Annotated in this window: 51 protein-coding genes and 1 pseudogene (1 of these 52 running past the window's edge); 30 read left to right on the top strand and 22 right to left on the bottom strand. The window is 45.0% G+C overall.

Going from position 1 to position 57671, the window contains the following annotated elements:
* The 12 genes in view from R7Z49_RS16890 to R7Z49_RS16835 are tightly spaced (at most 15 nt apart) and all read right to left on the bottom strand, a layout consistent with a single transcriptional unit that may run on beyond the window.
* Positions 1 to 1776 carry the 5' portion of an MMPL family transporter gene (locus R7Z49_RS16890; RefSeq protein WP_064376296.1) on the bottom strand. 567 nt of this gene lie to the left of the window's left edge, so the window shows 1776 of its 2343 coding nt (coding positions 1–1776); the start codon lies at positions 1774 to 1776; its stop codon lies beyond the left edge, outside the window.
* On the bottom strand, positions 1748 to 2368 hold the full coding sequence (locus R7Z49_RS16885; RefSeq protein ID WP_064376295.1) for a LolA family protein: 621 nt from the start codon (positions 2366 to 2368) through the stop codon (positions 1748 to 1750). Before R7Z49_RS16885 ends, R7Z49_RS16890 begins: the two co-directional genes overlap by 29 nt.
* On the bottom strand, positions 2368 to 2814 hold the full coding sequence (locus tag R7Z49_RS16880; protein WP_064376294.1) for an acyl-CoA thioesterase: 447 nt from the start codon (positions 2812 to 2814) through the stop codon (positions 2368 to 2370). The genes R7Z49_RS16885 and R7Z49_RS16880 overlap by 1 nt, the downstream gene beginning before the upstream one ends.
* Complete coding sequence (gene hutH / locus R7Z49_RS16875; protein ID WP_064376293.1) at positions 2814 to 4367, bottom strand: histidine ammonia-lyase; 1554 nt, start codon at positions 4365 to 4367, stop codon at positions 2814 to 2816. Before hutH ends, R7Z49_RS16880 begins: the two co-directional genes overlap by 1 nt.
* Positions 4351 to 6057 carry a glycosyltransferase family 2 protein gene (locus tag R7Z49_RS16870; protein WP_165935336.1) on the bottom strand — a complete coding sequence of 569 codons (1707 nt, stop codon included), beginning with the start codon at positions 6055 to 6057 and terminating at the stop codon, positions 4351 to 4353. Before R7Z49_RS16870 ends, hutH begins: the two co-directional genes overlap by 17 nt.
* The gene (locus tag R7Z49_RS16865; RefSeq protein WP_132936503.1) at positions 6050 to 6418 is read right to left on the bottom strand and encodes a 3-hydroxyacyl-ACP dehydratase; all 369 of its coding nucleotides are present in this window, start codon (positions 6416 to 6418) and stop codon (positions 6050 to 6052) included. Before R7Z49_RS16865 ends, R7Z49_RS16870 begins: the two co-directional genes overlap by 8 nt.
* A gap of 10 nt (positions 6419 to 6428) precedes the next feature.
* Positions 6429 to 7829 carry an AMP-binding protein gene (locus R7Z49_RS16860; protein WP_186584415.1) on the bottom strand — a complete coding sequence of 467 codons (1401 nt, stop codon included), beginning with the start codon at positions 7827 to 7829 and terminating at the stop codon, positions 6429 to 6431.
* A gap of 4 nt (positions 7830 to 7833) precedes the next feature.
* A complete protein-coding gene (locus R7Z49_RS16855; RefSeq protein ID WP_132936505.1) occupies positions 7834 to 8394 on the bottom strand; it encodes a hypothetical protein in 561 nt (186 codons plus the stop codon).
* Entirely contained in the window at positions 8394 to 8651 is a 258-nt protein-coding gene (locus R7Z49_RS16850; protein WP_025766966.1) for an acyl carrier protein, read from the bottom strand. The genes R7Z49_RS16855 and R7Z49_RS16850 overlap by 1 nt, the downstream gene beginning before the upstream one ends.
* A 15-nt stretch (positions 8652 to 8666) precedes the next feature.
* Complete coding sequence (locus tag R7Z49_RS16845; protein ID WP_005382278.1) at positions 8667 to 8927, bottom strand: phosphopantetheine-binding protein; 261 nt, start codon at positions 8925 to 8927, stop codon at positions 8667 to 8669.
* A 13-nt stretch (positions 8928 to 8940) separates the two neighbouring features.
* Positions 8941 to 9708, bottom strand: coding sequence for a lysophospholipid acyltransferase family protein (locus R7Z49_RS16840; protein ID WP_005388305.1), 768 nt, complete (start codon positions 9706 to 9708; stop codon positions 8941 to 8943).
* Positions 9705 to 10433: a beta-ketoacyl synthase chain length factor gene (locus R7Z49_RS16835; protein WP_054865733.1), complete on the bottom strand. Its 729-nt coding sequence runs from the start codon at positions 10431 to 10433 to the stop codon at positions 9705 to 9707. The genes R7Z49_RS16840 and R7Z49_RS16835 overlap by 4 nt, the downstream gene beginning before the upstream one ends.
* A gap of 76 nt (positions 10434 to 10509) precedes the next feature.
* Between R7Z49_RS16835 and R7Z49_RS16830 the strand changes: the two genes are divergently transcribed.
* From R7Z49_RS16830 to R7Z49_RS16770, 13 genes are all read left to right on the top strand, one after another.
* Positions 10510 to 10908 carry a hypothetical protein gene (locus tag R7Z49_RS16830; RefSeq protein ID WP_005382272.1) on the top strand — a complete coding sequence of 133 codons (399 nt, stop codon included), beginning with the start codon at positions 10510 to 10512 and terminating at the stop codon, positions 10906 to 10908.
* 27 nt (positions 10909 to 10935) lie between these two features.
* Positions 10936 to 12003 (top strand): class I SAM-dependent methyltransferase, encoded by a 1068-nt coding sequence (locus tag R7Z49_RS16825; RefSeq protein ID WP_053307501.1) that lies wholly within the window; start codon positions 10936 to 10938, stop codon positions 12001 to 12003.
* A gap of 7 nt (positions 12004 to 12010) precedes the next feature.
* A complete protein-coding gene (locus R7Z49_RS16820; RefSeq protein WP_025766964.1) occupies positions 12011 to 13255 on the top strand; it encodes an NAD(P)/FAD-dependent oxidoreductase in 1245 nt (414 codons plus the stop codon).
* A 211-nt stretch (positions 13256 to 13466) separates the two neighbouring features.
* A complete protein-coding gene (locus R7Z49_RS16815) occupies positions 13467 to 14207 on the top strand; it encodes a transglycosylase SLT domain-containing protein (RefSeq protein ID WP_318111845.1) in 741 nt (246 codons plus the stop codon).
* 99 nt (positions 14208 to 14306) lie between these two features.
* The gene (locus R7Z49_RS16810) at positions 14307 to 15515 is read left to right on the top strand and encodes a DEAD/DEAH box helicase (protein ID WP_005382264.1); all 1209 of its coding nucleotides are present in this window, start codon (positions 14307 to 14309) and stop codon (positions 15513 to 15515) included.
* Positions 15516 to 15765: 250 nt separating this feature from the next.
* On the top strand, positions 15766 to 16428 hold the full coding sequence (locus R7Z49_RS16805; RefSeq protein ID WP_005388291.1) for a potassium channel family protein: 663 nt from the start codon (positions 15766 to 15768) through the stop codon (positions 16426 to 16428).
* A complete protein-coding gene (locus R7Z49_RS16800) occupies positions 16425 to 17792 on the top strand; it encodes a TrkH family potassium uptake protein (protein ID WP_064353721.1) in 1368 nt (455 codons plus the stop codon). The genes R7Z49_RS16805 and R7Z49_RS16800 overlap by 4 nt, the downstream gene beginning before the upstream one ends.
* A gap of 360 nt (positions 17793 to 18152) precedes the next feature.
* Positions 18153 to 21137 (top strand): M6 family metalloprotease domain-containing protein, encoded by a 2985-nt coding sequence (locus tag R7Z49_RS16795; RefSeq protein ID WP_238855143.1) that lies wholly within the window; start codon positions 18153 to 18155, stop codon positions 21135 to 21137.
* 172 nt (positions 21138 to 21309) lie between these two features.
* Positions 21310 to 22122, top strand: coding sequence for a sugar transporter (locus R7Z49_RS16790; RefSeq protein WP_170897194.1), 813 nt, complete (start codon positions 21310 to 21312; stop codon positions 22120 to 22122).
* Positions 22123 to 22298: 176 nt separating this feature from the next.
* Positions 22299 to 23768 (top strand): protein adenylyltransferase SelO, encoded by a 1470-nt coding sequence (locus tag R7Z49_RS16785; protein ID WP_318111844.1) that lies wholly within the window; start codon positions 22299 to 22301, stop codon positions 23766 to 23768.
* Between the two features lie 212 nt (positions 23769 to 23980).
* Complete coding sequence (locus tag R7Z49_RS16780) at positions 23981 to 24979, top strand: TRAP transporter substrate-binding protein (protein WP_017634784.1); 999 nt, start codon at positions 23981 to 23983, stop codon at positions 24977 to 24979.
* 70 nt (positions 24980 to 25049) lie between these two features.
* Complete coding sequence (locus R7Z49_RS16775) at positions 25050 to 25724, top strand: TRAP transporter small permease (RefSeq protein ID WP_005384308.1); 675 nt, start codon at positions 25050 to 25052, stop codon at positions 25722 to 25724.
* Positions 25725 to 25727: 3 nt separating this feature from the next.
* Positions 25728 to 27089: a TRAP transporter large permease gene (locus tag R7Z49_RS16770; protein ID WP_005382255.1), complete on the top strand. Its 1362-nt coding sequence runs from the start codon at positions 25728 to 25730 to the stop codon at positions 27087 to 27089.
* Between the two features lie 33 nt (positions 27090 to 27122).
* Here R7Z49_RS16770 and R7Z49_RS16765 read toward each other — a convergent pair whose 3' ends face one another.
* The 3 genes from R7Z49_RS16765 to R7Z49_RS16755 all read right to left on the bottom strand — a co-directional run bounded on the left by R7Z49_RS16765 (position 27123) and on the right by R7Z49_RS16755 (position 30531).
* A complete protein-coding gene (locus tag R7Z49_RS16765) occupies positions 27123 to 27305 on the bottom strand; it encodes a hypothetical protein (protein WP_021034161.1) in 183 nt (60 codons plus the stop codon).
* Positions 27306 to 27383: 78 nt separating this feature from the next.
* A complete protein-coding gene (locus tag R7Z49_RS16760; protein ID WP_005382254.1) occupies positions 27384 to 28721 on the bottom strand; it encodes a sigma-54-dependent transcriptional regulator in 1338 nt (445 codons plus the stop codon).
* Between the two features lie 4 nt (positions 28722 to 28725).
* On the bottom strand, positions 28726 to 30531 hold the full coding sequence (locus R7Z49_RS16755) for an ATP-binding protein (RefSeq protein WP_171346065.1): 1806 nt from the start codon (positions 30529 to 30531) through the stop codon (positions 28726 to 28728).
* Between the two features lie 39 nt (positions 30532 to 30570).
* Between R7Z49_RS16755 and R7Z49_RS16750 the strand changes: the two are divergent.
* The 8 genes and pseudogenes from R7Z49_RS16750 (at position 30571) to R7Z49_RS16715 (ending at position 39995) form a co-directional block, all read left to right on the top strand.
* Positions 30571 to 30783, top strand: a pseudogene (locus R7Z49_RS16750) (hypothetical protein).
* Between the two features lie 274 nt (positions 30784 to 31057).
* Positions 31058 to 32365, top strand: coding sequence for a trigger factor (gene tig, locus R7Z49_RS16745; RefSeq protein ID WP_005382251.1), 1308 nt, complete (start codon positions 31058 to 31060; stop codon positions 32363 to 32365).
* Between the two features lie 105 nt (positions 32366 to 32470).
* Positions 32471 to 33097, top strand: a complete 627-nt coding sequence (gene clpP / locus R7Z49_RS16740) for an ATP-dependent Clp endopeptidase proteolytic subunit ClpP (protein ID WP_005382347.1) — start codon at positions 32471 to 32473, stop codon at positions 33095 to 33097.
* Positions 33098 to 33167: 70 nt separating this feature from the next.
* Positions 33168 to 34448, top strand: a complete 1281-nt coding sequence (clpX, locus tag R7Z49_RS16735; RefSeq protein ID WP_005382345.1) for an ATP-dependent protease ATP-binding subunit ClpX — start codon at positions 33168 to 33170, stop codon at positions 34446 to 34448.
* Positions 34449 to 34578: 130 nt separating this feature from the next.
* Positions 34579 to 36930, top strand: coding sequence for an endopeptidase La (gene lon / locus R7Z49_RS16730; RefSeq protein ID WP_005382343.1), 2352 nt, complete (start codon positions 34579 to 34581; stop codon positions 36928 to 36930).
* Between the two features lie 191 nt (positions 36931 to 37121).
* Positions 37122 to 37394: an HU family DNA-binding protein gene (locus R7Z49_RS16725; protein WP_005382341.1), complete on the top strand. Its 273-nt coding sequence runs from the start codon at positions 37122 to 37124 to the stop codon at positions 37392 to 37394.
* A 201-nt stretch (positions 37395 to 37595) separates the two neighbouring features.
* On the top strand, positions 37596 to 39455 hold the full coding sequence (gene ppiD, locus R7Z49_RS16720) for a peptidylprolyl isomerase (protein WP_005382334.1): 1860 nt from the start codon (positions 37596 to 37598) through the stop codon (positions 39453 to 39455).
* Between the two features lie 255 nt (positions 39456 to 39710).
* A complete protein-coding gene (locus tag R7Z49_RS16715) occupies positions 39711 to 39995 on the top strand; it encodes a ComEA family DNA-binding protein (protein ID WP_031777211.1) in 285 nt (94 codons plus the stop codon).
* Positions 39996 to 40093: 98 nt separating this feature from the next.
* On the opposite strand, the gene rrtA is transcribed toward R7Z49_RS16715, so the two are convergent.
* A complete protein-coding gene (gene rrtA, locus R7Z49_RS16710) occupies positions 40094 to 40645 on the bottom strand; it encodes a rhombosortase (protein WP_005382331.1) in 552 nt (183 codons plus the stop codon).
* A 3-nt stretch (positions 40646 to 40648) separates the two neighbouring features.
* Between rrtA and R7Z49_RS16705 the strand changes: the two genes are divergently transcribed.
* Positions 40649 to 41263, top strand: coding sequence for a tRNA-uridine aminocarboxypropyltransferase (locus tag R7Z49_RS16705; RefSeq protein ID WP_171344886.1), 615 nt, complete (start codon positions 40649 to 40651; stop codon positions 41261 to 41263).
* 6 nt (positions 41264 to 41269) lie between these two features.
* Here the strand turns inward: R7Z49_RS16705 and R7Z49_RS16700 are convergent, their stop codons facing one another.
* The 3 genes from R7Z49_RS16700 to R7Z49_RS16690 form a co-directional block, all read right to left on the bottom strand.
* Positions 41270 to 42592 carry an anti-phage deoxyguanosine triphosphatase gene (locus R7Z49_RS16700; protein ID WP_115385831.1) on the bottom strand — a complete coding sequence of 441 codons (1323 nt, stop codon included), beginning with the start codon at positions 42590 to 42592 and terminating at the stop codon, positions 41270 to 41272.
* Between the two features lie 15 nt (positions 42593 to 42607).
* Positions 42608 to 43192, bottom strand: coding sequence for a 5'-deoxynucleotidase (gene yfbR, locus R7Z49_RS16695; RefSeq protein ID WP_186584410.1), 585 nt, complete (start codon positions 43190 to 43192; stop codon positions 42608 to 42610).
* Positions 43193 to 43282: 90 nt separating this feature from the next.
* Positions 43283 to 44497, bottom strand: a complete 1215-nt coding sequence (locus tag R7Z49_RS16690; protein WP_053303263.1) for a pyridoxal phosphate-dependent aminotransferase — start codon at positions 44495 to 44497, stop codon at positions 43283 to 43285.
* A 217-nt stretch (positions 44498 to 44714) separates the two neighbouring features.
* On the opposite strand from R7Z49_RS16690, the gene R7Z49_RS16685 reads away from it, so the two are divergent.
* From R7Z49_RS16685 to R7Z49_RS16655, 7 genes are all read left to right on the top strand, one after another.
* Complete coding sequence (locus R7Z49_RS16685) at positions 44715 to 46022, top strand: isochorismate synthase MenF (protein WP_053303262.1); 1308 nt, start codon at positions 44715 to 44717, stop codon at positions 46020 to 46022.
* Entirely contained in the window at positions 46019 to 47737 is a 1719-nt protein-coding gene (gene menD, locus R7Z49_RS16680) for a 2-succinyl-5-enolpyruvyl-6-hydroxy-3-cyclohexene-1-carboxylic-acid synthase (RefSeq protein WP_065274279.1), read from the top strand. The genes R7Z49_RS16685 and menD overlap by 4 nt, the downstream gene beginning before the upstream one ends.
* Positions 47724 to 48551, top strand: a complete 828-nt coding sequence (gene menH, locus R7Z49_RS16675; RefSeq protein WP_318111841.1) for a 2-succinyl-6-hydroxy-2,4-cyclohexadiene-1-carboxylate synthase — start codon at positions 47724 to 47726, stop codon at positions 48549 to 48551. The genes menD and menH overlap by 14 nt, the downstream gene beginning before the upstream one ends.
* On the top strand, positions 48544 to 49410 hold the full coding sequence (menB, locus tag R7Z49_RS16670) for a 1,4-dihydroxy-2-naphthoyl-CoA synthase (RefSeq protein ID WP_318111840.1): 867 nt from the start codon (positions 48544 to 48546) through the stop codon (positions 49408 to 49410). Before menH ends, menB begins: the two co-directional genes overlap by 8 nt.
* A 125-nt stretch (positions 49411 to 49535) precedes the next feature.
* Entirely contained in the window at positions 49536 to 50525 is a 990-nt protein-coding gene (menC, locus tag R7Z49_RS16665) for an o-succinylbenzoate synthase (protein WP_258644954.1), read from the top strand.
* Positions 50510 to 51937, top strand: coding sequence for an o-succinylbenzoate--CoA ligase (gene menE / locus R7Z49_RS16660; RefSeq protein ID WP_065274282.1), 1428 nt, complete (start codon positions 50510 to 50512; stop codon positions 51935 to 51937). The genes menC and menE overlap by 16 nt, the downstream gene beginning before the upstream one ends.
* 100 nt (positions 51938 to 52037) lie before the next feature.
* Entirely contained in the window at positions 52038 to 52226 is a 189-nt protein-coding gene (locus R7Z49_RS16655) for a hypothetical protein (protein ID WP_005382314.1), read from the top strand.
* Here R7Z49_RS16655 and R7Z49_RS16650 read toward each other — a convergent pair.
* The 3 genes from R7Z49_RS16650 to R7Z49_RS16640 form a co-directional block, all read right to left on the bottom strand.
* On the bottom strand, positions 52223 to 53152 hold the full coding sequence (locus R7Z49_RS16650; RefSeq protein WP_114139466.1) for a YeiH family protein: 930 nt from the start codon (positions 53150 to 53152) through the stop codon (positions 52223 to 52225). The two genes, R7Z49_RS16655 and R7Z49_RS16650, sit on opposite strands and share 4 nt — an antisense overlap.
* Before the next feature lie 114 nt (positions 53153 to 53266).
* Entirely contained in the window at positions 53267 to 55141 is a 1875-nt protein-coding gene (locus tag R7Z49_RS16645; protein WP_186584406.1) for an MFS transporter, read from the bottom strand.
* A 13-nt stretch (positions 55142 to 55154) separates the two neighbouring features.
* Complete coding sequence (locus tag R7Z49_RS16640; RefSeq protein WP_005382308.1) at positions 55155 to 55745, bottom strand: TetR/AcrR family transcriptional regulator; 591 nt, start codon at positions 55743 to 55745, stop codon at positions 55155 to 55157.
* A gap of 391 nt (positions 55746 to 56136) precedes the next feature.
* On the opposite strand from R7Z49_RS16640, the gene R7Z49_RS16635 reads away from it, so the two are divergent.
* The gene (locus tag R7Z49_RS16635; protein ID WP_005384268.1) at positions 56137 to 57009 is read left to right on the top strand and encodes a Tim44 domain-containing protein; all 873 of its coding nucleotides are present in this window, start codon (positions 56137 to 56139) and stop codon (positions 57007 to 57009) included.
* Positions 57010 to 57671 lie beyond the last annotated feature (662 nt).

Raw genomic sequence — 57671 nt, 5'->3', positions numbered from 1 at the left:
ATGGAGAAAACGCACAGGCGCTGATACTGGGTTTTGCAAGTACTGATCAACCGTGACAGGGATAAAGTCGGCGTCCATTTTAGGCTTTTTACTTAAGCTCAGTCCGGAAGCTAGTGGGCTGGATTGTGTCGCGTAAAGATCGCGAATCAATTGATAGTCTTGTTGCTGACGCTCCACCGAGCTCAAGTAGCGGCTCAGACTTTGGTAGCTTTCGATGGTGCTGTCCGCTTTCCACGCTTCTAATGTTGGCGTCAAAGACTCCAGCTTTTTCATTAGGTTTTCGTCATCGTCGGCGGTAACGACCAACATTTGCTGCGAAGATTGCATGCCACTAAGCGTCGTAATCAAGGTTTCTTGCTGCTTGAGATCGTTCGGCATCGTTTGCAGTAGACGAATGTCGTCATCGTAGTTCAATTGCAGCAAGAAAAAGCCACTCGCAACCACACATAACATCGGCAATCCGACTTTAATTCGAGGTTGATTCCAAAGCGTTAACCATTTCGCCAACAGTGATTGTCCCGGTAATGTCGAAATGGATCGCGATGGGTTACGAGCCAGTATCGGATACCAAGCCACCACGGTGACGTAAGCGGCAATCAGACCAATGGATGAAAACAGAGCAAGCTGCTGCAAACCAGGAAACGGTGCCACTAACATGCCCAAATAGCCGATCAAGCTGGTGATTAAGCCAAGTGTGATAGCTATGAAAATATGCTTTAATCCTTGCTCGCTATCCCATTCATTTCCCGCCGCAAGACGTTCGGTTAGGTAGTGGAATGCGTAGTCGATAGACACGCCGATTAAACTTGCGCCAAACACTAAACTGAACAGATGGACTTTTCCAAAAATCCACGTTGTCACTGACAACGCAACGAGCAAACCAATGGTGATGGAAAGCAGTGCCAGAGACAGCGGCATCACACTCCGAAAGACCAGCAAGAACAATGCAATGATACCGAGTAGAGAGAATACACCGATGGTGCTGATCTCCGATTTTGCACTTTGCGTACCAAAGTCGGCGTAAAATAGAACGCCAGTATGTGCGACTTCAGCGCCATATTTCTGCGCGACGCTTTGTTCTAGCGCTTGAATATCAGGGACTGCAAGCTGCCCAGTTAGGCTATAAGGCGAGTCTTTTAGTTCGGCAGTAATAAGCAAGTATTGAGCATCGCCTTTTTCGACGGACAGATAGCCGTTATCCAATCGGAAAGAGGACGATTGCTGGGTAACTTGGCTTAAATAATCACGAAATAGCAAGAAAGGGTCATTTTGTAACTCTTGCCCAGTCACCCCAGAAAACGGGTTGTACAGCGACTGAATCACATGCTGCACTTGCTGTTCTGGATTTTGGCTTAAACGCTCTCGTTGTTCAGGCGTCAGCAATTGGAAGCGGTGCTTAAAGTAGTAACTCGCCCAAGCTTGCTGTTCTTGAGGTGAGATTTTTCCTACCACATCGCGAAAATGATTACTTTGGCGTAACCCCTTATCAAATTCAGCGGCCGCTGCAAAAAGGGCATTTTTGTCCGGCGCTGTGATCACGAAAATGACTTTGTCGCTCATACTTGCCGAGACCGACTCAAAGGCTTGCTCAGCCACCGGGTTTTGTTGGTTCTTCGGCAGCAGTTTTAAAATGTTGGTCTCAATCGGAGATTCTGCACTCCAAACCCATTGTTTGAGTAGCAACGCGCCCGCTAAAACAACGAGATTGAGCCAAACCAGAGCAAAGGTGTGAGTGCCAAGACTGAGTTTAGAAACGGAATTGAGCGTCTTCGGCATCCGTGAGTTCCTGAGGTAGAGAGGTCTGGTTCGTAAACGTGATTTCGGTTTTATCGCCGCGCAGCTCTTGTAGGGTTAGGCGATCAATGTGCGTTTTACCGGAAAGAGTGATAGATTGAAACACCGCATTTAATGGCGACTGTTTGGGCACTAAAACGAGCTGCCAATGATTGTTCTCAACTGAAAAATCGAGTGTGAATTGTTCTTGCAGTGCAGAAGTATCCCCGTGGAACACGGATAAAAACACATGGCTAAAGTAGAACGCCATTGGGTTTTCTTCTGCAGAGATCGTTTTCGGAGCTTGGTCGGCAAAAGTCTGACGAAGTTTGTTTTCCGTCAATACCAAATTGACTGCGAAAGGTTCTGTTTGTTGCCACAACAAGCCATGTGTTTTGCTCAGTGTGAACTGACCTTTAGAGGTTAAAGGTTGACTAAACATTTCCAGATGACGCTGCTGCGTAAAATCTCCGCGTACGATTTCATGCTGAGACAACTGCTGTTGAAGCGACGCCAAATCCGTTACGTTTGCTGTCGGTGTGGCCAGTGCTGGAACAGAAAATATCAACAAAAAAGAGAGTAACCACTTTTGCATTAGTTCCGGCTCCCATGGTTGTGCCATTGCTCTACTTTATCTAAAAAGACTGCTGGAGACACAAAGCACATCTCTTGCTTTTCAATGGATACGGCGACTTGCGTTGTATGCGCTTTGCACATACGTTGATTCGTTTCGGCGTCGTAAATCACGTAATCCACACGTAAGCGGTTTTCCCACTCCGTGAGTTGCGCGGTAATACGAATGGTGTGATTAAACGGAATCGCCTTCACGTATTTAACGCGCGTATCGATGATCGGCCACATGTACCCAGAGTCTTGCATATCGCGATAGCTGTATTGGAGCTTCTCCATCAGCACACGACGCGCTTCTTCAAAATATCGAAAGAAGTTGCCGTGATAAATCACGCCCATCGGGTCAGCATCTTGGAATGAGGTGACCATAGTCACCTCCGCTTCTAATGGGTAGAGAACCTGCTCTTGCATTATACCTCCACGTAGAGTGGCCAATGACGTTGCTGAATGCGTTCAATGAAATGACGCAAATCTTGTTCTAACGGGCGATCTTCAATCACAAACTCAAACTCGCTCAGTACGGCGTCACGAATTACTCGCAAACTCTGACTCATGTGGTGTTCGTCCAATTCGTTATGACGGCGACGAATCTCAACCGCTTGAACGCTTGCTAGGAGTGAAGCCGCAGCAACTTGCTCTGTTAACTCAAGTACGCGTAAGCAATCACGAGCCGCGATGGTGCCCATGCTCACTTTGTCTTGGTTGTGACATTCGGTTGAGCGAGAAAAAACGCTTGCTGGCATGGTGTTTTTCAACGCTTCTGCCGTCCAAGCTGAGATACCAATCTGAACCGCTTTAAAGCCGTGGTTGATCGGTTTACGCTCGCCTTCTGCACCGGTTAAGTTAAACGGCAGGCCGTTATTGAACTTGTAATCCATCAATTGCGCCATCTGACGATCCAGCAAATCAGCTAAGTTGGCAATGTTCACTTTCAACGTATCCATCGCCATTGCGATATGACCACCGTAGAAGTGACCGCCGTGCAGAACGCGCTCATTGTCGCCATCGATGATTGGATTGTCGTTGGCACTATTTAGCTCATTCTCAATCAATTGACGTAGCCAAGGCAGTGAGTCTTGCACCATGCCAATGACGTGTGGCGCACAACGTAGCGAGTAACGATCTTGCAGTCGGTCGCTATTGCGTGGCGGACGCTCAGCATTGAGATCATCACGCAGCCAAGCCGCAACTTGCTGTTGACCAGGATGAGGTTTTACCGCAAACAACGCTTCATCAAAGTGGAAGTCATTACCTTGCATACCCACAGAGACCATCGCGGTAATCTTGGTGCACAGCTGCGTTAGGTATTCTGCGCGTTTGTAGGCAAGACAGGCGAGGGCAGTCATCACGGATGTACCGTTCATTAACGCCAAACCTTCTTTTGGTTTTAGGCGAATTGGCTCAATGCCCAGCTCTGCAAACACTTCTTGTGTTGGTCGCACATCGCCTTTGTAAAGCACTTCACGCTCGCCAATTAAGGTCGCTGCTAGGTAAGACAGAGGCGTTAAATCGCCACTTGCGCCCACAGAGCCTTCTTGTGGAATACGCGGCGCAATATCGTGATTGATAAGCGTAACGATTTGGTTCAACAGACCGTGAGACACGCCAGATACGCCTTGCGACAATGAACATAAACGTGTCGCCAACACCGCACGAGCTTGCTCATGAGAAAGGATTTGACCTAAGCCACAGCCATGGAAGCGCGTAAGGTGCAACGGAAGTTCATCCACAAGAGCAGGTGGAATCGCCACAGTGCATGAATCGCCGTAACCCGTGGTCACGCCGTAAATAACGCCTTCTTCCTTCAGTAATCGTTCCAGAAACGCCACGCCACGATCAATTTTCGCGGTAAATTCTGGCGAGGTGTTCATGTGTGCCTTTGCACCTTGAGCAATGGCAACGACATCTTCGATGGTTAAAGATTGGGCACCAAAAGTGATGTTGTGATTATTGTTGTTTGTCATGTGGCTGATTACTTAAAGTCCAGAAGTTAAAAAAGTTGTACCACTGTAACGGCGCTTGCAGTGTGTGGTGTTCTAATCTTTGTGCGTACTGTTGAACAACGTGTTCTAGTGCCTGCTGACGTTCCTTGCGCGGTAGCGTGATTTGGTCACTAAAGTGTTCAAAGTACACATTAAAATGCGGAGTGTTTGCTTCATCGTCGCGTAGGCCGAAGAGTAGATAAACCGGCGCTTTTAATACCGAGGCCAGCATGAATGGGCCTTGCGGAAATGGCGCTGGTTTACCAAGAAAATCTGCCCAAACGACACGATTTTCTTTGCTGGTAGAAGTGCGATCGCCAACGATCACCACCCATTCGCCTTGCTCGATTTTTTGTTGAAGCAGAATCGCGGTGTCTGGTCCCATTGAGCTGACTTGAATCAAATTCAGTTCCGAGTTTGGGTTTACCGCCTTCATTACCGCATTAAATTGTTCAGCGTGTTGGGTAAATACCAAGGCGTTGATTTTGACATGAGAGTGTCGACGACCAAGCGCGCGGCAGAGTTCGATATTGCCAAGGTGCGAGCCTAAAATGAGCACGCCTTGTTTTTTCTGCGCCATCTCTTCGAAATGATGCTGGCCGTGAATGGTTAGGTTATCGACGTTAAAGTCACCTTGCCAGGCAGCCAGTTTGTCGAGCATGGTTCGCCCAAAGGAAAGCAGATGATGATAGCTGTCCAACTGCTTTGGCAGTGCGATGTTCTGCTGCGCTGCGTAGTGCTGTAAGTTGTTCAGGTAAACCTCAGACGCTTCACGGGCAGATTTACCCGTGAAGTGGTAGTAGCGCATGACTAGCTTTAAAATCAGGTCGAACGCTTTTCTACCGAACAAGCGGTAAACCGCGAGCAAGGTTTTGATGCCTAAAATCGTGCCTTGTTCTTTTCGTTTCGACCAGTGGGCATTGCTGTCGTCTGTGTGACGGCGCTTTCTGGCGAGTAGCGAGGGTATACGCGGCAACATGCCAAAAAATAGGCGAGTGTGCATCCAGCTTATCTTGACGTTATCCCACAATGCGTCGAAGTGGGAAATGCCACCTTCAGGGTAGATCACGCGCGTTGGAACAAAATCAATATCGACGCCTTCCCAGTACATTCGCACCAGAATCTCGATATCAAAATCCATGCGTTTGCCGATGTTGTACTTGTTCAACACGGCGACCGTTTTCGCCACTGGGTAGGCGCGAAAACCGCACATGCTGTCTTTGATAGACAGTGACAAGGTTTCTATCCACACCCAAATGTGCGTAGCGTAGCGACCATACAGACGGGCTTTAGGTACGCTCGCGTCGTATATCGGTTGGCCAGAAATCAGGTTATCTGGTTTTGTTTCGCTGGCGCTGAGCAATTTTGGTAGTGCTTCTAGGTCGTGTTGACCATCTGCGTCGATTTGAATGGCGTGCGTAAAACCAAGTTGGTGAGCTTGATGTAGGCCAGCCATCACCGCGCCACCTTTACCTTGGTTTTCGCTCAAACTAATCAGTTTTATCAGCCCTTGCTCACTCAACGCTGAAAGCGCTTGTTTGGTGTCTTCATTGCTGCCGTCGTCCACGACAAGCACTGGCAAATCGAAAGAGGATAACGACGCAACCACGTCTGCAATTGTGCTGCCGTGGTTGTAGCAAGGAATTAAAAAGCAGGGACGGTAATCACTCACGTGACTCACCCAGTTTCATTTTGCCTGAAGAGTGAGTCACCAAGGTTTCACCGTTTTTCGATGTGTACTTAAAGGTCAATTTCTCGCGCTCATTGTCCCAAGAGAGTGAGAGACAAACGTCGGCGTTTGGCAGAATCGGCTCTTGAAATTTGATGACTTCCATTCCTTTAAATACCTTGGGAGTGTTCAAATATTGAACGGCGCAGAACAACGCCCAGTCAATTTGAGTGACGCCGGGTAAAAGAGGAAAGTGACTGAAATGACCTTGGAAATCTAAGATGTCAGCATCCACACGCAGCGAAAGCTCCGCGGTGTGGTCACTCACTTCAATATTCTGAATGGTTGGTTTTCTTTTATCCATGTTACTAGCTTTATTGGAATAGTTTTTCAATTTCAGCAACTTGGCGTTTGCCTTGGCTGTTCAATGGAATTTCGTCGACCACTCGGAATTTTCTCGGGATAGCGATCGGTTCTAGCCAATTGCGCAGTGCCTTGCGAAGCTCAAGCCAAAATTTGCCTTTACCAAGTTCATTAAGCACATCGCTGCCTTTATCGTTAAGTACGATGATCGAGACTAACGTGAGGCGACCAGATTCTTCCATTGGGATCACCACGCTTTCTTGAACCCACGGCAATTGCTCTAAACGTTTTTCCACTTCGACAAGGGAAATACGCTTTTCTTCGACTTTGACGATTCGGTCAGTGCGTCCACGCAATTCAAAAGAAATACTATCATGGAAATAGCATTCATCCGCAGTTTGGTACCAAGTGTTTTCATCAATGTGTGGCGAGCGGAGCTTTAAACAATTCTCATGGTTAAGCTCGGCTTCAACACCAGGGAATAACGTCCAAGGAGTGCTGGCTACGTGCTGCTGACGGTAAGCGATGCCGCCGGTTTCTGTGCTGCCAAAAACTTCAATAGGAAGTGACCCAAACAACTGCTGGCTGTGCTGCGCCGCTTGGTTTGGCAAGGGGCCACCAGAAGAAAATACACACCGAATCGCAACCGGATTGTGCTCTTCACTGAGTCGTTTTAGTAACGCAGGGCTGCTTACTAGCGTGGTGTCAGCATCAGCGTGATGGACAATTTGCTCTGGGAACTCAAGGTTGTGTGCTGAAAATGGACGTGCAGAGCACAAAGGCCACAATACGCGGAACAGCAAGCCGTAAATGTGTTGATGAGAAACGGTGCTTTCAACGCGTGTGCTGGCAACCGTGTCGCCCCATAGGTTATCTAGAATAGAAACTTCGATGTCGAGCTGTTTCAGCGTTTTTGCAATGGCTTTTGGTGTGCCGCTTGAACCCGAAGTGAATAGCGTTACCGGTATTTCCGCCAGGTTTAATTCACGCCAAAAATAAGGTTGTTTGGCCTCTGACTCGTTAATCACGGTGGTTTCTAGCAATGATTGAGCTTCGATCAAAAGCGAGCTCACCAGTTCTGGAACCGAGACATCGGCATCATGCAGCAACAAATCGTAGTGCTCACTGAGCTCTTTGAGTGCTTCTGGTTGGTAATTACCAGGTAATACAATGGATTTTCCTGCATAACTACAAGCAAAAAAGCCAACGGCAAACAGGTAGCTGTTGCCAAAACACAACGCAATGTTTTGCGTTGGTTGGGTTTCTAACTGCTGAGCAAGTGTTGCGACGTGCTGCTGGAAATCACCCCACGTGATAACCGTGTCGCGCTCGTAAGAGACTGGGGATTGCTCAGACCTCTCTGCGATGAACAAGGTCGCTAGGGAGGTAAAGCTCGAATACGTTGTATTCATACGATTAGTGTTCCTTTCGAACAAATTGACGCACGATCCATTCTCCAGCGAACAAGCCACCAGCAAGTAAGTAGCTGATGAGGCCGTTATAAAGCGTCCATATTTTTACTGGTAGGAAACAGGTATAGAGTGCAACAGCAGCGTTGAGCGTAAAAAAGGCGCACCAAACCATCGTCACTTTGCGAGTGTAAGTCACGCCACTAGCCGGAAGGTCGGGTTCTTGCAAGCGAGCAAGCCTCTCTATGATCGATTGCGGCTGTTTTAAGCTCAGTCCAAATACACACAGCATACATACATTGACAACGACAGGGTAAAACTGAAGCCACCCATGTTGTTTAAACACCATGCCAAGCGTAATTAGGACAATGCCAACAGCGCCCGTAACGAGCGCCAAGAACTTAAACTCTTTTAGTGGGGTCTTATTTGCGACGAAAACACGCAAAAGTAACGCAGCAATTAACAAGCCCCCAACTAAGTTCAAGCCAAATTTATCTATACCGAAATAGACGGCGAAGGGGTAGGCAAACAGTACAATTGCAGACAGACCAGTCAGCAATTGGCGCATTAACTTTCCTTCAATAACTCAGTAACAGCGTTAACCACATCGTCGACGGTTCTTACTGTACTAAACTCTGCCGGCTTGATTTTTTTGCCAGTGACATTCTGTAGGTGTACGACCAAATCAACGGCGTCAATGCTATCAAGATCGAGATCTTGGTATAAGTGCGCATCTGATTGAATGTCGGCTGCATCAATTTCGAACAGCTCAACAAGCGCATCTTTAACTTGTTCAAATACTTGATCTTTATTTACATCAGTCATGAATATACCTACAACTTATTCATTAGTTTGAGAAGAAACGTATTTCGCTAGATTTGCTACAGACGCAAAGTGTTCGCGCGTATTTGAGTCGTCGGCATCAATAACGATGTTGTATTGTTTTTTTATTGCGAGTCCAAGCTCAAGCGCGTCGATAGAATCTAAGCCAAGTCCATCACCAAAAAGTGGTGCATCCGTTTCAATATCATCTACGGTTAAATCTTCAAGGTTTAAAGCATCAATAATAAGTTGCTTAATGTCGTTGTGTAACTGTTCCACTGGGACCTGCTTATTAATAAAAGTTTTCTGGAAAAATGTTTTCAGCTAGGTGCTGTTGTAAGCGTCGCGCCGCTATTGTCGGCGACGTAGTTTGCTTTATAAAGGGGGTAATCTCAACTTTATCCTTAACTTCAACCCTGAAAAAGGGCTTTGTTGCCGGTACTTGATACCATTTTTTCTCTTTTGTGAGGAAACTTGGCGTTACCGTAATATGGACAACTCTTAAATCTCGTTCTGTTCTTACCGCAATTTGTGCTGCACCGCGTTGTAATTTCGGCTCTACACCTGGTGTTGTTCTTGTTCCTTCAGGAAATATAAGCAACACGTTGCCTTTGTTAAATCGTTCATCACAAAGTGCTAATAAATCATCCGGTGCTTCATTGGGAATATATCCGGCTGCTTTTACGATGTGCTTCATAAAAGGATTCGACCATATTGCCGATTTTACTAAACAGTCGCAGCGATTTAATTGTGAAGCAATGAGAACGTAATCGATTAAACTAGGGTGGTTGGCAACAATTAAACAATTACGATCTTGTTGAAGAATATCGGCACCAATAATTTGATAATCGATTGCGCCACTTAGCTTCATCAATTTACAAAATGTGTTGAATGAATATCGAATCGCACCCTGAACTTTATATTCGCGTTCCGTTTGGTCTGAAACAAAAATACGAATGGTCGGAATAACAATGAAACTCAGTACTAAACCACCTAACCCAAATACTGAAAAACAAAAGCCTGTTGCTAGCACACGCCAATACTGATTTAAGCGAGTCATTTTTTGTGCCATTCCCAAGCTTGATGCGGAGCGAAAATAGTCCACTGGCTTTTATCTAACAAGTATTGTTGCAAAAATACTAAACCTTGAGGAAGAGGATGACCGGAACGTTCTGCGTTTATGGAGCTTTGTATCGCGAAATTGTCTCCATGAGAAAGTATTAAGCCAAGTCCAAACCCTTGGTATTGTTGGTTTTCATATTCTAAATAAGAGTCAGGCATAGGCTCATCAAAATCAACAAGCAGTACTTTTTTGTCAGGATTGTCGGACAAAAACAGCCATGCTTCTAATATTGCGCTTTGGAATGTGTTTTCTGCCGCAGCGATAGAAGTTAGGGGAATGGGTTGTTTAGTTGCGATAGTGGCAAGCCCTGCGGCGGTATTGTGCACCGATTGAGAAAAAGCCATCGGAGACGCCTCTTCTCCATTAATTATATCTTCAACTAGTGCGACGCTGCGATGCAGTTCACCATGACGGCTTGAAAATACAAGGTAATCAACTTGATGTTGATTAAGCATTTCGATTGCAGTTTGTACCGCCAGTTTACTGAGTGGGCTCATTCTTCTGCGCATCATCGCAGGAATATTTGCAACATTGATTTTGCCATCTTCTGGCCATTTTATCTCTGTTGCCCATTGTTTCCATTCATTGGATTCGGATAAACCGAATGAATTCGCTGTCCACGCATCAATATTGAACGAAATGTTGATCTTCGAGTTTGGCATATTGGGTTAAATTGTTTATTTTACAGCTCGATACAAATTGGGGTTGACCCAAATTCACAATAAAAAGGAAATTATCATGTCGCGTTTTAAGCTGTATGTCTCGTTATTATTAACTTTGCTTCTTGTTGGTTGTGGACGAGTACAACCTGTAATGAATGTGGAGGATACTCCAGTTGCTTATGATCTTCAAAATAAACAAGTAAAAATGGCCATAGTGCAATCAGCAACTAACCGAGGCTGGACGATCGAAGAAGTAAGCCCTGGTGTTCTTATTGCAAAAATCCACGTTCGTAAACACTCTGCAGAAGTAAAAATCCCATACAATAATAAATATTACTCAATTATTTATCTCAACTCAGTAAATCTCAAAGCAAGTGATGGCAAAATCCACCGCAATTACAATCGTTGGGTAAACAACTTGAATGTTGATATTCAGCGAGCTATTGCATTGTTGGGCAATCAATCTCAACAATAAAACTATTAATTGCAGTTAGGTTTTTCCGTGTTAAATCAAAATAATGACCCTTTTAATGCTTTTGAAGCGAAGACAGAAGCTCAGAAGTTATCTTTTGCACCAATCGTGTTCCAGACCGCCAAAACGCTTCGAGATTTAGGTATTTTAGCCGCTTTAGACAGCGCTGGCGCACAAGGCATGAGTGCCACAGATATTGCCGAGAAAACGGGAGTATCAGAATATGGTGTTAAAGTACTGTTGGATATGGCGATTAGTGCGCATATTGTTTTATGGGAACGACCTAACTATTCGCTTGCAAACCTTGGTTTTTACCTTCTTCATGATGGTATGACGAATGCAAACATGGATTTTACGGCAGATGTTTGTTACGCCGCGATGATGCATTTGACGGAAGCAATTCAAGAAGGTAAACCGTCTGGTTTGAAAGAGTTGGGCAATTGGGAGACCATCTATCAAGGTCTATCGACGTTACCAGAACAAGCCAAACAGAGCTGGTTTAAGTTCGATCATTTCTATTCGGATCGCTCGTTCCCACTTCTGCTTAAAGAGGTATTTGCAAGCAAGCCAAAGCATCTTGTGGATATTGGCGGAAATACGGGAAAATGGGCGATTCAGTGTTGTAAACATGACCCTGACGTTCAAGTGACGATTGTTGATTTACCGCAACAATTAGAAGTAGCGATGAAGAATGTTTCAGAAAACCAGTTCGTCGAGCGTGTACGTCCATACCCTGCAAACATGCTTGATAAAGCACAAACATTGCCTGAGCATGCTGACGTATGGTGGATGAGCCAGTTCTTGGATTGCTTTTCCCCAATTGAGATCCTCAATATCCTTAAAAAAGTTAAAGCCCAGTTAACGAAGGGAGATACTATTTACGTATTGGAGCTGTTTTGGGATGCTCAAAAATACGCGGGAGCTTCCTATAGCCTTAATGCCACTTCTCTTTATTTTACCTGTTTAGCTAACGGTAATAGTCGCTTTTATCGCAGTGATGATTTCTTAGAAATTGTCGAAGCGGCAGGTTTATCTGTCGTTGAAAGAACCGACAATATTGGCCTTGGTCATACCTTATTAAAACTACAAGCAAACTAAATTCAGAATGAAAACAGAGCTCAAGCAAGTTGTTGTCGTAGGAGCGGGGCCATCAGGTTCAACCGTTTCTGCCTTATTAAAATCGCGTGGCATAGATGTTGTTGTCTTAGAAAAAGCGACTTTTCCACGTTTTTCCATAGGAGAAAGCCTACTCCCTGCATGTATGGAAGTTGTTGAACAAGCAGGAATGACCAATGCAGTAAAGCAGTTTGGCTTCCAGTATAAAGATGGTGCTGCATTTCGTCGTAATGGCGTATACACCCAGTTCGACTTTACAAACAAATACACGCCAGGACCGGGCACGACGTTTCAGGTTCAACGTGCCAGCTTTGATAAAGTATTGGCAGATAGCGCTGAAGAGCAAGGCGTAGAGATTCGCTATCAGCATGAACTGCTCAATCTAGTGTTTGAAGGGAAAAAGTCTCGATTAGAAGTGCTCGACTCAAATAAGAAGGCTTATCAAATCGAAGCAGATTTTGTGTTGGATGCAAGTGGCTTTGGGCGTGTTTTGCCACGCTTGTTGGAGCTAGAAGAACCTTCTTGTCTTCCGCCTAGAAAAGCGATCTTTACCCATATCGAAGATCATATCTCTCCCCAAGAGCCGGAATACGACCGCAACAAAATTTTAATTTCAGTTCATCCTGAAAATCACGACGTATGGTACTGGCTAATCCCATTCTCTAATGGTACTTGTTCGTTTGGTGTGGTGGGTGAGCCAGAATTTTTCGAACAATACCCAGAAGATAAGATTGCAGCGTTGCAGCAGTTAGCCAATGAAGAGCCGGGTTTGGCTTCTTTGTTGCGAAATGCGAATTACCCGAATCCAGCAGGCGAGTTGGGTGGCTATTCTGCTAACGTCAAACGTTTAGCGACAGAGCACTACGCGTTGCTTGGTAATGCAGGTGAGTTTCTTGATCCTGTATTTTCATCGGGTGTCACTATCGCCATGAAATCGGCAGAGTTTGCAGCGGACTGCGTGGTTCGTCAGCTGAATGGTGAAAAGGTTGGTTGGCAAGAAGAGTACTCGCAACGCTTAATGGTGGGAGTGAACACATTCCGCACTTATGTGGAAGGCTGGTACAACGGCACGTTGCAAGATGTGATTTTCTATCAAAACCCGAACCCACGTATTAAACAGATGATTAGTGCGATTTTGGCTGGATATGCTTGGGATACGAATAATCCTTACGTAAAACAAAGTGAGCAGCGTTTGTCGACGCTTGCAGAACTGGTTCGGGAAGCTGAACTGTAAGAATATACATTCGCTTATCCGAGAATCAGTAAACCTAGGTCTTACCAAAAAAATTGGTAAGACCTTTTTAATGCCTCTTTACTTTTACTTCTAGCGTGTTGGAGACACATTGACCACTTACATCGGTGTGTATCGAATTTGAGAATTTTTATGGTGACATTGATCACATCTAGAATTCCTGTTGCTGATATTTATATTAAATTTGTAGGAAATGGATTACATTCTGGGAGTGTTCCCTACATCTGGCTTCGTTGTGAAAACGGTTTATAAGCAACTGTATAAGTTAGTAAAGTTCCAAAAACTACACCAAAAAAAAGACAAGTTTCTTACCAAATCAATTCGCTTGGTGAGTTCGAGCCATCGACTACGCCAAACGCTTCCTCTACTTTCTAAAATTGTCGAAGAACATGACGCATCAACGGTCTCTTCGATTGCAGATCCCGAGAACGCGGTAGCGTGGGGAGGTAAAGTTTCTCCAGAGTTCAAATCTAAAGTCATCCGTATTAGTAAAGAGCTAAAGATCAATCATAATCATCTTATGGCGTGCATGGCATTTGAAACTGCTGAAACTTTCAGTCCAAGCATCAAAAATGGTTCCGGAAGCGGGGCTACAGGGTTAATTCAATTTATGCCCTCTACCGCAGAGTCATTAGGAGTGAACACAAAGACTCTTGCGAGAATGAGCGCGCTTGAACAACTTGACTATGTGAAAGCGTACTATTGGCCCTATCGAAATAAAATTAATAGCTTAGAAGATGCTTACATGGCCATTCTCTACCCTGCTGCGATTGGTAAACCGCCGTCTTTCGTTTTGTTCAGACAAGGCTCAATTGCCTATCTACAGAATGCAGGTATCGACCGCCACAAAACGGGGAAAATCACGCTTAATGATGTTTCCTACAAAGTGAGGAAAAAATTAGAAAAAGGTTTGCAGCCCAATTTCATGGGCTAAGATTGTGTCATGTTCCTAGTTTTTCGCGCATGAATCCTTCTGTTACTTCACGGGGATTCTGATACACTACGCGCCCATTTCCTCTGTTGAGACCTTTCTATGCCATTTTCTAAGCTTGGTTTAAGCGCATCGATTGCTGATGCAGTAAAAGCGCTAGGTTATGAAAAACCCACATCTATCCAACAAAAAGCCATTCCAATCGTATTGCGTGGCCGCAATTTAATTGCAGCAGCGCAAACGGGCACAGGTAAAACGGCCAGTTTTGTTCTGCCAATCTTAGAAAAGCTTAGTCGAGGCGAAACGCAACGTAAAAAACGCGCTCGTGCGATTATCCTAACGCCAACACGCGAACTTGCGCTTCAGGTTCATCAAAGTATTGAAGCTTATGGTAAAAACTTACCATTACGCTCAATGGCGATGTTTGGTGGTGTGGATTATGCACCACAAAAACAAGCCTTGATCGAGGGTGTCGATATTGTGGTAAGCACGCCTGGGCGCTTGATTGATCTGTACGGTCAACGCGCGATTCACTTTGATGAAGTGGAAATGCTAGTGCTTGATGAAGCCGACAAAATGTTGGATATGGGATTCATCGATGCGATCGACAAAATCGTCGACTGTATGCCAGAACATGTGCAAAGTTTGCTGTTCTCAGCGACGTTATCTAACCCTGTTCGTGACTTGGCGAAAAATGCGATTATTGATCCTGAAGAGATCACGATTGCAAAGCACAGTGCCTCAAAATCAAATATTAAACAGTGGATCACGACCGTCGATAAAGACATGAAGTCGTCGCTGTTAAGTCACTTGCTTAAAGAAAATGACTGGTCGCAAGTACTGGTATTTATTGAAACTAAACACGGCGCAGCCAAACTGGTAAGCCAACTTGAGAAACGTGGCATTGTGGCAGAAGCATTCCACAGTGGCCGTAATCAGCGTGTTCGCCAGGAATTAATAGAAAAGTTTAAAGCGGGTGAAATCCAGTACTTAGTCGCAACCGGCGTTGCTGCGCGCGGTATTGATATTGATAATCTGCCAGTTGTCATCAACTACGATTTACCTTACCCGGCGGATGAGTATGTACATCGTATTGGTCGTACAGGTCGTGCTGGCGCGAAAGGTGAGGCGATATCACTGGTTTCAAAAGACGACTTTAAGAACCTCTGCATGATTGAAAGTCGTTTAGGGCACTTGCTAGAGCGAGTGGAAATTGAAGGTTTTGCGCCAAGAAAGCCAGTACCAATTTCAATTTTAAATTACGTGCCTAAGAATAAACGTAAACCGCACGATAAGCGCGAATCAAAATAGCCAGTTTATCCCATGATCTAAAAGCCGCATTCTTGCGGCTTTTTGCGTTTTAAGGCATCCAATTATGTAGCCATCGCGACGGTTTCTATTCGGTAATGAGGAAAAAAGTTAATCAGTGTCATACGCTTAACACGTAAAGTGAATCAAGGTGCGTTAAGCTTTTGTCAATTATCTGTCCGCAGGTTTGCACAAGGTAAGGAATGGGCGCAAACTTTTTTGCTTGCTAATGAATGCATAAGATGGGGCACAAATGAAAACAGGTGATAAGCAATTCGCCGTTATTGGTCTTGGCCGATTTGGTTTGGCAGTGTGTAAAGAGTTACAAGATTCAGGCGCTCAAGTTTTAGCCGTTGACATCAACGAAGACAGAGTTAAAGAAGCCGCCAGTTTTGTTAGTCAGGCGGTTGTGGCTAACTGTACTCACGAAGAGACGGTTGCTGAGCTCAAACTTGATGATTACGACATGGTGATGATTGCCATCGGAGCGGATGTCAATGCCAGTATTCTTGCGACATTGATTGCTAAAGAGGCGGGAGTAAAGTCAGTATGGGTTAAAGCCAACGACCGTTTCCAAGCTCGTGTTCTGCAAAAAATTGGCGCAGACCACATTATCATGCCTGAGCGTGACATGGGGATACGTGTCGCGCGTAAAATGCTCGATAAACGGGTTCTTGAGTTCCACCCATTAGGCAGTGGCTTAGCTATGACGGAGTTTGTGATTGGCTCTCGTTGGATGGGTAAGACACTAAGTGATTTGGCTCTGTGCAAAGTCGATGGCGTGCAAGTGCTAGGGTTTAAACGGGGCCCAGAAATTACCAAGGCACCTGACCTTAATACCACACTAGAAATTGGTGACCTAATTATTGTGGTCGGCCCTCAAGATGCGCTCGCAAATAAATTAAAATCGCTATGACGTATTTTCATCAGAAAGGTGTTTTTTACGCACCAGATGGTAAACAAGAGAAAGCGAAAGGCAACGAACCGCGAATTATATTGCTCAGTTTTCTCGGTGTTTTACTGCCTTCTGCGGTATTGCTAACCTTGCCAGTTTTTTCTGTTACGGGACTGTCGATAACGGATGCTTTGTTTACCGCAACGTCCGCTATTAGTGTGACAGGGCTTGGTGTTGTCGATACTGGGCAACACTTTACGCTTGCGGGCAAAATCTTGCTGATGTTTTTAATGCAAATCGGTGGGTTGGGGCAGATGACTTTGTCGGCGGTCTTACTCTATATGTTCGGCGTGCGTTTGAGTTTGCGTCAACAAGCGCTGGCGAAAGAAGCATTAGGGCAAGATCGGCAAGTCAATCTAAACCGACTAGTAAAGCGGATTGTTGTTTTCGCGCTTGTTGCAGAAACGATCGGGTTTATTTTTCTCTCTATCCGCTGGGTCCCTGAAATGGGCTGGAAGACTGGTATGTTTTACGCCTTGTTTCATGCAATTTCTGCATTTAACAACGCTGGGTTCGCGCTGTTTTCTGACAGTATGATGAGCTTTGTGAATGATCCGTTGGTTATCTTTACACTGGCGGGGCTATTCATTTTTGGCGGGCTTGGTTTTACTGTTGTGGGTGACATCTGGCTAAACTGGCGCAAAGGTTTCCACTTTTTGCATCTTCACACCAAAATCATGCTGATTGCGACACCGATATTGCTCTTAGTCGGAACGATGATGTTTTGGTTACTTGAGCGAAGCAACCCAAACACAATGGCGTCTTTACCTGCAACAGGGCAATGGTTGGCGGCATTCTTTCAATCTGCGAGTGCGCGAACGGCAGGGTTTAATAGTGTTGACTTGGCGTTGTTTACCCAGCCGGCCTTACTGGTCATGATTGTTCTGATGTTAATTGGAGCGGGTTCCACCTCAACGGGGGGCGGTATTAAAGTTTCCACATTTGCTGTTGCGTTTATGGCTACGTGGACCTTTTTACGCCAAAAGAAACATGTGGTTATGTTTAAGCGAACCATAAATTGGCAAACTGTGACTAAGTCATTGGCAATTATCGTTGTGAGCGGAGCCATCCTGACAAGCGCAATGTTTTTATTGATGCTTACCGAGAAGGCCAGCTTTGATAAAGTTATGTTTGAAACCATTTCCGCATTTGCCACAGTGGGGCTCACCGCCGGTTTGACTGCGGAACTTTCTGAACCTGGTAAATACATTATGATCGTGGTGATGATCATTGGTCGTATTGGGCCGCTCACGCTTGCCTATATGTTGGCACGTCCTGAACCTACCTTGGTCAAATACCCAGAAGACGCCGTTCTTACAGGTTAATATAGCGTTAAACAATGGCCGCGCGACCATTACGAGCATTGATTAATAGCAGTGCTCGTACATTTATAGAATATGTGGAATGTTGCCCAGTTTTACCTACAAATTCGTAGAAGTTCATTTCTTCTTCCTTTCGTTTCGATACTATTCATTCACTCAATTTATATTCTCAGAAGCTACGCTCATAACAGCGTTTTGGAATCCGACGCTTTTGTAGTGTGACACCAAACTACGTCGTGTTATCTGAGCGAATTGATACCAGCCTTCGTCAATAGTCACTCAGTCTTACTCTATGCCCATAGGGTTACTTTGTGTTTGTTGTGCTTGGTATTAATTAACGAATCGAAAAGATGGAGTCGTACTTTGAAATTCAACACACTCGCCATGGCTATGCTAACTGCGCTTCTTGCAGGGAAGAGCATGGCAACTACTCCGCCATCACCGGTTTGGCATACTATTGCGTTGAGCGATGGTAGTTCCAGTGAGGCAATTCTACGTGGAACGGCAGATTTCCACTGGTTTGAAGATAAGCAGGGCAATGCCTTACTTCAGGAAGACGGCGTTTGGTTTTTCGCGCGGATTCAGCGCGAGTCAGACACGCCAATATTGATCTCGACAGGTGTGGTGAAAACGCAGTCGAGTGAGCCACCTGAGTCGGCGAGGTTTCGCCCGGATTTACAAGTTAAACCGCAATTATCTTCTCTAAAAACCATTGAACCGATGGCACGAAAAAACCTACTGCGTTCGGCGCAAGGTTACCAGGCGATGAGCAGTTCAACGGTGAAGCAGCAGCCCCTATTGGTTGTGCAAGTTTCGTTTGATGACCAAGCAATGGTGCACGATTTTGAGCAACGCGTATTTAATACCAATGGTCAAAGCGTTGTGGATTACTTTGATAAAAACTCTCAAGGTAAATTCAAAGTTGTTCCTGCACTTGAGAGTTACGGCACCGCCAATGACGGTGTGATAGATGTGACTGTGGCACAAAGCCACCCTAACTGTCACTCTAGTTCTACTGATAAGACATGCACCGCCAAGTTGAATGCGGTTTTCACCGAGGCTTATCAAAAACTGGATCCATACTTTAATCTTTCGGCCTACGACAGCAATCAAAATGGTACCGTAGAACCGTCAGAACTCTCTGTCATGTTTATTTTTGCGGGGGGCGATCGTTCAACAGGGGTTCTCAACCGTCCTGCTATTTGGCCGCACAAATTCTCTCACGATGATGTCACACTAGATGGTAAAAAGATCACAGACTATTGTGTGTTCGCTGACTATCAAGTTGATCATCAAGCGACCTTGGGCGTGATCGTACACGAGCTTGGCCACTTAATGCTTGGCTTACCGGATTTGTACGCAAGGAACAGTGATGCCTCGATCGGCTCTTGGGGCGTGATGGGTGGCGGTTCATGGGCGCAGAAACCGGGAGATTCATACGCTGGTGACACTCCGGTGAACATGAGTGCATGGAGCAAACACGCTGCTGGTTTTGTTGTACCAACGGTAACTCATGAAAGTCCAGCGCCTATTTCTGTGAACAACGACGATGTCAAGCTGGTGTATCTCGACCCGTACTTGAAAGAGTTTGGCCCACGTGTTTACTTGGAAAATCGCACCTTTAGCGGTTACGACCGAGCATTGGCGGCTGAAGGTATCCTGGCGACGTCGGTCAATGTCCAGAACCGCTTTAATGATGTTGGCGCGATGCAGGTTCAAATCATGCAGGCTGATGGTCTGAATGAGTTAGAAAATGATGGTAGGAGTGACGCTGACGATTTGTACCCTAATGGTGGCGATGTCATTTCAGATACATCGACCCCGGGTCTGAGAGCGATCACAGGGTTTGATACTGGGGTTCGTATTTCCAACATTGCCAGCAACACCAACGGCGGTAGCTTTTCTCTTGAGCATACAAACGAACCAAATAAATCAGCATGGCTGAACTCTCTTCATCAAGGTTATGTGTACGCGAGTGGGAGTAACACTCTGGCGGTGTCACTGGACTTGAATAGTGATACAGAGCTTGATGGCCTTCAACTTTACGCGCAAAGAGATAGCGCTCAAAGTGACATGACTTATCGAGTTTGGCGATTCCCATTTTCTGGAAACATTGGCTATCGATTAATATTGAATCAAAACAACGCTGAGCTTTTACAGCAAGGTAACTTCCAAAAGTCATCTCGAATTTTATTCCCTCAATCAAGCCAATTGAGTGCGGGTCAGCATTTATTGGTCGTTGAATTGGAAGGCGGTCAATTTGATGCAAACTTTGACTTCGGCCGCTTGCTAAAAACTGAAAAAGCCTCCCTACCTGTAATGTGGACTGGTGATTACAGTGAGATTGGCACGTTTGGTCTAGAAAAAGCCGGGTTCTCTTATATTCCGTTTGCAGCATTATTAAATGTGGATGCGAGCAACTTGGTTGAAGCGAAATCTGATTCGTTACAAACCAATAAAAATACGCCAATCAAACTGAACCTGATGGACAATGATTTCATGGCGGTAGGGTATCAGTTCAATGTGGACATTGTGCAGAAGCCTGAGCACGGCACCATCTCTGGCAACCAGTACCAACCTGAAGCTAACTTCGTTGGTCTGGACACTTTCCAATATCGTTTGTTGTCGGTTGATGGTGCGTACTCATCTTCAATCGTGAATGTGCAGGTGGAAGTGCTTGGCAGCAACGAAGCGCCAGTGGCCGTGATTGATGTTGATAATAAAGACATGACGGTTGGGCAGCGAGTCACGTTGTCTGCGTTAAATAGTACGGATGCTGATGGTGACGTGTTGAGTTATAAATGGGAGCAGTTGGCTGGCACTTCAGTTTCTCTTGGCAATGCAACCAGTGTTAGCACAAGCTTTACGGTGCCTCAAGGTGCAAAAGCGGGTGAGGTTCTGACATTCCGTTTAACCGTGACTGATCCTAGTAATGAAACGTCCAGTGCTACCGTCGATTTAACCATGAAAAACGCAGCGCCACTTACGCTTGCAGATACGGCGACCGTTGCCGTTGGTGAAAGTATTCTGATTGATGCAGCGAGCAATGATTCGGATGTGAACGGCGATAAACTGGTTGTAGAAAGCGTACAGAACGTAACGGGTGTGGGAAGTGCGAGTGTAGAGAATGGCAAAATCCGTTTTCAAGCACCGGATAGCCCTACTGACGGCATCAAGCTGCAATATACGGTTTCAGACGGTCATGGTGCCACTGCTACGGGGGAAGTTATCGTGACGGTTGTTGCTTCTTTGAAGACAACGACATTCAAGAACTCTGAAGGTAGCGGCAGTGTTTCTTATTGGGCTTTGATGTTACTTGCAACATTAGGCTGGCGACGTCGCGTCTAAAACGGTATTGAATTGCGGTATAAGCCACTCACATTGAGTGGCTTATTTTTTATCTGATCTATTTTGGTTTCGTTCTCATTGTCTTATGAGATGTGTTTCTCATTATTTTTAAAGCGATTTTTCTACTCTGCGGTTACCCTAGGGGCCGATTTTTATGAACTAAGGATGTTATATGTCTACCGAGGGCTTTTCTGTTTCGGAAATATGCCGAGAAGCGGCAGTGATGGTCAGAAGGAATCTACTCGCAATTGTTATTGCTTGTATTCCGTTGATTATCGTGCACTCAATTTTTGCTTTTATGTATCCTGAAATGACGGGGCAAGATCAAGCGAACGTTCAAGAAGGCAATGTCGCAGGATTTTATTTCGTCACAATTATTTTGTACCCACTTGTTGCCGCTATGGCGGCTGTGCGTGTGCATCGAATTTATTTAGCCAGCGATTACATGCACTCTGCGTTGGATGTATTTCGTTTGTCAGCTCGAGAATTCCGTTTCATAGGCTGGTGGATACTGTTTGGACTGATGATGATGCTCGTTATTGGTATGCCGATCTTTGTGTTGTCGTTTATCTACATTGCAGAAAGTGGTGAAGCCGACTTTGTTGCTATGGCTATTATCACAACGATTGCAAGCATTCCTGGCTATTGGGTAATGGCGCGATGGTCATTTGTGTTGCCAGCGACTGCAATGGATCATCAGCCGCGCAGTTTGCGTCGTTCGTGGAACCAGAGCAGAGCATACAACAAACAAGTATTCATTTTGATGGGACTAATTCCATTGGGTGCGGGCTTGCTCAGTCAGCTGATCTTTAGCCACTTTACGAATCTCTTTATGTTGAGCTTCGTCGGTGTGGCCTATGGTATTTTTGGCGCGTACCAGCTGGCATTGTTATCGTTGAGCTATAAAACGGTAGTGGATATCGAACGCGCTCGTTTTGATACGCCATCACAGCCACCAAAAACGGGTGAAGAATTTTCCGCTTAACCCTTTGATCGTTTTTACATGCTACCTCCGTTTAGGAGACGGTCTGCGGCAGGTTGATACCTTCCTGCCGCCTTCGCGTTATTCACGCAAAATACCCATGCCCATTTCATGGCTGAATGACAGGGACATTCACACGTATACTCACAACAGTACTTCTTTTTATTAAGGAACCCTACATGTCCATTTGGCAACGGGTCAATTTCACCCATCGCTTTAGTCAATTACCGTCAGCGTTCTATACGTTGGTCGAGCCACAACCCTTGGACAACACTCGCTGGGTCGCTTGGAATGGTGAGTTTGCACAGCAGTTTGGTTTACCAGAAGAGCAAAACGATGAGTTATTGGCGGTTTTTTCTGGGCTAAGTGAATTCGAACAATTTCGTCCTCTTGCGATGAAATATGCAGGCCATCAGTTTGGCGTTTACAACCCAGATTTGGGCGATGGACGTGGATTACTGTTGGCAGAAATTGAGCATCAGAATGGTACTTGGTTTGATCTTCACCTCAAAGGTGCAGGGCTAACGCCTTACTCGCGAATGGGAGATGGGCGAGCGGTATTACGCTCAACTATCCGTGAGTACCTGTGCAGTGAAGCCATGGCGGGCCTTGGGGTTCCCACGACACGTGCTCTCGGTATGATGGTCAGTGATACACCTGTTTATCGAGAAAAAACGGAATCGGGCGCTTTGTTACTTCGAATGGCTGAAACCCATGTTCGATTCGGTCACTTTGAGCATTTCTTTTACACCAACCAGTTAGCAGAGCAGAAGCTGTTGGCGGATAAGGTGATTGAGTGGCACTTTGCTGATTGTGCATCGGCGGAGAAACCATATGCCGCGATGTTTGACGCCATCGTGACTAAAACAGCCGAGATGATCGCATATTGGCAAGCTTTTGGTTTTGCGCATGGTGTGATGAATACCGATAACATGTCAATTCTTGGGCAAACTTTTGATTATGGTCCGTTTGGCTTTCTTGATGATTATGAGCCGGGATACATTTGTAATCATTCAGACTACCAGGGTCGTTACGCATTTGATCAACAGCCTAGAATTGCGCTTTGGAACCTGTCAGCACTGGCGCATGCGCTATCGCCACTCGTTGAACGAGAAGATTTAGAATCGTCGTTGAGTCAATTTGAAGTTCATTTAAGCCAGCAGTTCAGCCGCCTCATGCGTGAGAAGTTGGGCTTAAAAACTAAGATAGCGGAAGACGGGCGTTTGTTTGAAGCTATGTTTGAGCTTCTTCACCAGAACAAAACGGACTACACTCGCTTCTTCAGAACACTTTCAAACCTTGATAATGCGCCTTCCCAAGCCGTAATCGATTTATTTCTCGACCGAGAAGCAGCGCGAGCTTGGCTTGAGCTGTATTTAGCTCGGTGTGAGCTAGAGGTTGATGAACTAGGGGGCCTGATTTCAACCGAACATCGTTGCAAACAGATGCGTCAAGCCAATCCCAAATACATCTTGCGTAACTACTTGGCTCAGTTGGCGATTGATAAAGCGGAAGAAGGGGACTTTAGCGAATTACACCGATTGTCCGAACTGTTAAAACGCCCATTTGATGAGCAACCCGAGTTTGATGATTACGCGAAATTGCCACCGGAATGGGGGAAGAAAATGGAGATAAGCTGTTCTTCATAAATGGGTCATTTCCCACCCATTTGTATCTTTTTCTTGGGTGGAATTCACTCGTTACACTTCTGATTCATGTTGATGGGCTTTGTTAATTTATTGAAATGAATATAAATTTTAACATGGTCCATTAATTGCTCTTTGTTGAACATCCGTACCCATCGCCTAACACCTAGTTACTCATGGACGGGATGGGATGTGATTCAACAAGGAGAATAATAATGTTTAAGCCTCTAACTCTACTATCTGTCTCTGCACTTGCTGTTACCAGTTTTAATGCTGCCGCAAATTGTGACCCGGGTGAAACGGTCATCAAGTTTAGCCATGTAACGAACGCGGACAAACACCCTAAAGGCATCGCGGCTTCGTTACTTGAAAAGCGCGTCAACGAAGAGATGAACGGTAAAGTCTGTATGCAGGTGTTTCCTAACTCAACACTTTATGATGATGACAAAGTGTTGGAAGCGCTACTGAATGGTGATGTTCAACTCGCTGCTCCTTCTCTTTCTAAGTTTGAGAAATTCACCAAGAAGTACCGCCTTTTCGATCTTCCTTTCTTGTTCGATGATGTCGACGCGGTTGACCGTTTCCAAAACTCGGAAGCGGGTGAAAAGCTGAAAAATTCAATGAAACGTCGTGGCCTACAAGGCATTGCGTTTTGGCATAACGGCATGAAGCAAATGTCAGCCAACAAGCCGCTCATTTCTCCAACTGATGCTGAAGGACTTAAGTTCCGTGTTCAAGCGTCTGATGTACTCGTTGCTCAGTTTGAGCAGCTAGGTGCTAACCCACAAAAAATGTCGTTCAAAGAAGTTTACGGCGGCTTGCAAACTAAGGTTATTGATGGTCAAGAAAATACTTGGTCAAACATTTACGGCAAAAAATTCTTCGAAGTTCAAGATGGCATTACGGAAACGAACCACGGAATTCTGGATTACTTAGTTGTGACGTCAAACGACTTCTGGAAAAACCTACCAGATGATCAGCGCGAGCAGTTAAATACCATTATTCAAGAGGTAACTGCGCAGCGTAATGCTGAGTCAACCAAAGTAAACCTTGCGAATAAGAACAATATCATCGAAGCCGGTGGTGTGGTTCGTACTCTAACGCCAGAACAGCGCCAAGAGTGGGTCACTGCACTTCAACCAGTATGGAAGAAGTTCGAAAAAGACATTGGTTCTGACCTAATCGAAGCCGCTTTGGCGTCTAACCAAAAATAATAACAGCTAGCACATTTAGCCCTCTCAAACTGAGGGGGCTCTTTCCCCCTACAGACGACGTGATGTAATTATGGAACAGACTTTTTTTGCCAAGGCTGGACGAATCACCGATGCCATTGAAGAGACTTTGATTGCTTTCTTCTTGGGTGCCATGACCTTGCTGACCTTTGCCAATGTCATCTTTCGTTATGTCTTTAACGACAATATTCTTTGGGCGCTTGAGCTCACCGTTTTCATGTTCGCATGGATGGTGTTGGTTGGCGCATCTTATGGTGTGAAAAAACACTTTCATATTGGTGTCGATGTCATTATTAACATCGTTCCGGAAGGTAAACGAAAAGCCCTGGCGCTTTTTGCAGCAATGTGTTGCTTAGCCTTCTCTATTTTGCTGTTAATTGGCGCTTGGAACTACTGGTATCCGTTCGCTACCGACCGAGCGTGGTATGAAACGGACGATATTCCGATGCCTGAAATACTCCAGTTCATGGCCGACTGGTTAAATGAGGGAGAGCGTTATGAAAAGCTGCCACGTTTTATTCCTTACTTCGCTTTGCCACTTGGAATGGCGCTACTAACGTTTAGATTTGTTCAAGTCACGTGGCAAATCGCTACTGGTAAGCTCGATCGCTTGATTGCAGGACATGAAGCGGAGGAAGAGCTCGAATCTCTTAAAGCTGAGATGAGTGACGCTGAAGACGTAATGGCTCCAAAGGCCTCGCAAGACGCTAAAAACAAGGAGCAATAAGCCATGGATATCTTATTTCTATTTTTGATGGTAATTGGCTTTATGCTGGTTGGCGTGCCAATTGCTATTTCGCTGGGCCTTTCCAGTGTTCTTTTCCTTTTAATGCATTCGGATGCCTCTTTAGCGTCAGTTGCTCAAACGCTGTTTAATGCATTCGCGGGCCACTACACGCTATTGGCTATTCCATTCTTTATATTGGCTTCAAGCTTTATGTCGACGGGTGGCGTAGCAAAGCGGATCATTCGTTTCGCCATTGCCATTGTAGGCTGGTTCCGCGGCGGTTTGGCGATGGCTTCGGTTGTAGCGTGTATGATGTTTGCCGCGTTGTCAGGTTCCTCACCTGCAACGGTTGTTGCCATAGGTAGTATTGTTATCGCAGGTATGATCAAAAACGGTTACTCAAAAGAGTTTGCCTCTGGGGTAATTTGTAACGCAGGTACGCTAGGGATTTTGATCCCACCTTCGATTGTGATGGTGGTGTATGCAGCCGCAACGGATGTGTCAGTTGGACGTATGTTCCTTGGTGGTGTGATTCCCGGTTTGCTGGCGGGTGTCATGTTGATGATCGCGATTTACATTGCCGCGAGAATCAAGAACCTTCCAAAGCAACCTTTTGTCGGTTGGAAAGAAACTTTTGATGCCGCCAAGGATGCAAGCTGGGGCTTGTTGTTGGTCGTCATCATTCTTGGTGGTATCTATGGCGGTATCTTTACGCCGACAGAAGCCGCTGCGGTTGCTGCTGTGTACTCATTCTTTATTGCTAACTTTGTATACAAAGACATGGGGCCATTTGCAGACAAGAAAAACACTAAACCTGCGCTCGTTAAAATCTTCCAAACCTTTGTTCATAAAGACACGAAACACACCCTGTATGAAGCGGGCAAACTCACCATCATGCTGCTGTTCATCATTGCTAATGCCTTAATTTTGAAGCATGTTTTAACGGAAGAACGCATCCCGCAAATGATCACCGAGTCGATGCTCTCGGCTGGTCTCGGACCCATCACTTTCTTGATTGTGGTGAACGTCTTGTTGCTGATTGGTGGTCAGTTCATGGAGCCATCAGGCTTGTTGATCATTGTTGCGCCGCTCGTGTTCCCAATTGCGATTGCATTAGGTATAGACCCAATTCATTTGGGCATAATGATGGTGGTGAATATGGAGATAGGAATGATAACGCCGCCCGTGGGTCTTAACTTATTTGTGACCGCTGGTGTTGCCAAAATGTCGATGATGAACGTAGTGAAGGCAGCATTACCCTGGGTTGGAGTGATGTTCTTGTTCCTAATTATCGTCACATATGTACCATGGGTTTCGACTTGGTTGCCTACTACCTTGATGGGGCCGGAGATCATTACCAAGTAATGGAAGCCAGAAAGTAGAAAGAGGTGTGAGAATTCACACCTCTTCGTCTATTGACTTGTAGCAAGTTTTGCGCGGGTCTGAATTAATTCGACGTTCATAGTGTCGCCACCTCTTTTTATTTTTACGACGCTCTTCACCGAATCTTCTCTCTTCTTGATAGCAACCGTCTACGAGCACGGTATCTGTAACAATCGGTATTCTCACTTTTTCGTTCATATCTGTAACAACCATGATAAACCTGTTGTTAAAAATTATGATTCAAGTTGAATATAATGCCAGTTATCTGAACGTGTTTTATTTGTAAAGGTCTTTATTTATTTGGTAGCGCTGCATCTTGTCGTAAAGGGTTTTTCTTGGCACATTCAATTGGCACATTGTCTGTTTAATACTACCGTTGTTTTCTAATAAAGCGCCTTCAATGGCTGCTCTCTCAAACTCCGCTACTTGCTCTGCAAGGCTTGAGGAAGACTTAGCGACTGGGTTCGATTCTCCCAACTGAATTAACTTACCCAATAGCACAAAACGCTCTGCAGCATTTCTGAGTTCTCGAACATTGCCAGGCCAGTCATGGCTCATCAGTTGCGCTAGATCTTGGGGTGACAAGCTAGGTGAGCTTTTGCCATAACGTGAAGCTGCTACCAACAGAAAGTGGTGAAAGAGGGCGGGAATATCTTCTTTTCGTTCGCGTAGTGGCGGGAGATCCAAGGTCACGACATTGAGCCGATAATAGAGATCCTGACGGAAAGTACCTTCTTCAGCTGCGTGTTTTAAATCGACCTTTGTTGCGGCAATCACTCGAATATCTAAAGGCAATAATTCATTGGAACCGACACGCTCAATCACGCGCTCTTGTAATACCCTCAATAAACGAATTTGGGCTTGGATAGGCATCGACTCGATCTCATCCAAGAAAAGTGTGCCGCCTTGTGCAAACTCAAATTTACCGATACGACGGCTTTCGGCGCCAGTGAATGCGCCTTTTTCATGGCCGTAGAGTTCACTCTCAATTAAGTTCTCTGGAACCGCTCCACAATTTACGGCGACAAAGTTTTGGTTCCGGCGAGAGCTTTGCTCATGTAAAGAGCGAGCGATTAACTCTTTCCCTGTACCGGTCTCACCAAACAATAAAATATCGGCGTCGGTATCGGCGATTTGGGTGATGGTCTCTCGTAATATTTGGATGCTAGAGGTTTCACCAATAACTCGTGGACCAAGGGTTTTACTGGCTTTAAGTGACAGGCGCAGTTTTTCATTTTCATTGGTTAGTTTGCGCTTCTCAATCGCCCGCTTAACCGTTTCAACCAAATGTTCTGGCGCAAAAGGTTTCTCAATGAAGTCGTAAGCGCCTTGATGAAGGGCTTGCACAGCCATGGAAATATCACCGTGTCCCGTGATCATGATGACGGGTAAGTTTGCATCGCGTTGAGTCAAAGTTGTCAGCATATCCATACCAGAAATGCCCGGCAAACAGATATCAGTGACCACGACGCCAGCTTCTTCTCCTTGCTGCATCGCTATTAAAGCCGATTCTGCATCCACAAAAAACTTGGCGTCGATATCCGCCAGTTCAAAGGTCTGTTCTATAGCGATTCTGAGATCGGCCTCATCATCAATAAAAAACACCTGACACATGATCTTATCCTTTTGATGGTTCAGTGTTGTAAGAAGTGATAGGTAAACACAATGAGAATCGAGCGCCGCCTTGTTCTCGATTATGGGCACATAATTTTCCATTCATACTGGCTAAGATTTGTTGCGAGATAGAGAGACCCAAACCTAAACCGTTCAGTTTAGTGGTTAGAAACGGCTCACATAAATCAGAAAGTGAGAAAGAGCCAAGCCCTGGGCCATTATCATCAACATGAATCCAAACCAAATCAGTGTGCTCATCGTGTTCTACAGATAATTCTACCTGTTTGTCTTGTTGTTCTTTGAGTGCTTCTATCGCATTAGTCAGTAAATTGACCAACACTTGCTCCAGTTGAATAGTATTGATCTGCACTTCAACATCATGCTCTGGCAAATTTGTTTCTAACGTAACGCGCCCTGATTTAAATGCGGGCTTCATCAGTTCTTTTACAGAGGCAATCACAGGGAACAATCGAGATTGAGCCAACTCGTCACCACTGGTTTTTTTGGCGAAAGAGCGAAGTTGCTGACTGATATTTGCCATACGGTCAGTGAGAGCAGAAATGCGAGTGAGATTATCTTCCACTCGCTCATATTTTTCTTTTTTTAGAAACAGCTTGCCGTTCTCCGCAAAGCTACGAATTGCCGCAAGTGGATTATTCAGTTCGTGGCTGATACTGGCCGACATTTGTCCTAACACCGCGAGTTTCGCTGCTTGCACCAATTCGTCTTGAGTAACGCGTAAAGTTTGCTCGGTATCGATACGCTGTGCGATCTCCGCTTGCAACTCGGCAGTCCGTGCCATGACTTGATATTCCAACTTTTGATTGGCTTCTTGTTGAATTCGTTCAAGTTGCAAGTGACGCTGTTGACGGTGATAGATAAGCTGACCAATTAAAAACAAAACCATGAATGCTAGAGTGAGTACAAAGATGTAACCCATGGTGAACCAAACGATCGACTGTTTAGGAGACAGCACACGAATAGTCAGTTTGAGTTCGGGAAGGGGCAGCGAAGAGACCACCAAGGTTCCTTTATTGTATGGGTAACCCTGTTTAAGCTCAGAATGCACCTCGTCCAAACTACCCACTAATCCAAGCGTTTCAATTGGCGCATCAAGATATTGTTGGCTTGCCCAAACTTGCTTTTTCTCTTTTTTTGTCAGTGGTTGTAAGCTTTTGAGTAGCCATTCACTTCGGCTACTCATGAAAACAATTCCGTATGGGTCGCTGGCGACAAAAACACTGTTAGGTTGCTGCCAGTTGTCCTCTATCTTACTTAGGTCCATCTTCACCACGACGACACCAAGTACACCGCCAGCGTATACGATGGGATAAGAATAGTAGTAGCCACGTTTACCAGATGTTGAGCCCAGTGCGTAGTATTGGCTTCTTTTGCCTACAATGGCTTGTTTGAAATAAGGGCGAAATGCAAAATTTCGCCCGATAAAGGAGCGCTCTTTACGCCAGTTGCTGGCTGCGATCGTTGTACCCCATTGATCGATTAAGTACGTATCCGCTGCTTCAATCACGCCATTAACGGATTCTAAATACCGATTAGTGATTTCCAGTTGCGCACTGTTGTTGGGGTGCTGAAGCGCTTGATAAAGAGGATCATCTTTAGCTAGAAGATTTGGGATATGGGCGTACTTATCGAGTTTATTTTTTATATGGCCAGAAAACTGCTCCAGCTGTGATTGGTGTTTATCAAGTAGAGATTGATAACTGGTCTGCCAAACCCAATGGCCACCGATAATTGCGCACAGGAAATAGAAAGCAAAAAATGTCAGCAGAATCCGTTTTTTTTGCGACATCCTTACACTCCTTACAACTTCCTTTGGTCACGTAAGAAAATGTTAATAGTTTGTAGGAAGGATTAGGGATTTAGTTTTCAACTCTGTGGAGTAAAACAAGAGCAAGATCTCTTTTTAGGCTTTTCGATAAAAAAACCGGTCGATTCTCTTGAAAAAGTCGCTATTGTCCCCATTCTAGATATGCTGGCGATGCTTAGACGGTGTCTGAATCGCATTTTTGAAGAAAAAATGGGTCAGCATTCGAGAATTTAGCGCAGACAATGTCCACATAGTGGCTATTGGCTCGACAGGGTTGCGACAGATCGCTAGAATGTCGCGTCTAAAAATTCTGTCCTGAGGCTAATAGGAGATACCTTTGGTTATTTTATCGAAGATATCACTGATTAGTCCGGTACTGACAACCAGTATCGATACTCGATTTTAAATTAGGTGTTCGGACAGAACACTACACAAGGATGAAGCGTAAGCTCCTCTGAGTTTCGCTCATACGCTCGGAAAACCGAGCCACTTTAGAGGTTTATATATAATGCAAGTTACTGTTGAAACGCTAGAGGGCCTAGAGCGCCGTCTAAACATTACTGTTCCAGCTGCAAACATCGAAGACGCTGTAACAGCTGAACTACGCAACATCGCTAAAAACCGTCGTTTCGATGGTTTCCGTAAGGGTAAAGTGCCTCTAAAAATGGTTGCTAAGATGTACGGCAAAGCAGTACGTCAAGACGTTCTTGGTGAAGTAATGCAACGCCACTTCATCGAAGCTATCGTTAAAGAGAAAATCAACCCAGCTGGCGCTCCAACTTTCGCTCCTGTAGAGAACAAAGAAGGTTCAGACCTAGTTTTCACTGCAACTTTTGAAGTTTACCCAGAAGTTGAGCTTAAAGGCCTAGAGAGCATCACTGTTGAAAAACCACTAACAGAAGTTAAAGATGCAGACGTAGAAGAGATGATCGATACTCTACGTAAGCAACAAGCAACTTGGGTTGAAGTTGAAGAAGCAGCAGAAGATGGCAAACGCGTAAGCATCGACTTCGTTGGTTCTATCGACGGTGAAGAGTTCGAAGGCGGTAAAGCTGAGAACTTCCCTCTAGAAATGGGTGCTGGTCGCATGATCCCTGGTTTCGAAGACGGTATCGCAGGTAAAACTGCTGGTATGGAATTCGACATCGACGTGACTTTCCCAGAAGATTACCACGCTGAAAACCTAAAAGGTAAAGCAGCTAAGTTCGCAATCAAAGTGAACAAAGTTGAAGCTCGTGAACTTCCAGAACTAAACGACGAGTTCGTTGCTAAGTTCGGTGTTGTTGAAGGTGGTGTTGAAGCACTTAAAGCTGAAGTTCGTAAGAACATGGAACGCGAACTTAAGCAAGCTGTTAAGAACCGCATCAAAGAGCAAGCGATTGACGGTCTAGTTGAGCAAAACGACATCAACGTACCATCAGCGCTTATCGAGCAAGAAATCCAAGTTCTACGTCAACAAGCTGCACAACGCTTCGGTGGTAACCCAGAAGCTGCTGCTCAGCTTCCACGTGAACTGTTCGAAGAACAAGCTAAACGTCGCGTAGTTGTTGGTCTTCTACTAGGTGAAGTAATCAAATCTGAAGAGCTAAAAGCGGACGACGAGAAAGTTAAAGCTCTAATCGAAGAAATGGCTACTGCATACGAAGATCCATCAGAAGTTATTGCTTACTACGAGCAAAACGAAGAAATGATGAACAACATGCGCAACGTAGCTCTAGAAGAGCAAGCAATCGACGCGATCATCGCTAAAGCACAGGTTTCTGAGAAAGAAGTAGGCTTCAACGAGCTACTTAACCAACAACAACCTGCTGCTTAATAAGCAATATCTTGCGTAGAAGGTTGACTTAACGTTAACTATTCTGCTAACAATGGTCCGTATGATAGTCATCATCCGGGCCATTTATTTTAGGGACATAAGAATATGAGCTACCAAGAAAAAAATGCAATGTCGCCAATTATGGACGCGCTAGTACCAATGGTGGTTGAACAAACTTCCCGAGGCGAACGCTCTTACGACATCTACTCACGTCTGCTTAAAGAGCGCGTGATTTTTTTAACGGGTCAAGTGGAAGACCACATGGCAAACCTTGTCGTGGCTCAGCTACTTTTCCTAGAATCTGAAAATCCAGATAAAGATATTTTCTTATACATCAACTCTCCAGGCGGCAGCGTAACAGCAGGTATGTCTATTTACGATACCATGCAGTTCATTAAGCCAAATGTGAGCACAGTATGTATGGGTCAAGCATGTTCAATGGGTGCCTTCCTGCTTGCAGGTGGTGCGCCAGGTAAGCGTTATGTACTGCCTAACTCACGTGTAATGATCCACCAACCATTGGGTGGTTTCCAGGGTCAAGCTTCTGATATCCAAATCCATGCTCAGGAAATCCTGACGATTAAACAGAAGCTAAACAAGTTGTTAGCAGAACATACAGGCCAACCTCTTGAAGTCATTGAGCGCGATACTGATCGTGATAACTTCATGTCATCAGAGCAGGCTGTGGAATACGGTATCGTGGATGCAGTGTTAAGCCACCGTGGCGAGTAATTAGCCAGCGCATTTTGGCAAAAATTGATATACACTCATTCATGAAGAGTAAAGGCTAAGAGGTTAGCGAATGACAGATAAAAGCAAAGAAAGTGGCAGCGGTAAATTGCTGTACTGTTCTTTCTGCGGCAAAAGTCAGCACGAAGTTCGCAAGCTAATCGCAGGTCCGTCAGTGTACATTTGCGACGAGTGTGTCGACTTATGTAACGATATTATTCGCGAAGAAATCAAGGATGTTCTCCCTAAGAAAGAATCTGAAGCGTTACCAACGCCAAAACAGATCCGTGAACACCTTGATGACTATGTGATCGGGCAAGATTACGCGAAAAAAGTGCTCGCAGTTGCGGTATATAACCACTACAAGCGTTTACGCAATGGTGATACAACGAGCGAAGGTGTGGAGCTTGGTAAGAGTAACATCCTTCTAATTGGTCCTACAGGTAGCGGTAAAACACTACTTGCGGAGACATTAGCTCGATTCTTGGATGTGCCATTTACAATGGCAGACGCGACGACACTAACCGAAGCCGGTTACGTAGGTGAAGACGTTGAAAACATCATCCAAAAGCTTCTGCAAAAATGTGATTACGATGTAGCTAAAGCAGAACGCGGCATCGTTTACATTGATGAAATTGATAAGATTTCACGCAAAGCTGAAAACCCATCTATTACGCGTGACGTATCTGGTGAAGGTGTTCAGCAGGCGCTACTAAAACTTATCGAAGGTACGGTTGCATCGGTTCCACCTCAAGGTGGTCGTAAGCATCCTCAGCAAGAATTCCTACAAGTGGACACATCTAAGATCCTGTTCATCTGTGGTGGTGCTTTTGCTGGCTTAGACAAAGTGATTGAGCAGCGTGTTGCAACAGGTACAGGTATTGGCTTTGGTGCTGAAGTTCGTTCGAAGAATGAATCGAAGACGGTAGGTGAGCTATTTACTCAAGTTGAACCTGAAGACTTAGTGAAGTACGGCCTCATTCCAGAATTCATTGGTCGTCTACCTGTAACAACAACACTGACTGAGCTTGATGAAGAAGCGTTGATTCAGATCCTATGTGAACCGAAGAACGCACTGACCAAGCAATATGCAGCATTGTTTGAGCTAGAAAACGCTGAACTTGAATTCCGTGAAGATGCGCTGCGCGCTATCGCGAAAAAAGCAATGGAGCGTAAAACAGGTGCTCGTGGCTTACGCTCGATTCTTGAAGGCGTGCTACTTGAAACCATGTACGAATTACCATCTGCAACAGACGTTAGTAAAGTCGTGATTGATGAGTCCGTCATTAATGGCGAGTCAGAGCCACTGCTTATTTACAGTAACGCAGACAATCAGGCAGCTGGAGCAGAGTAAATTCAGCCATAATGAAAAAGGAGGTAAGTAATTACCTCCTTTTTTTATTTCTCTTATTGAATCCAAACAATTAGCCCCCATATACTGCCTTAAGTAATACGTTAAACGTGAAAGCGGAAGAGAGAATTATATGAACTTGGAACGTTCCGAGCGTATCGAGATCCCGGTACTACCTCTACGTGACGTAGTGGTCTACCCACACATGGTTATTCCATTGTTTGTTGGTCGTGAGAAATCGATTAGCTGTCTAGAAACGGCGATGGAAACCAACAAACAAGTTCTTCTTGTGGCACAAAAGCAAGCGGATACTGACGAGCCTACGGTTGACGACCTATTTGACGTAGGTACGGTAGCCACCATTCTCCAGCTCTTGAAGCTTCCGGATGGCACAGTAAAAGTATTGGTCGAAGGCCAGCAGCGAGCAAAAATCAATCACTTTAAAGAGAGTGACTTCTTCCTAGCGGAAGCTGAATTTGTTGTTACGCCAGAATTGGATGAGCGTGAGCAAGAAGTGATTGTTCGCAGCGCGATTAATCAGTTTGAAGGGTTCATTAAGCTAAACAAGAAGATTCCACCAGAAGTGCTAACGTCACTTAATGGTATCGACGAAGCCGCACGCTTAGCGGATACCATTGCGGCTCATATGCCGTTGAAGTTGGTGGATAAGCAGCAAGTGCTTGAAATTGTTGACGTCACTGAGCGTCTGGAATTCCTGATGGGCCAGATGGAATCAGAGATCGACTTGCTGCAAGTTGAAAAACGAATTCGTGGTCGCGTTAAAAAGCAAATGGAAAAATCTCAGCGTGAGTACTATCTGAATGAGCAAATGAAAGCGATTCAGAAAGAACTTGGTGAGATGGAAGACGCACCAGACGAGTTCGAAACGCTACAGAAGAAGATTGACGAATCAAAAATGCCTCAAGAGGCACGTGAAAAGACAGAGCAAGAGCTGCAAAAGCTTAAGATGATGTCTCCAATGTCTGCTGAAGCAACAGTGGTTCGTAGCTACATCGATTGGATGGTCAGCGTTCCTTGGGCTAAGCGCTCAAAAGTTAAGAAAAACTTAGCGAAAGCAGAAGAGGTTCTTAATGAAGATCACTACGGTCTAGAACGCGTCAAAGAACGTATCCTTGAATACCTGGCGGTTCAAAACCGTATCAACAAGCTAAAAGGTCCTATCCTTTGTCTTGTTGGTCCTCCTGGTGTCGGTAAAACATCTCTTGGTCGTTCAATTGCTTCAGCTACAGGCCGTAAGTATGTTCGTATGGCGTTGGGTGGTGTGCGTGATGAAGCGGAAATTCGTGGTCACCGTCGTACTTATATCGGCTCATTACCAGGCAAATTGATCCAGAAGATGTCGAAGGTTGGTGTGAAGAACCCGCTGTTCTTATTGGACGAAATCGACAAAATGTCTTCAGATATGCGTGGTGATCCGGCATCGGCTCTACTCGAAGTCCTTGATCCTGAACAGAATAACTCGTTCAACGATCACTACCTAGAAGTGGATTACGATCTCTCTGACGTTATGTTTGTTGCGACATCGAACTCGATGAACATCCCGGGTCCATTATTAGACCGTATGGAAGTTATTCGTTTATCTGGTTACACCGAAGACGAGAAGCTGAACATTGCAAAACGTCACCTTGTTGATAAACAAGTGAAGCGCAATGGCTTGAAAGCGGATGAGATCGTCATTGAAGATTCTGCAATTATTGGCATCATTCGTTACTATACGCGTGAAGCGGGTGTCCGTAACTTAGAGCGTGAGATTTCTAAGATCTGCCGTAAAGCAGTGAAGAACATCTTGTTGGATAAGGACATCAAGTCAGTAACGGTAACGATGGACAACCTAAAAGAGTACTTAGGTGTTCAACGTTTCGATTACGGTAAAGCGGATGAAAGTAACCGAATTGGTCAAGTAACTGGCCTAGCTTGGACAGAAGTGGGTGGCGATCTATTAACGATTGAAACTCAATCAATGCCAGGTAAAGGTAAGCTGACACAAACGGGTTCTCTTGGTGATGTGATGCAAGAGTCTATCCAAGCAGCAATGACAGTGGTTCGCTCTCGTGCAGAAAAGCTAGGTATCAATACTGACTTCTACGAGAAGAAAGATATTCACGTACACGTACCGGAAGGCGCGACACCAAAAGATGGCCCAAGTGCGGGTACAGCAATGTGTACGGCATTGGTTTCTTCTCTGACAGGCAACCCTGTGAAAGCAGAAGTAGCGATGACGGGTGAAATCACACTGCGTGGTGAGGTTCTACCTATCGGCGGCCTAAAAGAGAAGTTACTTGCGGCACACCGTGGTGGCATTAAGACAGTGCTAATTCCAAAAGATAACGAGCGTGATTTGGAAGAGATTCCTGATAATGTTATCGCTGATCTGGAAGTTATCCCTGTACAGTGGATTGATGAAGTACTGAAAGTCGCACTAGAGCGAGACCCGACGGGCGTTGAGTTTGAGTCTCAAAAATAGTGATGTGTAGCAAAAATAAGTAAAAGTTTACGCTGATAAGCCCAAAAAGGCTTGTCAGCGTTTTTTTTGGGCGCTAAGTTAGTTTCGATAGCTGCCAGCCCTTGATGAATAAGGGGTGGAGCATATTTTCTTAACAATGGAACGAAAGTCATCACAAAAATAATCACAGATGACACAAAGGGGAAATTACAGTGAATAAAACTCAGTTAGTAGAACAAATCGCAGAAAATGCAGATATTTCTAAAGCGTCAGCGGGTCGAGCTCTAGATGCATTCATCGAAGCAGTAAGCGGAACTCTTCAATCTGGTGATCAAGTCGCTCTAGTTGGCTTTGGTACATTCAGCGTTCGTACTCGTGCTGCACGTACTGGTCGTAACCCAAAAACTGGTGAAGAAATCCAAATCGCAGAAGCAAAAGTACCAGCTTTCAAAGCTGGTAAAGCACTGAAAGACGCTTGTAATTAATCACGGCGTTATTTCTGTAACCGGCCATTTGCTTAACTTTTGCTCAAACAATAAGTTTCGAACAAAAATTTACAAACTTCGAGCCGAACTTTCTTAAATTATGCGCATCATACTGATGCGCATTTCTTTTTCTGATATTATTGCGCCATTATTTCTATTAGATAGAAGCAGTAGGCTTCAATTGTGGAGAGCAGTTAAATTATGATGGATCGACTACGCGAAGGCGTGAATAGCATCGCGGTCAAAATTATCCTTGGACTTATCATCCTGTCTTTCGTATTTGCAGGTGTAGGTAGCTACATCGTTGGTGGTAGCAACAACTCTGCAGCGAAAGTCGGTAACACTGAGATTCCTCGTGGTGAGTTCGAGATGGCATACCAAAATGAGCGTAACCGTATGCAAGCTCAGTTGGGTGACTACTTCTCTCAAATGCTGGCTGACCCTGCATATGTTGAATCTTTCCGCAAATCCGTTTTAGATCGAATGATCAATGACGTGTTGCTTGACCAACAAGCTGAAGCTTTGGGTCTGCGAATCAGCGACACTCAAGTGCGTAGCATGATTCTAGACATGCCTCAGTTCCAATCTAATGGTCAGTTTGATCAAGAGATCTATCAAGCTTCTTTGCGTCGTGCAGGCTTTTCGCCAGACTCTTTTGCTGAGTACATGCGTCGTGAATTGGTTCGTGAGCAACTGCTGAATGCGCTACAAAACAGTGAATTTATTCTGCCGGGTGAAGTACAAGCAGAAGGCAAGCTGTTCACTCAAACTCGTGATATTCGCACGATTCAGATCGACTTAGCGGAGTTTGCGAAAAATATTGAATTGACCGACGAAGAAATTCAAGAGTACTACAAAGCAAACCCAGACAACTTTACACGTCCAGAGCAGGTTAAAGTCTCTTACATCGAACTGTCAGCTGAAGCGCTAAAGGAACAAGTTAATGTTTCTGATGCTGAGGTGAAAAAGTACTACGACGAGCACTTAAACAAATACTCTTCAGAAGAGCAACGCCGTGTCGCTCACATTCTTGTAGAAGGGGACGATGAAGCAAAAGCGCAAGCTATCCTAGATGAGCTAAACGCGGGTGCAGACTTTGCGACGCTTGCTCAAGAGAAATCTGACGATTTTGGCAGCGCTGAAAACGGTGGTGACCTAGGTTGGATTGAGCGTGATGTGATGGACCCTGCTTTTGAAGAAGCGGCATTCGCACTGAAGAATCCTGGCGATACGTCGGGTCTAGTAAAGTCGGACTTTGGCTATCACATTATCAAGCTTGAAGAGCTAAAAGATTCTGTGGCGAAGCCATTTGAAGAAGTCGCTGCTGAAATCAAACAAGAGATGGTGGACCAACAAGCGATCGATCAATTCTACGAGTTGCAAAATGAGCTTGAGCGTGTAGCGTTTGAATACCCAGACTCATTGTATGATGCTTCTCAAGCGGTTAACCAAGAAGTGAAGACAACAGACTTTATTTCTCAGGTTGATGCACCTGAAGTGCTTCGTAGCCCTGCGGTAATGCAAGCTATCCTTAGTCCTGAAGTTAAAGAAGATGGCCTAAACTCTGAAGCTATCGAAGTTGCGCCTGAGCATATTATCGTTGTTCGTGTTGAAGATGCGCGTGACGAGACAGTTCTTCCACTAGAAGAAGTGAAAGATCAGGTTGTTGCAGAGCTATCTCGTGTTAAAGGTGAGCAAGAAGCGATGGAACTTGGAACACAAGTCGTTGCGGCATTGAAAGAAGGTAAGACGAACGTGCTTGCTGAAAACAATCTTGCCTTTGGTGAACAAGAGACAGTAGACCGTCGTTCTCCGTTAGCAACAACGGTATTCGCGATGGCAAAACCAGTCGATGGTAAACCAGTATACGGTCAGTCTAAAGATCTTGAAGGTAACATCATTATCATCGAGCTTGATGCTGTAAATGCAGAGCTAGATAGTGAGTTAGAAGATCAAGTTGCGATGCAAATGCAGCGTGCATCTTCTCAGCAAGATTTATCATCTGTACTAGCCGTACTGCGTGCAAATACTGACATTGAGTACTTTGTTGTGAGCAACTAAGCACAATTAGTGTAATTTGTATGTTGAATAAAACGGACCGCATAAGCGGTCCGTTTTATTTTTGTCTTTATGAACTTCAATCATCAATAGGCATTACTTAAATTAGTGCGCGTTTAAGTGATAGCGGCCGTTGTGAATTCCGGGTCATCTCAGTTTGTTAAATGCATAACCATATTGCTTTCCATTGCAAACTTGATAGTGACTCGCTCTCGACGACTGTTTTTAGCCTACTATTTTGGAGATTGTATGTTCAATATGAAATGGATTTTGACATTGTGCTTATTTGTTTTTGCACCTTTTAGCATGGCTGCGGATTCAGCCACTGACAAATATGAAGGAATTGAAATTACTGTAAATATCAACACGGCCACTGCTGAAGAAATTGCGACCATGTTGAAAGGTATAGGTGAGAAGAAAGCGCAGAGTATAGTGGACTACCGCGAGGAACATGGCCCTTTTAAAACGGCAGCAGATTTGAAGAGCGTAAAAGGCATAGGTGAAGCGACAGTTAAGAAAAACGAAGACCGCATTTTACTGTAGCTTGATGTATTGCAGATATTGAGTCTGAATTCAGAACAATATCTGTTTCCCTATTACTGCTTTCCCGAACCAGCCCCTCTTTCGTGGTTCGGGATTTTTTATCCGAATAAACGACGGCGAAGGCCTTTTTCCAGTAAAGCCATTACTAACCCACCGAGTGCGCCAAACATATGAGCATCAATAGCAACGTTTGCACCGATAAGCTCAGCAGTACTGCTGGATGGGCCATAGACCTGCTCCCATGCTACTTTGGCGATTAGCCCTCCGACTAACAACACACTGCTTCTTCTGCTTTCAAAGACTTCTCTGAGCGCCCAAAATCCAAACAATCCGTGTAATACGCCGGATAAACCCACGTACACCGACATGTTGGTAAACAAATTCAGCGCACCAACACATGCACATAAGATTGAAAAAACGATAAGGAAGTTACGAGTGCTTGGGCGAAAAATAAAAGTAATGATCCACAATCCGGCGAGGTTCATTCCTAAGTGCGCAAAGTTGGTATGTGTGAGATTTCCTGTTACGATTCGCCACCATTCACCATGGCGTATATTGTAGCTGTGCCACTCGGTTAGGCTTGCCATTGGTTCAAATTGAAGTATCAAACAGATCACGCTGATAATACTCAGCAAGGTATAAAGGTTCACTCTATGTCTCGTTATTGTTCTCGTTGTGGAAAATCGCAAAAAGCGTGTATTTGCCAATGGATTGTACCGCTGGCAAGCGAGGTAGAACTTATCATTCTTCAGCACACGAGTGAAGAACATCGTCCGCTTGGTACGGCACGGATTCTCAATTTGAGTTTAGATAACTGTATTTGTTTGATAGGAGAGGACTTTTCTTGTGATGATGCCTTAAATCACTTATTAGCGGATGAGTCATATCAACATTTTGTTCTTTACCCATCAGAAGAGTCACGATGCATTTCTGAAATCACTCAAGCGAGTCATAGTGTATCTAAGAAAATACGTTTGATTTTGCTCGATGGTACGTGGAAAAAAGCGTACAAAATGTGGCAACTCTCAAGCAACTTACATCCACTCCCAACCGTGCAGTTGCCTAAGCAACTACAAGGGCACTACACCATTCGTAAGGCGCCCTCTGAGAATAGCTTATCGACAGTCGAGGCTGGTTATCATTCGCTTCGCTTGCTTGAACCCGAGCGCGACTTTACACCGCTTATGCATGCCTTTGAAAATATGATCGAATTCCAAATCGCCCAGATGCCTCCGGGCGTTTTTGAAAAGAATTACTTGAAAGGTTGAGTGTTACTAAAGAACGATGGAAGAGAAAAGTTGGCGGTGTAGCTTTTGCGCGTGACCATCGGTCATTGCAGAAATATAATCGGCGATGACCCTCATCTTATTGCTCTCGCTCTTCGCCTGACACCACAGATCTTTTGTATGAACGGGTAGTAATCGCTCTGGGTCTGCTGTTAACGCTTCAAAAATATCCATAATAATTTGCTGACCCTTATACTCAACGATCTGGACCTGCGGGACTTGGATAACGAAGGTGCTGACAAAGTGCTTGAGTACGTCAAGTGCACGTGCCATCTGTGGTTCTAAACACGCATTCCAAGACAGTAACGGGTTATTAAACGGCTCATCCACCGTTTTGATTGAAATGCTGGTCAGTAGCGCGTTAACCATACCACCGATAGCATCTTTCCGCTCATGGTGCTTACCGCTAAATAGCATCTGTCCGATGGAATCGATATGAGCTTCAAACCACGGGTCGCCACAGTCCGCTAATTGACTTGCTGCGCCTTCTTGCCATTGCTGACGTGTCACCATACCAAGTACGATTGCATCTTCTAAATCATGAACACCGTAGGCGATATCATCTGCTAGCTCCATGATTGAGCAATCGAGTGATTTAAAACGCGTTTTACTGTGCTCAAACTCCGATTCTGGCGTTGAACGCATCAGACTAAGCAATGCCTTGTCGTTGTCAGAAAGGGGTGCAATTACCCAATCAAATAAGTCTTTATCACAATCATAAATGCCTTTAGCTGGGCTCCAATCTTTTGCTTTTAGTTTACGTTGATGCTCGGCTGGTTGAGGCAACTTGACGGAGCGTGTTTGACTAATGAGGGCAGGGTACTTAATCAAACCAAGCAGTGTGCGGCGTGATAAATTCATTCCGAAATGCTCAGTATAAGGCTCTAACTTAGTGACGATACGAAAGGTTTGGGCATTCCCCTCGAAGCCGCCATGTTCGCGCATTACGTAGTTTAGAGCGACTTCTCCCCCATGACCGTATGGAGGATGCCCGATGTCGTGAGCCAAACATAATGAATCAATTAAGCTGTCTGATGGTAATAGATCACGGAACTCTGGCTGTTTTTTCTTTAACTGGGCGACGATACCGGTCCCTAGTTGCGACGCTTCTAAGGAGTGTGTTAACCGACTGCGGTGAAAGTCTTCCAAGCTATTGCCGTGTACTTGGGTTTTTGCTTGTAGGCGTCGAAATGCAGCCGAGTGAAGAATGCGCGCTCGGTCTCGTTGGTACGGGCTCCGATGGTCGTCTCGACGGATTTTATGCTCATCATCATGGCGCTCTTGCCATTGCGGGTGTAATTCAAACGACACGATTATCTCCGTAAGCTAACTGATTTCATCTAACGATAATTCGAAACTTGGGGCAAAGGTATTGAGAAAGTAAGCCATTTCAGGCGTTCTGCGTTCTTGCAAAGTGACGTCTAAGCGTTTTTTTGCCAGAGCGAACTCATGGTTGCCGGCGCTTAGTTCTTCAAGACATTTTAAATAGGCACAGATGGAATCGGCTTGCTTAACGATTTTTGCGTCCTCTTCGTGTGCAGAGTGAGAAAGAAGATAGGGGGCAAAATCATCGTGGAACTCTTCCGGTAACATTGAGAGTAATTTTTGTTCCGCTGCCGATTCTATCTTCTTATATTCTTTGGCAATTTCAGGGTTGTAATACTTCACTGGAGTTGGAAGATCACCCGTTAATACTTCACTGGAATCATGGTACATGGCAAGAATAGCGATGCGTTCTGGATTAAGGTTGCCGCCGAACTTTTTGTTTTTAATTAGGGCAAGGGCATGAGCGACAAAAGCAACTTGTAAGCTATGCTCTGAAACGTTTTCTGGTGAGACGGACCGCATTAAAGGCCAGCGTTGGATCAGCTTCATTCGAGCCAGGTGGGCGAAAAAATGGCTTTCTTTCATGGCTTTCTCCGTTTCTGGTGTAAAAAAGGAACTCACTAGGAGTTCCTCTAAGCATATGAGAGATCAGCACTAATTACTACCAGTGATTCATTACTGGCTGTAGGTTGATAGGAATCTTTCAAAACGTCCAATAGCGATTTCTAGATCTTCAACGTGCGGTAGTGTCACGATGCGGAAGTGGTCTGGTTTTGGCCAGTTAAAACCGGAACCTTGCACCAGTAAGACCTTCTCTTGTTTTAAGAAATCTAAAACCATCTGCTGATCGTTCTTGATGTTGTACATTTTAGTGTCGATTTTCGGGAAGAGGTACATCGCACCCTTAGGTTTGACACAAGAAACACCAGGAATCTGATTGATCAGTTCATACGCTCGGTTGCGCTGCTCTAATAAGCGTCCGCCTGGTAAAATCAGTTCATTGATACTCTGGTATCCACCTAACGCGGTTTGAATGGCATGTTGCATTGGTACGTTTGCACATAAACGCATCGATGAAAGCAGCTCCAAGCCATTCACGTACCCTTGAGCCAGATGTTTAGGCCCCGTTAGGAACATCCAGCCACCACGGAAACCACAAACACGGTAGGCTTTTGAAAGGCCATTGAATGTCATGACTAGCACGTCTTCAGTGAGTGTGGCGACTGAGGTATGTGTTGCACCGTCGTACAACACTTTGTCGTAGATCTCATCTGCGAAAATGATCAGTTTGTGCTTGCGTGCTATCTCAATCACTTCAAGTAGGAAGTCACGGCTGTATACCGCACCTGTCGGGTTGTTCGGGTTGATCAGAACAATGCCACGTGTCTTTGGTGTGATTTTCTTTTTGATGTCTTCAAGGTCTGGGTACCAGTCAGCTTCTTCATCACATAGATAATGAACCGGCTTACCACCAGATAGTGCAACTGAAGCTGTCCATAACGGATAGTCTGGTGCTGGGATCAGCATTTCGTCGCCATTGTTTAATAGCGCTTGCATGGCCATTACGATCAACTCAGACACGCCGTTACCTACATACACATCTTCGACATCTAGCGAGCGTATACCTTTACGCTGATAGTGTTGGACCACAGCTTTACGAGCAGAGTAAATGCCTTTGGAATCACAATAGCCTTGAGAAGTCGGCAGATTACGAATCACGTCGACTAAAATCTCATCAGGGGCGTCAAAACCAAATGGGGCAGGGTTACCAATGTTTAGCTTTAGGATTTTATGCCCTTCTTCCTCCATGCGCTTAGCATGTTTGAGTACAGGGCCCCTAATGTCGTAGCAGACATTGTCGAGTTTTGACGACATCCCGATATTTTGCATTGTTTAATTCCTAAAAATTCGTTAATTTCTTTATTAAAGTACAATAATTTGTTTTTTATTAGAATATATATCTGTAAATAATCTGTCTGCTGGTTAAGTTTTGCTCGCTTGCTATCACAGGATTTCGCAAAAGATCGCATACGACCTTGATTTGCTTTGGGTCTAAACTTAGAGTAGCCGTCAGTTACCATTTATCCTCACATACAACGAGGTTGATTTGTCACAGTTCCATCAAGCCGTAAAGAGAATTATCGAGCGAGTTCAGCAATCGGAAGGCAATCAAACACGTCTGGTCGAGCCCCTTAGCGAGAAACCTAATTTCTCATTTATTGATTGGCTTGATGCACAACCACTTTTCCCTAAGTTTTATTGGCAGTCCCGCGATACACGTGAAGAGGTCGTTGCACTAGGGCAATTGCACGCTTTTGTTGAGCCAGGTCCTGCTTATACCATTCTAGGTGAAGGGCAAAGAGTCTGGGGCGGGCGCTCTTTTGATGGACAGCATGAGAAGAATCGTCGCTGTATGCCTTCTTTTTTCTTTTTGCCTCAAATTGAGTTAATTCGTTTTGACCAACAGTGGTCTCTCGCAGTTAATATTTCAGAAGACAAAGCGCGAACTCTAGCTGGGTTGAATAAACTGGTTTGTGAGGTCGCGGCCTTAGCTCCAATTTCGTCTCACATCCGCTCTATTGTTCACACGCCAAGTCAGCCTCAATGGAATGAGTTAGTTCATAAGGTTCTGACTGGTATAGAGAATGATGATTTTAAGAAAGTGGTTTTAGCGCGTCGCTCTACCGTGCAGCTTGATAACACATTAAGTGCTGCACAGCTACTTAAAGCAAGTTACTTAAATAACCATCATAGCTTCCATTTCATGCTGAGCTTAGACAGTAAGCACAGTTTTATGGGGTCTACGCCAGAACGTTTGTATTCTCGCGTAGGGCATGAGCTACATACCGAAGCGTTAGCAGGTACGATTGGTCGGGGAGACAATGCCACTCAAGATATGGAGTTGGCGAATTGGTTATCCCAAGACCAAAAGAACCTCAACGAAAACCAGTATGTGGTGGACGACATCATTGATCGTCTATTACCGCATTCTGAAATGGTTGAAGTGGAAGCTGAACCGAGTTTGGTCAGACTACGAAAAGTGCAGCACCTTAAGCGAAATATTCACGCTAGTCTAAGAGCGGGGATAAATGGTGTTCAGTTGTTATCGGCGCTTCAGCCAACAGCGGCGGTTGCTGGCTTACCCCGACAAGAGTCCATGCAGTTTATTCTTGATAATGAGCCCTTTGCACGCGGCTGGTACGCGGGGTCAATGGGTTATATAAGCCATGAACGAGCAGAGTTTTGTGTCGCAATCAGAAGCGCGCTTGTGCTCGGTGATCAAGTACAACTGTTTGCGGGCGCAGGGATTGTGCCTGGTTCTGTGGCAGAACATGAGTGGGCAGAACTTGATAAGAAAATGTCGACGTTACTTACGCTGATTTCTGATCATCCGCCATTGGGAGTCGCATCATGAGTCATGACCAAGCGGTGCTCAATCGAGTTTGGTCAGAAACCATATTGATTGAGCTTCAGCGATTTGGCGTTAAGCATGTTTGTATCGCTCCCGGATCTCGTTCTACTCCTTTAACTTTAGAAGCGGCAGAACAGTCCGACTTTTCCATTCATACTCATTTTGATGAGCGTGGACTGGGCTTTATGGCTCTTGGTTTAGCGAAAGCTACTCAGGAGCCAGTGGCAATTATCGTTACCTCTGGTACGGCAGTGGCGAACCTATTACCGTCGGTTGCCGAAGCCAAACTTACTGGTGAAAAACTGGTGCTGCTGACAGCAGATCGTCCAGTAGAACTTGTCGGCTGTGGTGCAAACCAAGCGATAAATCAATTGGGTATTTTTTCACATCATGTTTCGGCCAGTTTGAATTTACCAAGCCCAAATTTAGCAACGTCGCTTAACTGGTTGCTGACCTCTGTTGACGAAGTTATGTTTACTCAGCAATTGCAGGGTAGTGCTGTTCATATTAATTGTGCATTTCCAGAGCCTTTGTATTCCAACGGCGCAAAAGCGGATTATCAAACCTACTTAGATTCGGTCGCCGGATGGCGAAAAGGAAGCGGCACTTATACTCAGCGTTTTAGCCATTTGTCACAGGCGAACATCCCGCCTTTTTCGGACAAAAAAGGCTTGGTTGTGATTGGCAGCTTACCGCTTGAACAAGCGCGTTCGGCGCAGGCGTTTGCACAAAAAATGGGATGGCCGGTACTTGCAGACCCGCAAAGTGGTTTGAGTTCGGATTGGGCGCATTACGATGTATGGCTTCAACTTCCCGAGTTTGCAAACGAGCTTGAATCTTGTGAACTTATTATCCAATTTGGTAGCCGAATCATCTCCAAACGTTTGAACCAATGGATTGATAAACAAGTTTCGCAGAGTCAACAAGATAAAGACGTTCAATACTGGTATATCTCGCCGCGTATGGACCGGAATAACCAAAATCATCTGGCGCAAATGCACTGGGTTGAGCCTCCTAAAACGTGGGTTTCTCGCATTAGTTTTGAGAAGTCAATATTTGCTGGGTGGGCTGATAGGTTAGTGAATGACGTTAAGCGAGTTCATCAACGTATCGAAGAAGCCTTCCTATCTGATTCAGCGTCTGCCATTGACGAAATTGCGTTGGCAGCAGACATCAACGAGCGCACAAAGAACGTAGATGTTTTCTTGGGTAATAGCTTGTTTGTTCGGCTTGTTGATATGTACGGAAAATTGGATGGTGTAGAGGTTTTCACTAATCGAGGCGCGTCAGGGATTGACGGTTTGTTTGCTGCAGCATCAGGCGTGCAACGGGCAAGAGGTAATCCGTTACTAATGTATATCGGTGACACAGCAGCACTTTATGATCTCAATTCTCTGGCGCTATTTTCTCACAATAAACTGCCGGCGGTACTTGTTGTTACTAATAATGACGGCGGTGCGATTTTTGATATGTTGCCAGTACCACCAGAGCGCAGGACGACATATTATCAAATGCCTCATGGTTATCAGTTTGAACACGCGGCAAAGCAGTTTGGTTTGGCGTATTTGCATGTTTCTACACTGGAGCAATTCCAATCATCTGTAAAAGAGCATTTATGTCACCGCCAAGGCACGTTGCTGGTCGAGGTTCAAACCCCACCTAATCAAGCTGCTGAGACACTCAAGGCATTTAATAAGAGTCTGAATGCTTTACTTTGAACGTTTCCCTGTATTAGAAAAACACCAAAGTAGAACGTTGCCCACTTTGGTGTTTTTGCATGGCTTACTCGGTAGCGGTGCCGATTGGCTCGCGTGTTTAAATGCATTACCCGAATATGAACGTGTTACGGTTGACCTTCCTGGTCACGGACGCAGCCAATCTATTTTTTGCTGCGATTTAAATGATTGCTGCAAACTTCTTGGTTCCACACTATCTTTATTATTTCCCTCACAACAACCACTTATTTTGATTGGATACTCTATGGGCGGCCGCATTGCGATGCATGGTATTGCCCATCAATGCTTTCCAGAGCTCAATATTGCAGGCGCGATTATTGAAGGGGGAAACTTCGGGATTCAAACTGAGTCAGAGAAACAGGTGAGATTAGAGAATGATGCTCGCTGGGCAATGCGTTTCAAAACTGAACCACTTGAACGTGTTTTGAACGATTGGTACCAACAAGCGGTGTTTTCTTCACTAAACCATGAGCAAAGACAAACATTCATTGCGAAGCGAAGTGATAATCTTGGCTCAGCGGTGGCGAATATGTTGATGTCGACATCGTTAGCCAAACAGGCATATTTGTTGCCCTCACTGCAAAAGCAGAACATACCAGTGTATTACTTGTGTGGTGAGAAAGACCAAAAATTTAGCCAACTGGCACAACGTAGCGGGTTGGCGTATCGACAAGTTGAAGGCGCTGGTCATAACGTCCATCAAGAGCAGCCCAAACAGTTTGCGATACATACCAAGCAAATAATTCAGTCTCACTTTGGTGAGAGTAACGAGAACAATGGGAATCACCATGGCTAAAACAGTAGGCATTTCTGAAGAAGAACTTTACGCTCCGGTTCAATGGAAAGATTGCGGCGAGAAATACGAGGACATTCATTACCATAAGTCTGAAGGTGGTATCGCGAAAATCACCATTGCGCGTCCTCAAGTGCGTAACGCGTTTCGTCCTCAAACGGTAAAAGAGATGATTGATGCGTTGGCAGATGCGCGTTACGACTCTGGTGTTGGCGTGATCATTCTGACAGGTCTAGGTGAAGACGCATTCTGTTCTGGCGGCGACCAGAAGATCCGTGGCGACTACGGCGGCTATAAAGACGACCAAGGTACACACCACCTAAACGTATTGGACTTCCAGCGCGATATTCGTACTTGTCCAAAACCAGTTATCGCATCGGTAGCGGGTTGGGCTGTTGGCGGTGGTCACGTTCTGCACATGATGTGTGACCTAACGATTGCAGCTGACAACGCTCAATTTGGTCAAACAGGCCCTAAAGTGGGTTCATTTGATGGCGGTTGGGGTGCATCTTACATGGCTCGCATCGTAGGCCAAAAGAAAGCTCGCGAAATTTGGTTCCTATGTCGTTTCTACAATGCTCAAGAAGCGGTAGACATGGGCCTAGTAAACACAGTTGTACCACTAGCGGATCTAGAGAAAGAAACCGTTCGTTGGTGTCGTGAAGTACTACAGCACAGCCCAATGGCATTGCGCTGCCTGAAAGCTGCATTAAACGCAGATTGTGATGGTCAAGCGGGTCTGCAAGAGCTAGCGGGTAACGCAACGATGATGTTCTACATGACTGATGAAGGCCAAGAAGGTCGTAATGCCTTTAACGAGAAGCGTCGCCCAGACTTCGATAAATTCCCTCGCAACCCATAATCCGTCTAAATGAGGAGCGTGTTAGCTCCTCTGTTCCTTTTTTCCTGAGCGCCTCGCCCTCTGGGAGGCTGGTGGGATTGCTCGTCAGAACGCTCAAATATACGGCATTACATAGGACTTGAATTATGCGTGAAGCGAAAATTTATCGTTATAGCTTGCCCATGGATAGTGGTGTCATCCTACGTAACAACAAGCTAACCGAACGTGTTGGTTATGTTGTTGCGCTTTCCGAAGATGGTAAAACAGGGCTTGGAGAAGTCGCTCCTCTTCCTGGTTTTAGCTTAGAGAGCGCCGAAGATGCGGGTGTTCAGCTACAAGAACAGGCGGAGCGTTGGGTTGCAGAGTTGGATGTGGATTATGCCAATATGTACCCGTCGGTTGCGTTTGGTTTATCGATGGCACAGCTTGAATTAGCTGGTGGCTTACCACAACAAGGTAAATACCAAACAGCGCCACTATGCACTGGCGACCCAGATGAGCTCATTCCAAAGCTGAACGAAATGGAAGGTGAGAAAGTCGCTAAGGTGAAAGTTGGACTTTATGAGCCAATTCGCGATGGCATGCTTGTGAACCTTTTTCTTGAATCAATCCCTCAATTAACGCTTCGACTCGATGCCAATCGCGCTTGGACACCAGAAAAAGCGCAGCAGTTCGCTAAGTACATTGCCCCGTCTCTGCGTCAACGAATCACGTTTCTAGAAGAGCCGTGCCGCTCTCCTGGCGATAGTCTCTCTTTTGCGATTAATACTGGTATTGCTATCGCTTGGGATGAAACATTGCAAGATGCGGTTCGTCGTGAAGATTTCCGTCTTGAAGATCTAACTGGTGTGAAAACGATCATCATCAAACCCACACTCATTGGTTCGGTGGATTTTTGTATTACACTGATAGAGAAAGCGAAGTCACTGGGGATGAAAGCAGTGATTAGCTCGAGCATTGAATCCAGTCTCGGTTTAACTCAATTAGCGCGCTTTGCCCAATGGCAGCTGCCTGATGAAGTTCCAGGCTTGGATACGATTGGCTTATTCAAAGCTCAGCTAGAGCAGGGCTGGCCTAAGTGTGAACTTCCCGTTCTTCCTCTAAAAGACCAGGAGATTGTGTGGCATTCTGCGTAGACAATATTGCGAAGGCGCCATGGAAATATTGGGCTCAAACGAGCCCTTTTTCTATTGCACTCAAGACATCAACAGAAGTATTAAACTGGCAACAACTCTCGAAGCGTATTGACCAATACACTCACTATTTGAATGACTTGGGTGTAACTCGGGGGGATGTGCTGACTTTGGTTGGCAAGAACCAAGTAGAAACACTGTTGTTTTATCTTGCCTCCAAACAGTTAGGCGCGCTCGCTGCGCTGACCATGGAACAACCACTAGATAAGTTGCAGGGTAAGCTTGCTACACTTTACAGGCCTGATCAAACTCGGTTTATCTGGTTTTCTCAGGAGTGCGCTTCGACCTTTTCTGAACATGATATACAAAAACTCAAGGCAACATTGCTTTCACCGCCTGTAGTATCACAGCAAGAGAGTGATTCGTTGACTGAAGATAGCTATCATCATGACCGGCTCGCTTCAGTAGTATTTACTTCTGGCTCTACAGGGGAGCCTAAAGCTGTGGTTCATACACATCGACAGCATCTTGCGTCTGCAGAGGGCTTGTTGCAGGAGTTCATTTTCACTCAGCAAGATGCTTGGCTATTATCGCTTCCGCTGTATCACGTCTCTGGATTGGCGATTGTCTATCGTTGGCTATATGTCGGAGCAACACTAAAAGTCGGTTCAGGGAAACTTGTTGATGATGTTCAGGGCGTATCACACGCTTCTTTGGTTGCGACTCAGCTCAAACGGTTATTGGATGATGATGCACATTTGTCATTGACACATGTGCTACTGGGCGGCAGCCACGTTGATCACGAGTTGGCACTACGAGCAACAGGGCAAGGCATTGAGACATGGTTAGGTTATGGGATGACGGAGGCGGCCTCTACCGTTACCGCAAAGAGAATTGACAGTACCAGTAATGCTGGGCATGTATTGGAGCACCGTAAGATAAAATTAGTTGACCAACGCATTTTTGTTGGCGGTAAGACATTAGCGGCAGGGTATTTCCATCAAGGACATGTTACCCCATTTCTGGATGAGAAAGGCTGGTTTGACAGCAAGGATCTTGGCGAGTGGCAAGGTGATGAATTAAAGATAATCGGCCGTGCCGACAATCAGTTTATCTCTGGTGGTGAGAATATCCATTGTGAAGAGATTGAAGCCGCTTTGAACCAAATTGATGGTGTAGTGCAGAGTATAGTGGTTCCAGTCGAAGACGCGGAGTTTGGTCATAGACCAGTAGCTGTGATTCAGACCAATGGATTGCGCAGCAAGTCGGAGTATGACCAGCACTTGCAATCAAAGTTAGAGAAGTTTAAATGGCCAGTGGGATACCATGTAATGCCAGAAACTCTACTAGAAGGTGGGATCAAAATTTCACGTAAGGCCGTGAAAGAGTGGCTGTTGTCATCACTTCAGCATTAGTCAATTTTGCTATGTATTAGTCATAAAGAGAATTTCGTATCCTTATAACTCTGAATCATAATTATGCTTCTTCGTGGAGAGAAAATGCATAAGGTTCAGGATGGCAAAGCTAGTTTTAATTGCGGCAGTAGCACTACAAATTGGTATCGCGATAAGTAGTGAAGGGCTAGCCCGCTCTCTTGCAGAGCTAACGGCATTTTTGATCGCTATTGCGTTGGTCGTTATATACAAAAATAGCAAACGGGAAATGCCGTCCCCTCAACGCGATAAGCAGACCACCAATATCTAAAACAGTAACCAACTTAGAGAAGTGGTCGAAATTAACACCCACAGAGTCACACCAAACAACAGTGGCTTAGCTCCAGCAGACTTTAGTTTTGAAATTGAAATGCTACAACCTATCAAGAACAGACATACAACCAACGCTTGCTTTGCTCCAATGAAAATGCCGTGATAGACCATTTCAAATTGAGGAAATAAGTCGCTAAACGCGATAGCTGCACAGTACCAAAAAATGAAATAAGGGATAGCTAGTTTTTTCTTTCCATTCTCTTTTTGGCCTCTTGAAAAGATGACGGCACTGATCAAAGCAACAGGAATGATCCATAAAGCGCGCGCGAGTTTCAATGTTGTTGCCGTCGTTAGTGCTTCTTCCCCATAGGCCGAGGCAGCCCCGACAACAGAAGATGTGTCATGAATGGAAATCGCAGCCCATGTGCCAAACGTGTGTTGATCTAGCCCTAAAGCATGTCCAATCACAGGAAACACAAAGAGTGCAATGGAGTTCAGGACAAATACCGTTGCCAGTGCTAATCCAATCTGCTCGTCTTTCGCTTTAATGGCCGGTGCCACAGCAGCAATTGCGCTACCACCACAAATTGCAGTACCTGATGAGATTAAGTAAGCGGTTACTCGCTCCAATTTAATTACCCTGGCAATGAGAGTGCCCATGATCAGTGTGCCTGTAATAGTGGCGATGATCAGGCCGATACCATCCGATGTGACTGCAAGTGCTTGCTCAAAGTTGATGCCAAAGCCTAAGCCAATAATCGAGTAAGACAGCAGCTTTTTAGTAAAAGAAGCGATGGGCAGCTCGGAAGGCACAAAACCAAAACTTGCGAGTAGAAAACCGATAACTAGAGCAATGGGAGAGGAGGCAAGAGGGGTTAGACAAAAAAGTAACGCCAATCCAAACAGGAGGTAGTTTCTATTCAAGGTTTTTATTCGCTGTTGTGAATGAAAGGGAGAGTATATCGCACTGGGTGTGGTCAGTTTGTCTTAATGATTTGAACACATGTTCAGTTATCCTAAACATGTGTTCAAGTGTATTTATCGCCAGTCGCCTCTAAGTTGATGCACTTTATCGAACATTGTTTTTGCCGTTGCTTCATTTGGTGGCACCGGTTGTCCTGCCTCAATTTCTAGCTTTGACCAAAATCGAGTCGGTAAGCCACAGCATGCGCGACCTTTTGCGCGGCTGAAATAGCTTCCCCATAAGCCTTTAAGTGCAACAGGTATGACGGGTACTGGGCTACGACGTAGAATGATATCAATACCGCGCATGAATTCATTCATTTCACCATCTGAAGTTAATCTTCCTTCAGGGAAAATACAGACGATATGACCTTCGCTTAGCGCAGCTTCCACATCGTTAAATGCACGTCTGATAGAGCTTCTGTTACTCGCTGAAATTGGAATTACCCCAGTTCGACGTAAAAAGCGCCTTAATGGAGGTAGGTTGGCGTAATCTTCCTCCATCACAAAACGAATCAACCTTGGGCATACGGCACTAAGTAGCAATGCATCCATGTAGCTTACATGATTACATACAATCAATGCCCCACCATGCTCGGGTAGGTTGTGTAGATTCTTATGCTTAACTCGATAGATGGTGTGCGTAAGCATCCACATGACAAAGCGAACTACAAAAATAGGAATTTGCAAAAAGATGTAAGCGGCGACTAAGAAATTTAAAACGGCTAACAATGCAAACAGCTGAGGAATTGTCATCTTGATTACACTTAGGCACACAATACCTAAGACAGCGCTGCCGACCATAAACAGAGAGTTAAAAATGTTGAGCCCTGCGATGACTTGAGCACGTTCGGTTTCCTTTGCTCGATGCTGCATTAATGCGTAAAGAGGCACGATAAACAAACCGCCCGAAGCGCCAATCATCAATAGGTAGAAAAATAATGGCCAAAAAGGCTCATATCTAAAGAAGTCTACAAAGTTATGGAAAGTAGGTAGATCATTGGGAATGGAAGTGGCCATTAGGTACCCAAATACCGTAATGCCAAAGGCACCAATTGGCACAATACCGACTTCGATACGATGGTTTGAGATCCAATTGCAAAGTAGCGACCCTAGCGCGATACCAATGGAAAATAGAGCGAGCAAGAAAGACACCGCACTCTCGGTGCCATTTAGGTAAATCTTAGTGAAATTCGGAAATTGTGTTAGATATGCGGCGCCTAAAAACCAAAACCAGCTTATTGCCATTATGCATTGAAAAACAACTCGATCGGATTTGGCGATAGAGAGCGTGTGTTTGGTTTGCTTGTATGGTTGCCAACGAAAAGAGAGATTGGGCGCGCTGGCTGCAGCAAAGGGGATTGAGCGGCTCGACAAGTAGCCTAACAATGCGAAGATCACGACACAAAATGCGGCAAGGTATTTTGCGTTGTCTGTAGAGGCTATAATCCCAGCGCCTAAGGTGCCAATAAGGATGGCGATAAAGGTACCAGCTTCAACAAGAGCGTTGCCGGGCACTAACTCTTTAGCATTTAACTTTTGAGGCAAAAGGGCATATTTAACTGGGCCAAAAAATGCTGACTGTGTGCCCATTAAAAACAGTAGCAATAAAAGCACACCATAACTTTCGGTTATGAATCCGATGGCACCTAACAGCATGATGGCTATTTCAAATAGTTTGACCTTACGAATAAACCATGACTTTTCATATTTGTCGGCTAATACGCCAGCGGAAGCAGAGAACAGAAAGAACGGTAGAATGAACAAGCCTGCCGCAAGGTTGATGAACAAATTGCTCGAAATAGGCAGTGCACTGGAGCCAGCGAATGCGACAAACAACAGCAAAACGTTTTTAAAAATATTGTCGTTGAAAGCGCCAAAAAATTGAGTAATGAAATAGGGCAGGAATTTTCTCTGCGTAAGTAAGGACGGCTGTCTGTCGGATGACATGGATAATCCTTTGTTACCAGTTCGTGAGGTAGTTAGAAAGAAGATTACTGATCAATTCTTTGCCATCAATCGGTTCACTAGAGAAAAACTTATCATCAACACTGAGTAAAGTAATGCCATGTACGCCAGACCAAAGGACTCGACTCGCTTGAATCACTTCGGATTCAGTACGATGTGGTGCGATTTGAGCCAATAGTGACTCTAGCATTCCCGTCATACCATCGATACGTTTGGCATGCCATTCCGGAAGTTCTGCTCCATTCATGTTGTGTTCGAACACTAACTGCCAACGGTATGGGTGTTTTTGAGCAAAATCGTGGTAGCAATAAGCGAGTTCAAAAAGCGCTTGATGGGAGTCTTTGCTGTCATTAGTCGCTTTGCGTGCTTCTTGAGATAACTCATCTAAAGTTTGAGCGACAACATGAAGCAACAACAAATTATAATTACCAAAAACATTTACCAATGTGCTTGGCACGTAACCAATCATGTTAGCGATTTTACGAAGACTGAGTTCGTGGTAAGAATTCTCATCTAAAAAGTTTTTGACCGTTGTTAACGTCAAATTCACTAACTCTTCTCGGGTGTGATCGTTTCTGCGCGCCATACTCTCAAACTACTTTATTGAACATCGTTCAATATGATAGTCAGCTACCTATTAACCGTCAACAAGGCAATGTGTCCAAGTGCCCTCAAGGTGTAGGATTCTGAGCTGTGTCACTGATTCTAATTCAAGTAAAACAATCTGGAGTATTAGTGAACTTATTCCATACTTTTTTACATTGATCAAGCGCCTTCAGCTGAATTGCAAGCAGTGTGAGCAGTCTGCATTTTTGGCAATATTCTGATACATGTCAGCTTCTATAAGCTATTTTCATCAATCGGTATACAGAGTATGATGACTTAAAAATCATCTTTGGCGTGCTACTGTTTGAAACAACGATTGTTTCGTCTTGAAAATGGGGCACTATCTTAGATAGCTAACTTTAAGGATAACGATGAAACGTTTATTTTCTATTGTTGCTTTATTGATGTTTACTGTTGCTGTAACGCCTATCGCGGAAGCGAAGAAGTTTGGTGGCAGTAAGTCTTTCGGTAAGAGCTACAAAACCGCACCAGCACCGAAACAACAGCAACAAAACACCAATACGGTCGGCAAAGATCAGACGACAAAGTCTTCAAGTAAGAAAGGCCTTATGGGTGGTCTGCTAGGCGGACTTCTGGCTGGTGGTCTACTTGCTGCATTCTTTGGCGGTGCTTTTGAAGGTATCCAGTTTATGGATATCCTAATTATTGGTTTGATTGCCTTTGTCATCTTTAAACTAATGCGCGGTATGCTAGGTGCGAAGCAGGGCAGTATGAACCAGCATCGTCAACAGCCTGCATTTGGTGGCAACGCATCTAAGTTTGAGCAACCAAACATGCAAAACTTTGAGCAACAACCAAACACAAATAATGGTGGCTTTGGTGGTTTTGGCGCTCAAACAGACGTACCACATAACTACCCACCGGGTTTTGACCAAGCAGCGTTCATTAATGGTTCTCGTGAACACTATCGAATCCTGCAAGGTGCGTGGAATCACAACCAGCTAGAAACTATTGAAGAATATGTTTCTCCAAGCTTGTTTGAAGACCTAAAAGCAGAGCGCGCGAAGCTCGACGGTGAGCAGCATACTGACGTAATGTACGTTGATGCGGAGATCGTCCGTGCTGATTACGATGCAAATAAAGCACAGCTTAGTCTGCAGTTTAGCGGTCGTTACCGTGACACAGTAGAAGGTGTTGAAGAAGAAATCGAAGATATCTGGCACCTAGAGCGTGACTTGACTGCGCCTAATGCGCCATGGTTAATCGTTGGTATTCAAGGCTAGTCACCTTTAAACCAATTTAGTCACTAGTAAAAATCCCGCATCCCCTGCGGGATTTTTTGTATCTATCATTTATATTTATTGTACGTGTTTTTATACAAACATCACTAATTGAGTCCGTTTGGTAATTTTGCGAACCCACTTTTTCTAGTAAGTCCTCAAGTGTTTTCCTAGTTATATTGAACATTCATATTAAGGCCATACGAACTAACAAAATCAAAATAGCTAGTACATTGTTTGTAGGGTAAAGATCTGCTCCTCAGCCTTTTGTTTGTGGAGCTTCACATGGGGTTGGTTGCTTTAGTGAGATTGAGTATAGGTTATACCAATCGTAGTAAATAACTGGTCATTCTAGCTTGTTAAAATACTCGATAACTGCGTTGCAATTTTTGATTGCAGAATAACTACTTATCGAAAAATTGCGCCTTGTTCTCAAGCATTTTCCCTACGCTATTTCTGATCACTTATTTACTGTGATAGGTATTAAATCGAGCAGAGTTTCGGTGAGGAGTGAAAGGTTCGTGGTAGTAGGACTATGCTATCAAGATCCTGAAACGAAAAAAGCCAGCTCAATGAGCTGGCTTCTTCAATATGGTGGAGGGGGACGGATTCGAACCATCGAAGGCAGTGCCGGCAGATTTACAGTCTGCTCCCTTTGGCCACTC

Origin of the sequence: Vibrio sp. 1562 (genome assembly GCF_033340155.1) — a bacterium.
In the GTDB taxonomy this organism is placed as follows: Bacteria; Pseudomonadota; Gammaproteobacteria; order Enterobacterales; family Vibrionaceae; genus Vibrio; species Vibrio alginolyticus.
The sequence above is the reverse complement of the archived record's forward strand: the minus strand, read 5'-3'. Positions and strand labels throughout refer to the sequence as shown.

Bases quoted from the DNA above. Each gene is read 5' to 3' on its own strand.
- R7Z49_RS16885 (WP_064376295.1), bottom strand. From the start codon at position 2,368: ATGCAAAAGTGGTTACTCTCTTTTTTGTTGATATTTTCTGTTCCAGCA.
- R7Z49_RS16880 (WP_064376294.1), bottom strand. From the start codon at position 2,814: ATGCAAGAGCAGGTTCTCTACCCATTAGAAGCGGAGGTGACTATGGTC.
- hutH (WP_064376293.1), bottom strand. From the start codon at position 4,367: ATGACAAACAACAATAATCACAACATCACTTTTGGTGCCCAATCTTTA.
- R7Z49_RS16865 (WP_132936503.1), bottom strand. From the start codon at position 6,418: ATGGATAAAAGAAAACCAACCATTCAGAATATTGAAGTGAGTGACCAC.
- R7Z49_RS16860 (WP_186584415.1), bottom strand. From the start codon at position 7,829: ATGAATACAACGTATTCGAGCTTTACCTCCCTAGCGACCTTGTTCATC.
- R7Z49_RS16855 (WP_132936505.1), bottom strand. From the start codon at position 8,394: ATGCGCCAATTGCTGACTGGTCTGTCTGCAATTGTACTGTTTGCCTAC.
- R7Z49_RS16850 (WP_025766966.1), bottom strand. From the start codon at position 8,651: ATGACTGATGTAAATAAAGATCAAGTATTTGAACAAGTTAAAGATGCG.
- R7Z49_RS16840 (WP_005388305.1), bottom strand. From the start codon at position 9,708: ATGACTCGCTTAAATCAGTATTGGCGTGTGCTAGCAACAGGCTTTTGT.
- R7Z49_RS16835 (WP_054865733.1), bottom strand. From the start codon at position 10,433: ATGCCAAACTCGAAGATCAACATTTCGTTCAATATTGATGCGTGGACA.
- R7Z49_RS16830 (WP_005382272.1), top strand. From the start codon at position 10,510: ATGTCGCGTTTTAAGCTGTATGTCTCGTTATTATTAACTTTGCTTCTT.
- R7Z49_RS16820 (WP_025766964.1), top strand. From the start codon at position 12,011: ATGAAAACAGAGCTCAAGCAAGTTGTTGTCGTAGGAGCGGGGCCATCA.
- R7Z49_RS16815 (WP_318111845.1), top strand. From the start codon at position 13,467: ATGGATTACATTCTGGGAGTGTTCCCTACATCTGGCTTCGTTGTGAAA.
- R7Z49_RS16810 (WP_005382264.1), top strand. From the start codon at position 14,307: ATGCCATTTTCTAAGCTTGGTTTAAGCGCATCGATTGCTGATGCAGTA.
- R7Z49_RS16805 (WP_005388291.1), top strand. From the start codon at position 15,766: ATGAAAACAGGTGATAAGCAATTCGCCGTTATTGGTCTTGGCCGATTT.
- R7Z49_RS16800 (WP_064353721.1), top strand. From the start codon at position 16,425: ATGACGTATTTTCATCAGAAAGGTGTTTTTTACGCACCAGATGGTAAA.
- R7Z49_RS16790 (WP_170897194.1), top strand. From the start codon at position 21,310: ATGTCTACCGAGGGCTTTTCTGTTTCGGAAATATGCCGAGAAGCGGCA.
- R7Z49_RS16785 (WP_318111844.1), top strand. From the start codon at position 22,299: ATGTCCATTTGGCAACGGGTCAATTTCACCCATCGCTTTAGTCAATTA.
- R7Z49_RS16780 (WP_017634784.1), top strand. From the start codon at position 23,981: ATGTTTAAGCCTCTAACTCTACTATCTGTCTCTGCACTTGCTGTTACC.
- R7Z49_RS16775 (WP_005384308.1), top strand. From the start codon at position 25,050: ATGGAACAGACTTTTTTTGCCAAGGCTGGACGAATCACCGATGCCATT.
- R7Z49_RS16770 (WP_005382255.1), top strand. From the start codon at position 25,728: ATGGATATCTTATTTCTATTTTTGATGGTAATTGGCTTTATGCTGGTT.
- R7Z49_RS16765 (WP_021034161.1), bottom strand. From the start codon at position 27,305: ATGAACGAAAAAGTGAGAATACCGATTGTTACAGATACCGTGCTCGTA.
- R7Z49_RS16760 (WP_005382254.1), bottom strand. From the start codon at position 28,721: ATGTGTCAGGTGTTTTTTATTGATGATGAGGCCGATCTCAGAATCGCT.
- R7Z49_RS16755 (WP_171346065.1), bottom strand. From the start codon at position 30,531: ATGTCGCAAAAAAAACGGATTCTGCTGACATTTTTTGCTTTCTATTTC.
- tig (WP_005382251.1), top strand. From the start codon at position 31,058: ATGCAAGTTACTGTTGAAACGCTAGAGGGCCTAGAGCGCCGTCTAAAC.
- clpP (WP_005382347.1), top strand. From the start codon at position 32,471: ATGAGCTACCAAGAAAAAAATGCAATGTCGCCAATTATGGACGCGCTA.
- clpX (WP_005382345.1), top strand. From the start codon at position 33,168: ATGACAGATAAAAGCAAAGAAAGTGGCAGCGGTAAATTGCTGTACTGT.
- lon (WP_005382343.1), top strand. From the start codon at position 34,579: ATGAACTTGGAACGTTCCGAGCGTATCGAGATCCCGGTACTACCTCTA.
- ppiD (WP_005382334.1), top strand. From the start codon at position 37,596: ATGATGGATCGACTACGCGAAGGCGTGAATAGCATCGCGGTCAAAATT.
- R7Z49_RS16715 (WP_031777211.1), top strand. From the start codon at position 39,711: ATGAAATGGATTTTGACATTGTGCTTATTTGTTTTTGCACCTTTTAGC.
- R7Z49_RS16705 (WP_171344886.1), top strand. From the start codon at position 40,649: ATGTCTCGTTATTGTTCTCGTTGTGGAAAATCGCAAAAAGCGTGTATT.
- yfbR (WP_186584410.1), bottom strand. From the start codon at position 43,192: ATGAAAGAAAGCCATTTTTTCGCCCACCTGGCTCGAATGAAGCTGATC.
- R7Z49_RS16690 (WP_053303263.1), bottom strand. From the start codon at position 44,497: ATGCAAAATATCGGGATGTCGTCAAAACTCGACAATGTCTGCTACGAC.
- menD (WP_065274279.1), top strand. From the start codon at position 46,019: ATGAGTCATGACCAAGCGGTGCTCAATCGAGTTTGGTCAGAAACCATA.
- menH (WP_318111841.1), top strand. From the start codon at position 47,724: ATGCTTTACTTTGAACGTTTCCCTGTATTAGAAAAACACCAAAGTAGA.
- menB (WP_318111840.1), top strand. From the start codon at position 48,544: ATGGCTAAAACAGTAGGCATTTCTGAAGAAGAACTTTACGCTCCGGTT.
- menC (WP_258644954.1), top strand. From the start codon at position 49,536: ATGCGTGAAGCGAAAATTTATCGTTATAGCTTGCCCATGGATAGTGGT.
- R7Z49_RS16655 (WP_005382314.1), top strand. From the start codon at position 52,038: ATGGCAAAGCTAGTTTTAATTGCGGCAGTAGCACTACAAATTGGTATC.
- R7Z49_RS16645 (WP_186584406.1), bottom strand. From the start codon at position 55,141: ATGTCATCCGACAGACAGCCGTCCTTACTTACGCAGAGAAAATTCCTG.
- R7Z49_RS16640 (WP_005382308.1), bottom strand. From the start codon at position 55,745: ATGGCGCGCAGAAACGATCACACCCGAGAAGAGTTAGTGAATTTGACG.
- R7Z49_RS16635 (WP_005384268.1), top strand. From the start codon at position 56,137: ATGAAACGTTTATTTTCTATTGTTGCTTTATTGATGTTTACTGTTGCT.